The sequence below is a fragment of the Actinomycetes bacterium genome, from assembly GCA_035506535.1.
Taxonomy (GTDB): domain Bacteria; phylum Actinomycetota; class Actinomycetes; order DATJPE01; family DATJPE01; genus DATJPE01.
The window spans coordinates 1-57,081 of record DATJPE010000095.1 but is presented as its reverse complement, the minus strand read 5'-3'; the positions used below and the strand labels follow the sequence as shown (position 1 = coordinate 57,081).

Sequence of the window (57,081 nt, the reverse complement as noted above, 5' to 3'; positions counted from 1 at the left end):
GGTGGTGACCGATCCCGCGGAGCCGTTCCTCGCGGTCGCTGGGCGGGCGATGGTGGCGCAGTCCCCGTCCGCCAGGAGGAACCACATGCACCGCCTCATCGCACCCCTCGTCCGCGTCGCCGTACCGGTGCTCGCCGCAGCGTCCGCGGTGGCGCTCGGGCCGGTAGCCGCCCACGCGTCACCGACCGACCAGGGGACGTACGGCGTCCCCGGTGGCACCGCGCTCTTCGTGCAGACCGACGACGTGACCGCCAACTCGGTCATCGCCTTCCGGCGGGGGCCGGACGGCAGCCTCACTCGCGAGGCGACGTACCTGACCGGCGGCAGGGGCGGCGTGGCCGACCAGGCGCCGCTCGACAGCCTCGCCTCGCAGGGCTCGCTCACCTACGACGCCGGGCACGGCCTGCTGTACGCCGTGAACGCGGGCAGCGACAGCATCAGTGTGTTCGGCGTCTCCGGCGACCGCCTTCAGCTGCGTCAGGTCGTCCCCAGCCGGGGGCAGTTCCCGGTCAGCGTCACCGTCCACGGTGATCTCGTCTACGTCCTCGACGCCGGCGGAACCGGTGCGATCGCCGGCTACCGAGTGGCGGGTGGACGCCTCTTCGCCGTCCCGGGGTCGGTCGCCTCCCTCGGCCTCGCCAACGCGGATCCTCCGCTGTTCATCACGGCGCCGGCGCAGATCGGCTTCGACCCGCAGGGCCGGCACGTCGTCGTGACGACGAAGGCCAACAACACGATCGAGGTCTGGACCATCGACCACGACGGCCGTCCGGTGCATCACGTCTCGAACCCCTCGGCGGGCGCCGTCCCGTTCGCGTTCAGCTTCGACGACTTCGGGAACCTCGTGGTGACCGAGGCGGCCACCTCGACGGTGAGCACGTACACGCTCCGCCCCGACGGCCACGTCAGCGCGCTGACGACCTCTGTCGGGGACGGCGGTACCGCGCTGTGCTGGACCGCCACGGCTCGCGGGTACGTCTTCGGCGCCAACGCGGGGTCGGGCACGCTGAGCTCGTACCGCACCGGAGCCGATGGGAGCCTGACCCTCGTCTCGGCCGTCGCCGCGTCCACCGGGGCGGGTCCGATCGACATGACGACCGCCGAGGGCGGGCGCCTGCTCTATGTGCAGGACGCGGTCGCCGGCGAGGTCCAGGGCTTCCGGGTCCACCACGACGGCTCCCTCACCCTGGTGACGACCGTGACCGGTCTGCCGGCCTTCGACGGTGCGGGGATGGAGGGACTGGTCGCCACGTGAGTCGCTCGCGTGCTTCCATGACCGGCATGACGAGGTACGTCCCGGGCGGGGCCGACGGCCCCGCCCGGCCGTACCGCGTCCTCGTCGTGGAGGACGACCCCACCGTGGTGGAGGTCCTCCTCGTCTACCTGCGGCGAGCGGGCCTGGCTGCCGCGCATCTCGCGGACGGCCGTGCCGCCCTCGCGGCGATCGACGCCGACCCCCCGGATCTCGTGCTCCTCGACCTCATGCTGCCGGGCCTGGACGGTCTGGAGGTCTGCCGCCGGATCCGTGAGAGCGCACCCGACCTCCCTGTCGTGATGCTCACCGCCAGGGGCGAGGTGGCCGACCGGATCGTCGGCCTCGAGGTCGGCGCCGACGACTACGTGCTCAAGCCCTTCAGCCCGCGAGAGGTCGTGCTGCGGGTCGACTCCGTCCTGCGCCGCTCCCGCGGCGAGCGCTCGGCGCCGGCGAGGATGCGAGACGGCGACCTCGTCGTGGACACGACCGCGCGTAGCGCGAGCCTTCGCGGCGACATCCTGGCGCTGACCAACCGGGAGTTCGACCTCCTCGCGTTCCTGGTCGAGCACGCGGGGCAGGCCTTCTCGCGGGACGAGCTGCTGCGCCAGGTCTGGGGGTGGGAGATCGGTGACCGATCGACGGTCACCGTGCACGTCCGCCGCCTGCGGGCCAAGGTGGAGCCGGACCCGGCCAGGCCACGCCGGCTGCGGACGGTGTGGGGCGTGGGCTATCGCTGGGACGCGGCGTGAGCAGTCGCCTCGAGGTCGTGGGGCTGGCCCTGTTCAGCTCGGGGCTGGTCTGCCTGCTGGGCGTCCTCGTGTTCCGCCGTCTGGTCGCCAGGTCCCTGCCCCTCGCCGCAGTTCTCGTCGCCGTGGTCCCGACGCTCGCCTTCGCGGTCGGCCTGGTCGTGACCGCGAAGGCGATGTTCCTGTCCGGCCATGACCTGAGGGTCGCGCTCCTCGTCTGCGTGACGGCTGGGGTGGTCTCGGTGGTCGTTGCCCTCGCTCTGTCCTCGCGGGTCGGGACCTTGCAACGCGACCTCGCTCACCAGCAGGAGCAGCTGGAGCGGGAGCGGCAGGTGGAGGCCAGCCGCCGCGAGCTGGTCGCGGGAGTCTCGCACGACCTGCGTACCCCCCTGGCGGGTCTACGGGCCATGGCCGAGGCGCTGGAGGACGGTGTCGTCGACGATCCCGAGCACTATCACCGCCAGATGCGGGCCCAGATCGAGCGCCTCTCGCGGATGGTCGACGACCTCTTCGAGCTGTCCCGGCTGCAGTCCGGAACGCTGTCCTTGTGCCTCGACGTCGTCTCCGCGGGTGATGTGGTCTCGGACGCGCTCGCGGCAGCCGACCCATACGCCCGCGAGCATGGAGTACGTCTGCGCGGGCACGCGGACACAGGTGCCGACGTCCTCGCCGACGAGGCGGAGCTGCACCGTGCGCTGGGGAACCTGGTCGTCAATGCGATCCGTCACACCCCTGCCGACGGTGTCGTCGATGTGTCCGTTGGACGACGAGACGGCCAGGTCGTCTTCTCGGTCGCCGATGAGTGCGGCGGCATCGCCGAGGAGGAGCTGACCCGCGTCTTCGACGTCTCGTGGCGAGGAGACCAAGCCCGCACACCCGGCCGGGACGGCGGTGCGGGTCTGGGCCTGGCCATCGTTCGCGGCATCGCCGAGGCGCACCGGGGGGCGGTCGCCGTGTCGAACCGCGGGAGTGGGTGCCGCTTCGAGCTGGCACTGCCTGCCGGCTCACCCGAGGCCGGCTAGTCCCGGGATCAGCCGGCAGCGGGCGGGAGCAGCCGGTCCACCGCGACGTCGGCGAGCCGGAGCCACCGCTGCCCTCCCGGGTCGTTGCTGACCTGTTGGGAGGCCAAGCCGGTCAGGGTCGCGGTCCACAGATCCAGGTCGGTGGCCTCGGACACTCCCGCCGACTCGAGCACCGCCGCGAAGGCGGCGAGGACCTGTTCGGCGAGACCCATCGACTCCGTCGAGGGCGTGAAGCCCGGCACGGCGTACTGGAACAGCAGCTGGAAGCGGGCGGGCTGCTCGGCCGCGAACGTCACGAACAGACGCGTGGCCAGGCGCAGCAGCTCCCGTGGGTCGACCGGGCGTTCCGCCGCCTCGATCCGACCGAGCAGCTGCCGGTAGCCATCGGCGAACATGAGGTCGAACAGGGCGTTCTTGGACGGCGCGTACTCATACAGCGACGGGGCCTGCATCCCCACTTCGGCGCCGAGGTCGCGCAGCGTCCACCCGGTCAGACCGCGCTGCCGCGACAGGACCCAGGCCGCGTCGAGGATGCGGCGCAGGGTCTGCTGGTGGCGCTGGGCGCGCCGGGACGGCGTAGCCGCCGGCGCACCCGCCTCGCTAACGGCGCTCCTCGATCCCCCACCGGGTCGCTCCTGGTGGGACGTCGTGTGGTCTTGACGACGAGCTAGGCTACCCCCAAACTCCTAACAGCGTTAGGCATTCGCTGAGGGGAGGCGGTCATGGGGGAAGCGACGGCCACGACACCCGCGCTGCCACGCTCGCTCGGCTACACCCGGTGGATGGTGGCCGCGGCCGAGGAGTACCGCCGGCTGGACGACCTCCTTCGCGGGCTGGCCCCGGACCAGTGGCTCGCGCCGACCGACTGTGCCGGCTGGGACGTCCACGACGTCGTCGCGCACCTGGCCGGCGCGGCGGTGAGCACGGCATCGCTCGCGGAACTCCTGCGACAGGCGTGGCGCGCCCACCGGGTGGGAGGGGCCGGTGACCTCGTCGACCGGATGAACCAGCTCCAGGTCCGGGACCGCGCGGGCTGCTCAGCGCAGGAGCTCGTGGGTGACCTCGAGCGCTCCGGTCGGCGCGGCGTCACCGCAAGACGTCGGATACCCCACGTGCTGCGGTCGATACCGCTCCCGTTCGGTCCCCCGCTGGGGACCCGGCCAGTGGGCTACCTCACGGGGCGGGTCTACACCCGCGACGCCTGGATGCACCGCGTGGACCTCGCGCGGGCGACCGGGGCCGACCTCGTGGTGACGCCGGATCACGACGGCGCCATCGTCGAGGACCTGGTCGCGGAGTGGGCCGCCCTGCACGGCGAGCCGTACGACCTGCGGCTGTGCGGGCCGGCGGGCGGACACTGGACCTCCCCGCCGGGTGCCGAGGAGATCCGTCTCGACGCGATCGAGTTCGCGAGGATGCTGTCGGGCCGACGTCCAGGTGAGGGCCTGCTCGCTCGCCACGTGCCGTTCTGACCCGCTACTTGATACCGGTCGTTGCGATCGAGCGGACGAAGTACCGTTGCCCGATCACGAAGAGCAGCAGCACTGGCAGCTGGCTCAGCAGTGTCCCAGCCATAAGGACAGGCCAGTTCGTGTAGTGCGCGCTCTGGAACGTCGACAGGCCAAGCTGCACGGTCATGATGTTCGGCGAGGACGTGACGACGAGTGGCCAAAGGAAGTCGTTCCACACCGACAGGAAGGTGAGAACGGCGAGCGTGCTGATCGGCGGGCCCATGAGGGGAAGCAGGATGCTGCGCAGGATTCGCATGCGATTCGCCCCATCGATGAGCGCAGCCTCTTCGAGCTCGATGGGCAAGGAGAGGAAGAACTGTCGAAGCAGGTAGATCCCGAAGGGCGTGACCAGGTTCGGGACGATGAGCGCCGGCAGCGTGTCGACGAGACCGAGATGCTTGACGATCAGCAGGGTGGGGATCATGACCACCTGGAACGGCACCATGAGCGTCGCCAGCATCGCGAAGAAGACGATGCGGCTTCCCGGGAAGCGAAGGCGTGCGAAGGCGTACCCGGCCATGCTGCAGAACACGATGTTGCTCACGACACACGTCACCGAGACGATCGTGCTGTTGATCAGCCAGCGCCCGAAGGGCGAGTCCGTCCAGGCCACGACGTAGTTGTGCCAGTCCAGGCTCGACGGCAGCTGCGGCGGGTACTGGCGTGTCTCCTCCAGAGTCGAGACGCTGGTGACGAACATCCACACCAGCGGCATCGCCATCAGCACAGCGGTGGGTATGAGCACCAGGTGCCACGCCGACGGGAGCCGCAGTCGCCTCCTGCGGCGCCCGCTCGCTGGTGCCGAGCGCACCGCCTCGACCGCTGTCACCGGGCCTCACCACCCCCGGCTGCCGGATCGCGCGCCACTCGCAGCTGGATGACCGTGATGAGCGCGATCGCGGCGAACAGGACGACCGCGATCGCGGCCGCGTAGCCGGCGTGGAAGAACTCGAAGGCCTGCTCGTAGAGGTAATAGACGACCACGGTGCTCGAGTGCTCGGGCCCGCCCTTCGTCGTCACGTAGACCTCGTCGAACAGCTGGAGGGAATTGATCGTGAGCCACACCAACAGGAATCCGCTGACCGGCCGCAGCAGGGGGACCTGGATCCGCCAGAACGCTCCGCTGCGGGTGCAGCCGTCGATGAGGGCGGCCTCCACCAGGTCTTGCGGGATCCCCTGGAGGCCGGCGAGGAAGATGAGCGCACCGAAACCGACCCAGCCCCAGACCGTCATGATGACGATCGAGTACAGCGACTGGTCGGGCGAGGCGAAGAACATCTGGGTCGGCAGCCCGAGCTTCTGGAGCACGGCGTTGATCAGTCCGTAGCTCGGGTCCATCAGCCAGGTGAAGATGACCCCGGTCGCGACGGTGGAGGTCACCACCGGGATGAAGACCGCGAGCCGGTAGAACGTCATCCCCCGCACCCGCCGGTTCAGGGCCGCGGCGGTGAGGAGCGAGAGCACCAAGGTGATCGGCACGAACAGCGCCGTGTACACGATGCTGTGGTTGACCGAGGCGCGGAAGACGGGGTCGTGGACGAGCAGGCGGTAGTTGTGCAGGCCGACCCAGGTCGGCGGTGTCTGGAGGTCGTTGCGCTGGAACGACAGTGCCACGGCCCAGATGACGGGCACGATGCCGAAGAGCGCGATCAGGAGCACGGAGGGCGAGACCATGGCCCATCCGTTGAGGGCCTCGGATCGACGTCCGCCGAAGCTGCGCCTGGATCGCGTCGATGGGCGTTCGGGGCGTGGCAGGATCGTTCGCGGTCGGCTTGCACGAGCGATGACGGGCGTCTCGCCCGGGCGAAGTGACTCGCTCACGAACCGGCGAGAACTGCCGAGACCTGGCTGCTCGCGGACTTCAGGGCGGCGGCCGGTTGGGACTGTCCCAGCAGGACGCTCTGGATCATCTGCCCGACTGCGGCTGAGACCTCGGCATAGTTCGCGATGTTCGGCCGAACATGCTTGACGTTGGCGAGATTGCTGACGAAGACCTTCTCCGCGGGGTACTTGGTGAGGAAGGTCTGGTAGGCCGGCAGCTGCGTCTCGGACTGACGAAGCGGCAGGTCCCCGGTCGCGATGGCGAAGTCGATGTGCACCTTGGCCGAGGTGAGCCACGAGATGAAGTCCAGCGCCGCCTGGACACGTGGCGCGGAGTGGTCGAAGAGCATGTAGAGGTCAGGTCCCGAGATGGTCTCGTGGTTGCCGTTGTAGCCGGGCAGATAGGTCACGCCGTAGTTCACGTCGCTGTTGATGCTCGACAGGTCCCACGGGCCCGTCCAGAGCATGGCGATCTTGCCGCTGTTGAACAGGTTGATGTAGTTCTGGTTCCCCGTGTCGAGGTAGACGGACTTGTCCGTGACGGCCATGTCGTGCAGCAGCTGCAGGGCGGCGAGACCGGCAGGGGAGTTGAAGACGGGCTTGGTGTTGTCCGCGTTGAGCAGGTCGCCGCCGGCTTGCCACAGCATCGCCAGGTAGCGCCAGACGGTGTCCTCGCTCCCGTCGTTGACGTACGCCCAGCCGTACGTCTTCGAGCTCGGGTTGGACAGCTGCTTGGCGGCTGCGCGGAAGTCCTGCCACGTCCAGTCGTTCGTGGGCGGAGCGACACCCGCCTTGGCGAACAGGTCCTTGTTGTAGACGAGGCTGAGGTTGTCGACGAGCGAGGGGATGCCCACGACCTTGCCGTTGACGGTCGCGGCCTGTCGCTCCGAGGGGAAGAAGTCCTGCCAGTCCAGAGCGGGTGACGTCACCTTGTCGGTGAGGTCGACGAGCTTGGGCTGACGCGCCAGCTGCGCGGCCGACGAGCCGTACTCGTAGGCGACGTCCGGGAAGTTGCCTGCGGTGAATCCGGCCACCGTCTTCTGGAGCGCACTGTCGTTGCCGCCGTTGAAGAGGAGCTTGACCGTCTCCTTGGGGTGCGCGGAGTTCCACTGCGCCACCTGCTTCTTGAGCTCCGCCGCCTCGGCGTCGGTGTAGCCGTGAGCGACGGTGATCGACGTCGAGCCCCCACCGGCACTCGCGCTACCCCCCGCGGAGCCGCTGCTGCTCCCGCCACTGCATCCGGCGGCGCCGAGGGCGGCAGCCACGCCGAGCGCGACGAGCAGGGTCGTGCGGCGGGTCCGCGGGCGGTGCGGACGTCCGGCCGGCTGGACGAGGACCATCAGGGTGCTCCTTCAGACGAGATCGGCCAATCGCGCACATTCGATCGAATCTCGTGCGCAGCCTTGCACGGTGATATCGAGCGGTCAAGGACCCGAACACGGTCTCCGGGCGCTCTCCTGCCGTTCGAATCGGTCGCCTTCGCGGCCGGAAGGTCGATCGCCCGGATGCTCGAAATGAACATCGACGTGCGCGTAAGGTGCGCGACATGCGCCAGGAGGACCGGCTCGGGCAGATCCTGCAGCAGCTCAACCAGCACGGAACGGTGGCCGTGCTGGACCTCGCCGCCCAGCTGGAGGTCTCCGAGGCCACGGTGCGTCGCGACCTCCACCTGCTCCAGGAGCAGAAGCTGCTCACCCGGACCCATGGCGGGGCGGTCGCGTCGGGCGTCCTCTACGAGCTGCCGATGCGCTACCGCGGAGGTCAGCACTACGACGCCAAACGGGCGATCGCCGAGGCCGCCGCGCAGCTCATCCCGCCCGAGGCCACCTCGATCGGGCTCAACGGTGGCACGACGACCACCGAGGTGTCGCGTGCCCTGGCCGTGCGATCTGGCCTGCGGGTGGTCACGAATGCGCTCAACATCGCCTCCGAGCTCGCTGTGCGGTCGAACATCGAACTCGTGGTGTGCGGCGGAAGTGCCCGAGCCGAGTCCTACGAGCTCGTCGGGCCGCTCGCGGAGCTCACGCTGGCCAACATCAACCTGGACATTGCCGTCATCGGCGTCGACGGCGTGAGCGCCGCGGCGGGCTTCACCACCCATCACGAGGTCGAGGCCCACACGAACCGCGCGCTGGTCCGGGCGGCTGAGCGCGTCATCGTTGTCGCCGACTCCAGCAAGGTGGGTCGGCGCGGCTTCGCCAAGATCGTCGACATCTCGGTCGCGTCCGACATCGTGACCGACTCCGGTGTCGACCCGAGCGACGCCGCCGAGCTGGAGCGCCTCGGCCCCACGGTGCACGTCGTCCCGGTCCCCTGAGGTCGACGACGCCGTGCGGACGCGGGTCGGCGCTGCGGCTGGGGCGCACGCGCTGACCATCACGCCCGACGTTCCACGGAGTCGGTGACGAACGGGAGGCGCTCGTTCCTGAGCGCGAGGGGGAGCCGGTCCCGGTGTGCCTGGGTCATCGCGTCGCAGAGCTGCCAGATCTCGTCGACCGTCAGCGCGGCCGCCGTCGCGGGGTCGACCATCGCGGCGAGCCGGACCAACCGCGGATCACCGTCGACGGCCGCGCGCACGGTGAGCTCTGCCACGTTGAGGAAGGAGCGGTTCAGCGCCGCGCACTGTGCAGGGAGGTCACCCATGGCCACCGGGTGGACGCCGAGCTCGTCGACGTAGCACGGCACCTCCACCGCAGCCCCGCTCGGCAGGTTCGAGATGAGCCCCCGGTTGGGGACGTTGGCGTGGATGCGTCGCGTGGTGCCGGTGACGATGCTGTGGATCACCTGCGGCGCGTACTCCGTCGCACCGTCGTGAACCTCGATGTCGCGACCCGCGACGATCGCGTCGCGGGTCGCCTGGAAGGTCGCGGCGTTCTCCTCGCTGATGTCGAGATAGACCCCGATCGGGATGCGCAGGCGCTCGATCTCCGCCTCGTTGTGCAGGTACCAGGGCACGTACTCGCTGGAGTGCTCGCTCGTCTCCGTCGGGTAGTAGCCGATCCGCTTGTACATGTCGACCCGTACCCGCCGCCGCAGCTCGGGGTCGTCGCGGATGCGCTCGTCCAGCAGCGGGTACAGGTCCCGTCCGTCCTTCTCCAGGCGCAGCAACCACGCCTGGTGGTTGACACCCGCCGAGTCGTAGGAGACTGCCTCGTGGTCGACCCCCATGACCTCGCACAGGCCCCGCACGGTCCAGTAAACCGAGTGGCAAAGGCCCACCGTCCGGATCGAGGGCGCCCTCAGCGAGGCGTACCAGATGTTCATCGCCATCGGGTTGGTGTAGTTCAGCAACCAGGCGTCGGGGCACACCTCCTGCATGTCCTCGAGGATCTGGTCGAGGACGGGGAAGGTGCGAAGGGCACGGAAGATGCCGCCGATGCCGAGCGTGTCGCCGATGGTCTGGCGCAGCCCGAAGCGGGCCGGGACCTCGAAGTCGGCCCGTGTGGCGTCAAGACCTCCTACGGCCACCGTGTTGATGACGAACCGAGCACCCTCGAGCGCCGCACGACGGTCGGCGAAGGTCGACACCGTGGGCGAGGTTCCGGTTGATCGCGCGACCGACCGCGCAACCCCCTCGGCGGTGCTCAGCCGGTCCGGGTCGATGTCGTGCAGACGCAGGTCCACGGGACCGAGGTCGGGGAAGCGGAGGATGTCGGCGACGAGGTCGCGTGTGAACTCCACGCTCCCGGCCCCCACGAACGTGACGGCGGTGGTCATGGTCAAGGTGACTGCCTTGGATTTCGCTAGGCGGAATGACGTTTCGCCAGACAGACCGTAACTACCTCTGGACCCCGTCGTCAACGGTTGGCGGGGGGCTTCGCAAGGATCGTTCCCAACCAGTGACAATTGCGGTCCCCTCCGCCCCGGCGCCGGTGGTCGGCCGTTGGACGACGAGCTCCTTCTAGCTCGGGGACCGGGTCGGGGCCACGGGTCGGCCTCCGGTCACAGCAGGGTGCGGCACAGTCCGACCTGCTGACCGTCGTCGTCCAGGACGAGGAGTGTCGACCACTTGTCGAAGGTGGTGCAGGGATGCGAGATCCCGAGCGCGACCAGGTCGCCCACCCTCACCGGGACCGTGTCGGGGAATCTCAGGGAGGCGTGGTGGTCGCTCAGCGCGGACACCGACGTGGCCGACGCGTCCACCGCGCGCCCGTCGTCGCCGACCAGGTGCAGGGGCACCGGCAGTCCGTTGTCGTGGGACACGTGTCGCCGTCCCGCGTTGAGGATGGCAAGGCCCGGCTCAGGCTGCGAGACCACTCGAGCCCACACCTGAAGGGCCGCTCGCAGCGGCGGAAGCGATGGCGTGAGGAGAGCGGCCGCGTCGTAGAGCCCATGGTCGTGAGTGATGTAGCAGCCGCTTCGCACAAGGACCATTGCCCCGGATGCTGCGACCGGCGACAGCACCGTGCCCACCCGATCCAGGTACATGCTGCCGCCGACCGACACCATGTCGTGGTCGCCGACCAAGCCGCGGTCCCGCAGCTCGCTCGCCAGCACGACGACGTCGTGCAGGAACGCGTCGACGCGGTCGAGGGAGTCCGGTGTCCGCGCGCTCGCGATCGTGCCCTCGTACGCGCCCACGCCTCGCAGTGTCAGTGTCGAGGAAGCATGGACTCGCTCGGCCAGCTCGATCCCCGTCGTCCGGTCGCGCACGCCGCTGCGAGCTCCCGGCTGCCCGAGCTCGACGAGGACACCGACCCGTCCGGGGTCGGCGCCGACCTCGCGCACAGCTGTCTCGAGCGCCCCGATGCCTCGTGCCGAATCGACGAAGACGACGAGCTCGCGCCGCGGTTCTGCCATCACGTCGGTGACCAGGTCACGCAGCGGCGCCTCGTCGATCACCTCGGTGGCGATGAGCACATGGTCGATGCCCATCCCGAGCACCGCCTGCGCCTGCGCCACGGACGCCGTGGTCATTCCCCAGGCGCCCTCTGCCATCTGTAGTCGGCACAGCTCGGGCGACAGGCTGGTCTTGGCGTGCGGGGCGGCAACGAACCCGTGCGCGTCGCAATAGGTGCGCATCCACCGTGCGTTGTGGAGCAACGCCGACTCGGCGAGGACCGCCACCGGCGTCTCCAGGTCGCGCCGTGCCCCCGGGTCCGCACCGGGCAGCCGGAGCCGGGGAGGGGACGCCGACCCGGCCACGCGCCACGGCAGGGGCGCGTCGAGGGGAGCGCCTGGATCGTACGACTGCCCGGTCAGCTTCCGCTCCCGGTCTCGGAGGGATCCGTGCGGGGCAGCACGGCGAGCGCGTCGACCTCGACCTCCAACCCGGCCGGCAGCCCCACGAAGACCGTGGTCCGCGCGGGATAGGGCTCGGTGAAGACCTCGGCATAGGCCTCGTTCATCTCGGCGAACTGCTCCGGGTGGCGCAGGAAGACCCGCACGCTCACCACGTCCTGGCCGGTCGCGCCCGCCTCGGCCATCGCGGCCAGCAGGTTGGCGAAGGCCTGCCGGGTCTGCTCACGGACCCCGTCGACGATCGATCCGTCGGGCCGGATCCCGGCCTGGCCGGCGCCGACGACGATGTTGTCGATCCGGACGCTCTGGGAGTAGGGACCCGCAGGGCGTGGTGCGAGCTCGGTGCGGAATGCCTGGCGTGGCATGGGGTCCTCCAGGTGGTCGTGGTCAGCCCGCGTAGCGGGCGAGGGTCGGGGCGGTGACGTCGACAGGGCAGACGAAGATCGAGCCGTGCAGCGGCTCGGCCTCGAGCACCGACGGGTCGAGTCGACGACGCGCCGTCGTGATGTAGAGCTCGCTGCCCGAGACCCCGCCGAGGGTGCAGCTGCTCACCCGACGCGCCGGGACCAGGACCTCAGCGAGCACCTCGCCGGTCGGGTCCACGCGGACGACGCGCCCGCCGTCCCACAGGGCGACCCACAGACAGCCTTCGCTGTCGACGACGAGGCCGTCGGGATAGCCGTCGCCCTCGTCGAAGGTCACGAACGGTCTCGACGCGGCGACGGTTCCGGTCTCGACGTCGTAGTCGCGTACCCACACCACGCGGTCGGCCGAGTCGACGTGGAAGAGCGTACGGCCGTCGGCGCTCCAGCCGAGGCCGTTGGAGATGGACGTCGGTGCGACGACCGGCTCCGGCGGAGGACGCTGGCCAGACTCCGTCTGCGGGTCCAGCCGCCAGAGCGCACCACCGTGGGCCGCCTCGTCGTGGCGCATCGTTCCCGCGAGGAAGCGTCCCACCGGATCGCACGCGCCGTCGTTCATGCGGATCGGGCTGTCGGGAAGGCGATGGGCGCCCACGGGCTCCCATCCCGACGGATCGGCGCCGCTGAGGGCGAAGCCCGCCGCCAGCGCCAGGACGAAGCCCTGCCCCTCGCGGAACGCGAAGCTGCCGAGCGGCTGTCCCACGTCGTAGGTGCTCCGCTCGCCGGTGCTCGGGGACCAGACGCACAGGCGGCCGGCGTAGATGTCGACCCAGTGCAGGCGCTGGGAGACGTCGTCCCACCGTGGACACTCCGGCAGGTCACCGGCATCGAGGACGATCGGCTCGGCAGTCCTTCGCTCCACCCCAGCTCGTCCCTCCTGCACAATGCCGTGACCCACCTTCCCGGGACCTGTCACATGACCGCGGTCTGACCGCCGTCGAGCACGAGCGCGGCCCCGTGCACGAACGCGGCTTCGTCACTGGCGAGGAAGGCGTACGCGGCGGCGACGTCCTCCTCGCTGCCGGTACGACCCAGCGGGATGTTGTCTCGCACATAGGTGGCCACGAAGTCCGGGTCACCGCTGTTCGCGGCGATCTCACGGTTGAGCGGCGTCTCGATGTAGCCCGGACACAGGGCGTTGACTCGGATCCCATGGACGCCGAGCTCGACCGCCATGGTGCGAGTCAGTTGCAGGACCGCGCCCTTCGAGGCGTTGTAGTGGGCGTAGTACGCCTCACCGCCGAGCGCGTTCGTCGAGGCCATGTTGACGATGACGCCCGGACGCCGCTCCGCGACGAGATGTCGCGCCACCGCCTGCCCGACGAGGAACATGCCACGAAGGTTGACCGCGATGACCCGGTCCCAGTGGCTCGCGGTCATGTCCAGGAACGGCTCCTGCCAGGCGATCCCGGCGTTGTTGGCGAGAACGTCGATGCCGTCGAGGAACGCCACCGCGCTCTGCAGGGCCTCGTTCACAGAGGACTCGGAGGACACGTCGCAGCGCGTGCCGGCCACGGTGCCCCACGAGGCGAGGCCGGAGACGGCGGCCTCCACCTCGTCCGCGTCGAGCCCGGTGAGGAACACCGAGCACCCCTCCTCGAGGAAGCGACGCGCAGATGTCTGACCGATCCCGCGTGAGCCACCGCTGACGAGGACCCGCTTCCCGGCCAGCCCCCTCATCGGTCGCCCTGCTCGCACAGGTCGAGCACGGCCTTGATGATGTCGCTTCGACCTCGGGCGAGCTCCAGGAACGTCCGTTCCGACTCAGCCATCGGGATCGGGGTGACCCAGGTGAGGTCCAGCGTGGACACGAGCGTCACAGCGTGAGCGAACTCGTCGTCGGTGTAGGCGAAAGAGCCGACGACGCGCTTCTCGCTCCGCACGATGTCGTTGGCCCCGATGGTCGAATCCGCCTCGGCCAGCCCGATCCACACGCTCGTGCCTCGAGAAGAGAGCCGCTCCAGAGCGGAACGGCGAGACTCGGTGCTGCCCACCGCGTCGATCGTCACGTCGAACTCGCGGTCGACGGACCCGAGGTGGGGCACGACGGTCGCACCAAGTCGCTGCGCGGTGTCGCGCCGAACATCCGACGGCTCGGCGAGGACGACGTCGTACCCCCGGGATCGCGCCACGAGGAAGGTGAGCAAACCGATCGACCCAGCGCCGACGATGCCGAGGCTGCCTTGCGGATCGCCCAGGAGGTCGAGCGCGTGCACCGAGTTGGCGAGCGGCTCGATGAGGGCAGCCGACACCCAAGGGAGACCGTCCGGAAGGCGATGCAGCGCGGAGGTCGGCACGGCGACCTGCTCGGCGAAGCCGCCCGCGCGGTTGACGCCGATCAGCTGCCGGTTCGCGCACACCGAGGAATGGCCGCGCAGGCAGGCGGCGCATGTCCCGCAGGTGAGGAGCGGGTTGATGACGACGCGGGAGCCGTCGGCGTCGGCACCGGCGAACTCGTGGCCCATGATCAGCGGCGGCTTGCGCATCCCCACGTGCCAGAATCCGTGCAGGTCGCTGCCACAGATCCCCGAGGAGCGGACGTGGATGAGCGCTTCTCCAGGACCGGCGACCGGAGCGGGCTCCTCGCGCAGCTCCACGTCACCCGGGCGAGTGAACACGAGTGCGCGCATCCCGGTTGCCCGAGTCGGTACCACGGAGGGAACGTAGCAGGATTCCGCTACATGGCATAGCGTTCCGCTCTGTGGACTGGACGGACCATTGACCACGACGGCGCCCACCCTCACCGGGGTCGACCGCACGCTGCGGCTGATCCGGCTGCTCGCTCAACGGCCGGGCGGGAGCACCCTCGACGAGCTGAGCCGCGCTCTCTCGGTGCCCAAGAGCTCGGTGCACCGGCTGCTGGTCGTCCTGCGCGCGCACGGTTTCGCTGCACAGCCCGTGCCGGCCGGTCCCTACTTCCTCGGCCCGGCGATCGTGGAGGCCGCCTTCGGCTTCTACGACGGACTCGACCTGCGCGCGATGGTCCGCCCGCTGCTCATCGCCATCCGCGACGAGTTCAACGAGACGACGCATCTGGCGGTCCTCGACGGCGGCGACGTCATCTACGTCGACAAGGTCGAAGCCGACCACACCGTCCGACTGACCTCCACGATCGGTGGTCGCAACCCGGCGTACGTCACGGCGGTCGGCAAGGCCATCCTCGCGTCCACGTTGCCCGACGACGCCGCTGTCACCGGCTGGCTCGCCCGTCATCCGTTGGAGACGGTCCCGCGAACGCCCAAGACCGCCCGCAGCGCCGATGAGCTCGCCGACAAGCTGGGCCGGGTCCGAGACGTCGGCTGGTCCTTCGACGACGAGGAGAGCGAGGTCGGCGTGCGCTGCGTCGCCGTGCCGCTGTTCTTCGGGGCTCCGACGCCGGTCGCCGCGGTCAGCGTCACCGCGCCGAAGGAGAGGTTGAAGGTGACCGACGCGGAACGCATCGGCCGAAAGCTGCGCGCGATCACCCACGAGTTCGCCCCGGTGCCTCCGCAGCGATGACCGCAATCGAGCAGAACTGAGCATCTTCCCTGATCAGTTGTAGACACGTTGTGCGATCCTCGTCAGGATGTGCCCCGTGAGCGGTGATCTCTCTCGCGTGCTCGTGGTGGGCGATCTCAACCCGGACCTGCTGCTCGTGGGCGACGTGATCCCCCGCTTCGGCCAGGCGGAGCAGCTCCTCGAGGCGGCTGACCTGGTCATCGGCGGGTCCGCGGGCATCGCCGCCCATGGTCTTGCGCTCCTCGGCCGCAAGGTCTCGCTGGTCGCCGCGGTGGGCGAGGACCTGTTCGCGGCTCACGTCTGCGACCAGCTGTCCGCCGCCGGCGTCTCGGTGGATCACGTGCGGCGCCGATCCGACGTACCGACCGGACTGTCGGTGGTGCTCTCCCATGGCGACGACCGCGCGACGCTGACCCTGCCGGGCGCGATCCCGACGCTGTCCGTTGACGAGGTGGTGCGCACGATCGCCGAGCTGGCCGGCGCCGGCCTCCGACACGTCCACCTCTGTTCGCTGTATCTCCAGCGAGCGCTGCTGTCGCATGCCGCCCAGGTCCTGGTCGCGGCCCGGGACGTGGGTGCGTCGACGTCGTTGGACACCAACGGCGACCCCGCCGGCGTCTGGGACGGGATCGAGGAGCTGCTACCACTGCTCGACCTCGTCCTCCCCAACCGAGCCGAGGCGATCGCGCTCGGCCGCGATGAGGACCCCTATGTCGCGGCCGCACGGATCGCCGGCTCGGGGCCCATGGTGGTGGTGAAGAACGGCGCCCTCGGCGCCTTCGCCGTCGCCTCGGACCGGGGCCTGCTGGAGGTCGCCGGTGTCCCCGTCGTCACCGTGGACACGACCGGTGCCGGGGACAGCTTCGACGCGGCCTTCATCGATGCGTGGCTCGACGACCTCGACGTGCCCGAGTGCCTCGAGCGCGCTGTCCTCGCCGGTGCACTCAGCGTCCGAGCGCTCGGAGGAACGGCCGCGCAGGCGAGACGCGAGGAGCTCATGACCGTCAGGAAGGGCACATGACGACCGACGCACTCCCACACGTCAGCCGCGAGATCCTCGGCCAACCTGGGGCGTGGACCACGGCGCGGGACCTGGCCGCTGATGTCGCGGAGAGCCTTCCCCAGACCGGCGAACGCGTCGCCGTCATCGGCTGCGGGACGTCGTGGTTCATGGCCGCGGCCTATGCGGCGCTGCGCGAGGACGCGGGAGCGGGGGAGACGGATGCGTTCGCAGCCAGCCAGTTCCCGGCGGGGCGTTCGTACGACCGGGTAGTGGCGATCTCGCGCTCGGGCACGACCACCGAGGTGATCCGGGCGGTACGAACCACGTCCGCACCGGTCGTGGCCATCACCGCGGTGCCGGGCTCGCCCGTCACGCAGGTCACGCCCAGATCCATCGTGCTGGACTTCGCCGACGAGGAGTCGGTGGTGCAGACGGTGTTCGCCACGACGGCGTTGATGCTGCTCAGGGTGTCCCTCGGGGAGGACGTCGATCCCGTGATCGCTCAGGCAGTCTCGGTTCTCGAGGGCAAGGACCCCGTTTCCCCGGACGCCCAGGTCGCCACGCAGATCTCCTTCCTTGGGCAAGGTTGGGCCTACGGGATCGCCCAGGAGGCGGCCCTCAAGATGCGCGAGGCCGCCCAGGCGTGGACGGAGGCATACCTTCAGATGGAGTACCGGCACGGGCCGATCGCGATCGCTGAGCCCGGGCGGGCGGTGTGGGTGTTCGGCGAGCCCCGCGAGGGCATCGCGGACGACGTCAGGGCCACCGGCGCCGTGCTCGTGGCGGACGGCTTGGACCCGCTGGCCGACCTGATCCGCGTCCAGCAGCTCGCCGTCCGTCGCGCCGAACAGCTGCGGCTCGACCCGGACCGGCCGCGCAGCCTCACCCGCTCCGTCGTGCTGGCCGAGGGCCCGCCCGCGTGATCCTCTGCGTCTGCCTGAGCCCGGCCGTCGACCTCACCTACCGCGTCGACCAGCTCGTGGTGGGGAGCACCAACCGGGTCGGAACCGTGTCGTCCAGGCCGGGGGGCAAGGCCGTCAACGTCGCGCGGATCCTGCGCCAGCTCGGTGAACCGGTCGAGGTCCTCCTCCCCCTCGGCGGTCCCGGCGGGGGCGATCTCGCGCGCGGGCTCGCCGATCTGGGCGTCCCCACCTCCGCCGTCCACAGCGGCGCTCCCACCCGGCGGACCGTGACCGTCGTCGACGAGACGAGCGGCTGCGTCACTGTGCTCGTCGAGCCGGCCGAGATCGACTGCTGGCCTGAGCTGCTCGGGGCCTTCTCGGCTGCGCTGGTCAGCGCTCGGGTGGTCGTCATCAGCGGCGTCGTCCCGTCCGGCGTCCCGAAGGACGCGATGAGCACTCTCGTCGAGCTGGCCAAGGCTGCCGAGGTCCCGGTCGTCGTCGACACCAGTGGGCCTGCCCTCCTCGACGCGTTGTCCGCCGGCCCGACCGTGGTCAAGCCGAACGCCGAGGAGCTCGCCCTGGCGTCGCCGATCGGCGAACCCGTCGCCGCGGCACGCGAGCTCTCGGAGATGCACGGGACCGTCGTGGTGGCGTCGCTGGGTCCCGACGGTGTCATCGCCGCTGCATCCGGTCGGGTGTGGGCGGCGACGCCAGCGACGGTTCTCGAGGGCAATGCGACGGGCGCCGGAGACGCCGTCGTGGCAGGTCTCGCGCGCGCTCTGCGCGTGGACCCGGTAGCGACCGACCTCAGGGAGACGTTGCGCGACTGCGTGGGCCTGGCCTCTGCCGCCGTGCTGAGCCCGGTGGCCGGTGAGGTGGACCTCGAGGTGTACGCCGCACAGCGCGAGGGAGTGCTCGTCCGCGATCTCGGTGGTGTCGCCGGATGACGCTGGCGCCGACGAGCGAGCTCGTCGAGGGCGCACGGTCACGACGAAGCGCCGTCGTGGCGTTCAATGTGATCAGCCTCGAGCATGCCGAGGCCGCGGCGGCCGCGGCGAACGCGAGTCGCCGGCCGGTGATCCTCCAGATCAGTGAGAACGCCGTGCGCTTTCACGTCGGCCAGCTCGAGCCCATCGCGGTGGCGACGGAGGCGGTCGCCCGTCATGCACACGTCCCCATCGCGCTCCACCTCGACCACGTCACCGAAGGCGCCCTCTTCGCCGAGTCACTCGATTCCGTCTTCAGCTCGGTCATGTATGACGCAGGGCTGCTGCCCTACGAGGAGAACCTCAGGCGCACCGCCGGAGCCGTACACCAGGCCCATGCGGCCGGTCTGTGGGTCGAGGCCGAGCTGGGCTACGTCGGGGGCAAGCCAGACTCGCCGCTCAGTGCGCACGCCGAGGGTGTGCGGACGGATCCGGACGAAGCCGCCGACTTCGTCCGGCGGACGGGTGTCGACGCGCTCGCCGTCGCGGTGGGCAGCTCGCACGCGATGCGGGACCCCACGGCCCGGCTCGACCACGAGCTCATCGCGCGCCTTCGCGAACGGGTGAGCGTTCCCCTGGTGCTGCACGGTTCCTCGGGCGTTTCCGGCGAAGAGCTGCGCACAGCGGTGGCGGCAGGCATCGCCAAGGTCAACGTGGGGACGGCACTCAACGTCGCGCTGACCCGCTCGATCAGGGCCGAGCTCGAGGCCGACCCGACGAACGTCGATCCCAGGCGCTATCTGACCCCGGCTCGCGAGTCGATGACCGCGCGGATGCTCGAGATCCTCGACAGCATCCCCTGAAAGGCATTCCTCGCGCAGCTGCGGGGTCGGCGAGGATGGGGAGCGGTCTGATCCACCTGGGGAGGAGCTGTCGTGCCCAATCGTCTCGCCGGATCGACGAGCCCGTACTTGTTGCAGCACCAAGACAATCCGGTGGACTGGCACGAGTGGGGCGAGGAGGCCTTCGACGAGGCACGGCGCCGCGACGTCCCGATCCTGCTCTCGGTCGGGTACGCGGCCTGCCACTGGTGCCACGTCATGGCTCACGAGTCCTTCGAGGACCCTGCGACCGCCGCGTTGATGAACGCGGGCTTCGTCAACGTCAAGGTCGACCGCGAGGAACGCCCCGACGTGGACGCGGTCTACATGGACTACGTCACCGCGCTGACCGGCCGAGGTGGCTGGCCGATGACGGTGTTCGCGACCCCCGATGGCCGGCCCTTCTATGCGGGCACCTACTTCCCGCCCCGTCCGGTTTCCGGGATGCCGTCCTTCCCGCAGGTGCTGACGGCGATCGCAGAGACCTGGCGTCAGGAGCGCGGGGCGGTCGAGGACGCGGCAGCCCGCATCGGGGCCGAGCTCGACCGCCGTACGTCCGCCGGGGCCGGCGGGGCGCCCCCCGACGTAGCCAGTCTCGCCAGGGCCGTCGAGGTCGTCCGCGAGGGCTTCGACGGCGTCGGCTTCGGGCGGGCGCCGAAGTTCCCGCCGTCGGTGGTCATGGAGTGGCTGCTGCGCCACCACGCGCGCACCGGCGACGCATCGGCCCTCGAGATGGTGACCGCCACCGCAGAGGCGATGGCCCGGGGCGGGATCTACGACCAGCTGGCCGGCGGGTTCGCGCGCTACAGCGTCGATGCGGACTGGGTCGTGCCGCACTTCGAGAAGATGCTGTACGACAACGCCTTGCTGCTGCGCCTCTACGCGCACCTGTGGCGGGCGACGGGGTCGGCCCTGGCGGAGCGCGTTGTGCGCGAGACGACGTCGTTCCTTCTGGACGACCTGCGGACGGTCGAGGGTGGCTTCGCCTCGGCCCTCGACGCCGACACCGGCGGCGTCGAGGGCGCGACGTACGTGTGGACTCCCGCCCAGCTCGGCCAGACGCTGGGCGAGCGGGACGGGGCCTGGGCCGCGGACCTGTTCGCCGTCTCTGCTGACGGGACCTTCGAGCACGGCACGTCGACGCTGCAGCTGCGCGCGGACCCAGACGACGCGGTGCGCTGGGCCGACGTCCGCGACCGGCTGCGCAAGGCCCGCGCGTCGCGGCCACAACCGATGCGCGACGACAAGGTCGTGACCTCCTGGAACGGCCTCGCGATCGCGGCCCTCGCCGACGCCGGCGCGCTGTTCGACGAGCCGGCCTGGGTCGAGGCGGCGCGGGAGTGCGCCGAGACGCTGATGGACGTGCACCGGCAGGGCGACCGGCTGGTCCGGGCGTCTCGGGCCGGCCGGGCGGGACGCCATGTCGGGGTGCTCGAGGACTACGCGGACCTCGCCGAGGGCCTCCTCGCGCTGTACGCCGCCACCGGCGAGGGTCGGTGGCTCGCCTGGTCGGGGGACCTGCTCGACACCGTCCTCGTGCACTTCGCCGACGGCGCCGGCGGCTTCTACGACACCGCCGACGACGCGGAGGAGCTGCTGCGCCGGCCCCAGGACCCGACCGACAACGCCACCCCGTCCGGGTGGGCGGCCGCGGCCGGTGCGCTGCTGTCCTACGCCGCCCTCACGGGGTCGGCCCGCCACCGGGAGGCGGCGGAGGCCGCGCTCGGGGTCTACCGGCTCCTGGCGAGCGAGCATCCCCGCTTCGCCGGCTGGGGGCTGGCGGTCGCCGAGGCCATGGTCGACGGGCCGCGAGAGGTCGCGCTCGTGGGCCCCCCCGACGACCCCGGCACGAAGGCCCTGCGCAGAGCCGCGCTGCTGGCGGACGTACCCGGCCTGGTGCTGGCCGTCGGCGACCCGGCGGAAGCGCCGAGCGCGCCGCTGCTCGCCGGGCGGGGGCTCGTGGCCGGCCGCGCCGCGGCGTACGTCTGCCGCGGCTTCGTCTGCGAGCGGCCGGTGACGACCCCGGAGGAGCTCCGCGCCCAGCTGTCGTCCTGACGATGCAGTTGCGTAATGATGTAATTGTGTAATCATGCTGACATGACCATTGACCACGACACGCTCCGCGGCTGGCTGACCGGCCGCCTGCCCGACGACTGGTTCACCGGACCGGTCACCCTCGAGCTCGACCGCGACGAGATCACCGTGATCGGCCCGCTCGCCCCACCCCCGCTCGCGCCCGAGGCCGCCGACGCCGAACGCGCTGCCGCTGTCCGCGGGCGGGTCAAGGAGTTCCGCGAACGCACCCGTGAGCAGCGCATGGAGGTGGCGCGCGAGCTGCAGCACCGCACCGGGCGCACGGTCTCCTGGGGCGTCCAGGTCGGGGACCATCGCGAGCTGTTCACGACCCTGTCGGCGCCGGTCATGACCCGGCTGCGCCAGCCCGAGCGGCAGGTGCTCGACACCCTGGTCGAGGCCGGCGTGGCGCGGTCGCGCTCCGACGCGCTGGCCTGGTGCGTCCGGTTGGTGGCCAAGAACAGCGACACCTGGCTGGCCGACCTGCGGGGGGCGATGGAACACGTGGCGAAGGTCCGCGCCGAAGGCCCGCACGCCTGAGCCATCCCGTGAGGTGACGCCAGTAGGCTCACGTCACGGGAGGTGTCCATGGGGCTGCGCGACCTCGTCTACGGGGTGTACGAGCGCCGCCTCGCCGACCGCATCCAGCACCTCGACCCCGAGCGCATCCCTCGCCACGTCGGAGTCATCCTCGACGGGAACCGCAGATGGGCCCGCGACGCGGGCCTGTCCACCGCTGGCGGTCACCGGGCCGGCGCCGACAAGATCGTGGAGTTCATCGGGTGGTGCGAGGACCTCGGCGTCGAGGTGGTGACGCTGTGGCTGCTCTCGACCGACAACCTGCAGCGCGAGGAGTCCGAGCTCGCGCCGCTGCTCTCGATCATCGAGGACACCGTCGGGGATCTCGCCGAGCGTCGACGGTGGCGCATCCACCCGGTCGGTGCCCTCGACCTGCTCCCCGAGCGCACGGCAACGGTGCTGAAGACGGCCGAGGAGCGGACCACCGACATCCCCGGGATGCTGGTCAACGTGGCAGTCGGCTACGGCGGTCGCCGCGAGATCGCCGACGCCGTACGTGCCCTGCTCCAGGAACAGGCCGTCCAGGGCACCTCGCTGGACGACCTGGCCGCCGTCCTCGACGTCGACCACATCGCGGCGCACCTGTACACCAAGGGACAGCCCGACCCGGATCTGGTGATCCGTACCTCGGGCGAGCAGCGTCTGTCGGGGTTCCTGCTCTGGCAGAGCGCACACTCGGAGTTCTACTTCTGCGAGGCGTACTGGCCCGACTTCCGCCGCATCGACTTCCTGCGCGCGGTGCGGTCCTACGCCGAACGCCATCGCCGCTTCGGCGGCTGACGCGAGGAGCCGCGGGGTCGGTCCGCGAGGGCCGGCGCGTACGGCGTGGCGCGCGCCGCACTCCGCGGATGCGGCCTAGCGTCGACAGAGACGGAGCGGCACCCCGCCGCCCCGACGGGAAGGCCCCACTGACCGGTGCTCGAGCAGCGGACGAAGGGGCCGGCGCGCGGCCCCGGACAGGGGCGCTCTCCGGACCTTCGAACCAGCCGCGGACGAGGCGCGCTCGTCCGCGGGGAGACCGACCTGTGGCCGACATCGCTGCCGTTCCCGCCCTCGACGCCGCTCGCGGCCGGCGGGCGTACGTGCTCGACACCAGCGTCCTGCTCTCGGACCCCTTGGCGTTGTTGCGCTTCGACGAGCACGAGGTGGTCCTGCCGGTGGTGGTCATCACCGAGCTCGAGGGCAAGCGGAGCCATCCCGAGCTCGGCTACTTCGCGCGCCAGGCGCTGCGTCTCCTCGACGACCTGAGGATCCGCCACGGGCGGCTCGACGAGCCGCTCCCGCTCAACGACGTGGGCGGCACCGTACGGGTCGAGCTCAACCACACCGACCCGAGCATCCTTCCCGCCGGGTTCCGGCTGGGTGACAACGACAGCCGCATCCTCGCGGTCGCACTCAACGTCCGGGCCGAGGGACGCGACGTCACACTGGTCTCGAAGGACCTGCCCATGCGCGTCAAGGCCTCCGCGGTCGGGCTGCCCGCGGAGGAGTACCGCGCCGAGCTGGCCGTCGAGTCCGGCTGGACCGGGCTCGCCGAGCTCGACCTGACCGGTGAGGAGCTCGACCGGCTCTACGAGGACGGGTCGCTCGACCACCCTGCCGCTGCCGAGCTGCCCTGCCACACCGGCCTCGTCCTGCTCTCGGAGCGGGGCAGCGGGCTGGGCCGGGTCACGCCCGACAAGCGGGTCCGTCTCGTGCGGGGAGACCGCGAAGCCTTCGGCCTGCATGGGCGAAGCGCCGAGCAGCGCATCGCGCTCGACCTTCTCCTCGATCCCGACGTAGGCATCGTCTCGCTGGGCGGACGGGCCGGCACCGGCAAGTCCGCGCTCGCGCTGTGCGCGGGCCTCGAGGCTGTCCTCGAGCGGCGCCAGCACCGACGCGTCGTGGTGTTCCGCCCTCTCTTCGCGGTCGGCGGCCAGGAGCTCGGCTACCTCCCCGGCACCGAGGCGGAGAAGATGACGCCGTGGGGGCAGGCGGTCTTCGACACGCTGTCCGCACTCACCACCACCGAGGTCGTCGAGGAGGTCGTCGACCGCGGCATGCTCGAGGTGCTGCCGCTCACCCACATCCGCGGCCGTTCCCTGCACGATGCCTTCGTCATCGTGGACGAGGCCCAGTCGTTGGAACGCAACGTCTTGCTCACCGTCCTCTCGCGCATCGGGCAGGGCTCGCGCGTCGTGCTCACCCACGACGTCGCGCAGCGGGACAACCTCCGGGTGGGCCGCCACGACGGCGTGGTCGCCGTCGTCGAGAAGCTCAAGGGCCATCCACTGTTCGCTCACGTCACCTTGACGCGGTCGGAGCGTTCACCGATCGCGGCTCTCGTGACCGAGATGCTCGAGGACCTGCCGTACTGATCCGGTCGACGCTGCGTCACCTCCCAGCTGCGTGGAGTACCGAATTCCGCGTCAGCGCGTGAGGTAGGCCACGCTGTGATCAAGGCCACGGGCGCAGGATTTGCCTGGGTCGCGAGGTTCCCCCAGGGTTGATGTCATCACCTCGTGAGGGATGAACCGGTGGATGCGTCGCTCCCCTCCCTCGCGGTATTCCCGCAGCGGCACTGACGCCGCCCGTTCGAGCCCTAGCGCTCAGGGACCACGCCCGGCCGACACCAACCCACGGCCGGTGATCCGGTCGCGACCTCCGTGGCCGGCACAGCTGGGAAGGAATCCTGTTCATGTCCCGGACCTCGATCCGGAACGTCGGCATCGCCGCCCTCGCCGCGTCCAGCGGTGTCGGTCTCCTCGGGATGAGCGGTGCGGCGGCCGCGCTCGCGCCTGCGCACAAGACCTCTCCGGTCTCCCCGAGTGTCGTCCTCGTCGGCGAGACCAAGGCTGAGCTGCTCAGCACTGCCAAGAGCACCGCCACGTCGACGGCCACGAGCAGCACGCACCACAAGCGACGGACGCCGCGCCAGCTCGGGCGCGACATGGCCAAGGCGCGTGGCTGGGGCGCGGGGCAGTTCCGGTGCCTGGACTCCTTGTGGACCAACGAGTCCGGATGGCGGGTGCATGCCCACAACGGCAGCGGGGCGTACGGCATCCCGCAGGCTCTCCCTGGCCCCAAGATGGCCACCGCGGGCGCGAACTGGCGCAACAGCGCGAAGACGCAGATCCGATGGGGTCTTCGCTACATCAAGAACCGGCACCGGACACCGTGCCTCGCCTGGCACTACTGGCGGTCGCACGGCTGGTACTGACAGGCTCACCCGGTCATGGGTGAGTTGCCGCGGGTGACGTACGTCGGTCATTCGACCTTGCGTGTGGATCTCGGCGGCCGCAGCGTCCTCACCGATCCCGTGCTCGGCCGCAGCGTCGAGGGGGTGCTGTGGCGATACGCGGCGATGCCCGGTCCGTCGACATGGCAGGGCGTCGACCTCGTAGTCCTCTCGCACCTGCACCACGACCATTGCGATCTCCCTTCGCTCCGGAGGATCGGTCACGACGTGCCCGTCCTCGTCCCTGCCGGCGGCGGTGAATGGTTGGCACGTCAGGGTTTTCGCGCCGTCCACGAAATGGATCTGGGTGACGTCTACGTCGACGGCCAACTGCGCGTCCGTGCTGTCCCTGCTGTGCATTCGGGGCGACGCCGTGCCGGACCGATCGCGAGGGCGCTCGGGTACGTCCTGTCGGCCGGCACGGGATCGACGTACTTCGCCGGCGACACCGACCTCTTCGACGCGATGAGCGATCTCGGCGACGTCGACGTGGCGCTGCTTCCCGTGTGGGGATGGGGACCCGACATCGGACCGGGCCATCTCGACCCGGTGCGCGCCGTGGAGGCGACGGCTCGGCTCCGTGCCCGTCACGTGGTGCCGATCCACTACGGAACCCTGTTCCCGGTGGGATTGAAATCGTTGCTGGGCAAGGACTTCGGTACGCAGGGAGCGGTGTTCGCCGAGCTCGTACGACGAAGCGGTCTGGACGTGCACGTGGCGCTCACGCCTCCGGGTCAGCTCGCCGCAGTCGAATCCTGACGCTGTTTCGCGCGTTCGCCGAACTGCGCCGAGATGATCGCGGTCAGCACGGCGCCGAAGCAGATGACGATGAACCAGGTGAGCAGGGCGAAGGTGACGCCTATCACGCCGTAGCGAGCAGCGTTGATCCGGACGAGGTGCGGCATCCACGCGGCGGAGTAGACAGAGATGACGATCTGGCCGAGTCCCGAGGTCACGGCGCCCGGGACCAGCAGCCGGCGCGGGACGCGGCGCGTCAGCAGCAGGTACTGCAGCTGCCACCACAGGAAGCTTGCGATCGCGACGCGGACGAGGAACGTGAGGACCGTCCCGGCCGGTGCGCGGTGCAGGAGACTCGCGATGAGGGTGAGGAGGACCACCTGACCCACGAGCAGCACGATGCCGGACAGGCCGAAGAGGGTCCCGCGCACCCCCGCCGGGGGCAGCCGCCATGCTGCCTCGTACGTGCGTTGGAGCGACTTGGTGAAAGACAGGACGGAGAAGAACAGCAGCAGGGCACCGACGACGGTGATGGCTCCCGTGGTGCCGGGCGGTCGGGCGAACAGGTTCTTGACCGCCTCGGCTGCTCCGTCGGTGAGGTTGAACCGCCTGATGATGTTGTCCGCGACGTAGTCGGGGTTGCTGCTCACCGCGGCCATCAGGATGAACAGCGGGATGATCGTGGTGAACGCCTGGCCGGCGAGCACGAGCACCCGGTCCCGCCCGCCCAGGCGCACGAAGTCGACCACGATGGCGATGACGACGGAGTCCGCCAGTCGTTTGGCGACCCGCCCGAGCGTGTCGTCTCGTCGGGTGAGCGCTGCCAGCGGCCGAATCGGGCCGATCTCGAGCGGCGCCGGGTTGACGTCCGTCGGTTCCGGCAGCGGTGCGGGTGGACGCTCCTCAGGAGCCACGAGGAGCGGCGGCATCCGTCGTGTCCGACGCCGCACCAGCCGGCCTGGCGAGGAACTCGAGGACCAGCAGGAGCACCACCATGAGCACCAGCAGCTTCAGCGTCCACGATCCCGTCGGGTGCGCTGCCTGGACATAGACGAGCACGGTCGCGCCGACGATGACCGCGCGGAGGCCGTTGTGATGCCGGGCGGCGAACTCGCCGACCCGGCCGGTGTGCAGCCCGGCGTGCTCGGCGCCCCCGCGAAGGGAGCCTATGAAGCGGTTGATCCAGCCGCGGGTCGCCACCGCGGATCCTGACGGCCCCGAGAGCCAGGCGCCGATCGCGACAGCGAGCCCGACGACGAGGACGGCGCGCAGGTTGAGCCGGATGAAGTGCACGAGCTGGTCGTAGACGCTGGTCGCCGCTGGCAGGTTCACCGTGCTCGGCAGCTGGTTCAGGTAGATGGTCCTGAAGATGTTGAGCATGGCCCCGAGCACCACCATGCTGATCGCGACGGCGATGCCGGCCCACATCAGGAAGCGCCGTCGGTCACGGGCGATGAAGACCGCGACGCCGAGCAGGACCAGGGCCAGGATCGGCAGCCACGTGGAGACCCGGTCGAGGAGCCGGTAGTAGCGCTGGGCCTTGGTCAGGTCCTTGGACTGGAAGATCGTGAACTGCGCGTTGACCTCGGGGATGTTCTTGGCCAGAGTGAAGCCCCGGGCCACCAGCTGGGTCTTGATGGTGTCGATGACGGCGGAGAGGTTGACCGAGACCGTCTGCCCGTTGACCTGCACGAGACCCGACTTCTTCCCGCTCAGCACCGCGACCATCTGGGCGTGGGCCTCCCGGTTGGCCGCGACCCACGCCTCCTGGAACGCCTTCGAGCTGACGAAGTTGTCGACCTGCTCGGTGACGAAGCTCTGCACCCCGTTCGAGATGGGCACGGCCAGAGCGGAGAGGCTGCTGCTCACCCGTGGCGGAAGGCCAAGGTTCTGCAATGCGTCGACCGCCTGCGACGTGAGCTGGTTGACGTCGAGGTAGTCGAAGATCTCGGTGCTGATCCGGTTCGCGACGGCCTTCTGGACCGCCGGGTCGGCGGCCAGCGGGCCGACCGTCTTGACGTACCGGTCGGTGTTGCTCACCTGGTCGTGCGCCCAGACCGCGAGGACGGACAGCGGAACGAGCAGGGCTGCGACCACGATGAGGATCGAGGCGACGACGGGTCTCCAGCCGCCGGTCCGGTTGCCCCAGGACGCGGGGTGGGGACGCGGGTGCTGATCAGCATCGACCTGCTCCCGCAGCTGCTCCACCTCGGCCCGAAGCTGCGCGACCTCCTCGGCGCTGGGCGTGCCCTGATCCTCGCTCATGCTCGGCTCCCTCGGCGTCGTCGACGACCTGTTCGGTCACCCTCACCGAGTCGATCAACGGGCGCAAGCGCCGAAGGTCCCTCGTCTCGGATCTCGACGGAGCCTAGCGTCGCACCTGGCGGTGGTCGCGCCTCCGCCCCGTCCCGGCCGCGCCCGATCGGCGGTGGTGCCGGGGTCAGTCGCGCTTGTCGGCCCAGGACGTGGGGATGTCCGCGCCACCCTCCGGCGAGCGCCGCCGTCCTCCGCGGAACAGCTGCGGGGTCGGGGAGATCCGGCCGGCGGCCAGCCCCTCGCCGAGGGAGAACCCGGTCGCCTGGGCGATGAGACCGCGAGGCACCTGCGAGAACACGTCGGCGATGTGGTTGATGTCGGCGACCGAGTTCGTCTTCATCAGGATCAGGTTCTCGCACTGCGAGAGCACGTTCGCATGCAGCTTGCGCGGGCTCTGGGTGGCGAGCAGCAGGTAGAGCCCGTACTTTCGGCCCTCCGCGGCGATCCGGGTCGCGTGCTCGATCGCGAGGGCCTGGTGGGCGTTGGCCGGCTCCTGGGGGCAGATGTTGTGGGCCTCGTCGATGACGATGAGCACCGGCTGCTTGTACCCGCGGACCGCCCACAGCCCGGTGAGGATCGAGGCGACGATCGCCGACCGCTCCTCCGGGATCTCCATCTCGCCGAGGTCGGCCACCGCCGCTCGCCAGTCCGCGGGCAGCTGGTCGAGCAGGGGCGGGTCCTCTCGCTCCGCCCAGATGCTCCAGGTGGCGACCCCGAGGTTGTCGATGCGCAGCGCCAGTGCCCGCTCCGCCGGGTCGGCGCTGTCCCGCATGCGCTGCCTGATGTCGTTCAGCGAGTACTCGGGGGTGCCGAGCTCCTCCGTCGCGCGCCGCAGCGCGTCGTACGCCTCCGCGTCGGCCACCGGGTCGAGCGCGAGCACCATGGCCTGCTGGTGCAGCGGCAGGCGCCCGTACCTGACTTGGAGGCGGTGCTCGCCCTTGGAGCGGAACACGACCACCGGGCCCACGTCGGCCAGGCCCTGGCCGTCCTCGGCGGCGATGCGGTCCAGCCCGACGTAGTCGGAGTTCGGGTCGAGGACGACCATGCGCAGCGTGGTCCGCAGCAGGAGCTGTTCGAGGATGACGCCGAGGGTGTAGGTCTTGCCGGAGCCGGACTGCCCGCAGAGGAACGTGTGCCGGTTGAAGCCCGAGGCGAGCAGCTGGGCGGGCTGGCCCTCCGGGTGCCGCAGGTCACCGAGGGCGAGGGTGGACTTGCCCGCGGCCAGGCCCGCCTGCCAGGCCGCGAGCACGCCTGGGGAGGCCTGGCGCATCGCGGCGTCCTCGAAGGTGACGTCGCTGCCCACCGCGGTCAGGGTGTCGCCGTCCACGCGCGCGAGAAGCGTGCCCTGCCCGGCGATCCGGCGCCCTAGCCGGCCCTGCGCACCCTCGGCCGCACCGACCTCGACGACCTGGCCGAGGAACTCACCCTGCGGACTGGACAGCACAACGGGCGAGCCGATCGGCAACCGCGCGATCACCGGCGCCTCGAAGAAGAAGGCCCGCCCGCCCAGCGACCAGGCCGCCGTCTCGGTGGCGGTCACCTCGACGCCGGCGCCCGGCGTCGTGAGGTCTTCGGTCTCGCTCGCGGTCATGGCACTCCCTGGCTCGATCGGGTCGGTCAGAGCCAACCGTGCCGGTCCCCGCGGTGGCAACCACCTGCACCGGTCAGGAGGAGCGGCGCCGCCAGGGTGCGGGCTAGACGAGGGCCCGGATCCCCCGCTTGGCGAGCTGGTCGGCGATGACCACCCGCTGCAGCTCGCTGGCTCCCTCCCAGATCCGCTCCACCCGAAGCTCGCGGAAGAAGCGCTCGGCGACGTTCTCCCGCATGTAGCCTCGCCCGCCGAAGATCTGCACGCAGCGGTCCGCGACGCGACCGGCCATCTCCGAGGCGAACAGCTTGGCCATCGAGCACTGGGCGTGCTGGACCTTGCGGTCGACCCCCGCGTCCACGCCTCGCGCCGTCTCGTAGACCAGGGCTCGTGCCGCGTACAGCTCGGTGAGGGAGTCGGCGAGCATCGCCTGGACGAGCTGGCGGGAGGCCAGCGGCTCGCCCCCGACGACCCGGGCACTCGCGAAGGCGGCGGTCTCCTCCACCAGGCGGTCGGCGGCGCCCAGGCAGCGCGCAGCGACCATCAGCCGCTCGAAACGGAACCACTCGTGCGCGAAGGTCATGCCCTCGCCCTCGGCCCCGACGAGGTTGGCGACGGGCACGCGCACCCCCTCGAAGGCGACGATCGGGTGGGCGTGGCCGATGGTGTGCGTGTACGCCGGCGTCCGCACGACACGCACCCCGGGCGAGGGCAGGTCGACGAAGAACATCGCGTGCTCGCCCTCGTGCGCCCCACCGACGAGCTTGGCCTGGACGAAGGCGTAGTCGGCCTCGTTGTAGGACGTGACGTGCCACTTCACGCCGTCGAGGACGTACTCGTCGCCCTCGCGCCGTGCCGTCGACGTGATGTCCTCGACGTCCGAGCCGGCGCCCTCCTCGGTGATGGCGTAGCACTCCACGCGCTCGCCGCGGGCGGACGGGCGGACGTAGCGCTCCATCTGGTCCTCGGTCGCCACCGCCGGAAGCCAGGACGGCGGGGTGGCCATCACCCAGCCGAGGGCGTTCGTGGCCCGGCCCGCCTGCTCCTGGACGAGGACCACCTGCAGCGTGCTGCAGCCCTGGCCGCCCACCTCCCGCGGCAGGTTGGTGGCGTGGACACCGAGCTCGATCGCGCGGGCGTGGTGGGCCTTCAGCAGGTCCGGGGGCACCTCGCCGCCGGCGAGCTCCACCTCGACCTCGAGGGGGATCAACTCGTCGACGAGGGTGCGGGCTCGCCGCTGGATGTCGAGGTCCTGCTCCGAGAGGCCGTACACATCGGCTCCGCTTCGTCCGTGGCTACCTTGACTGACTGTTCAGTCTATGCCAGCGTCGGCATCCATGGACACGCTCAGCGGCACGGGTACTGCGGACGTGGTCGTCGTCGGCGGGGGAACGGTCGGCGCGTGGTGCGCCTGGTTCCTTCGCCGGGCCGGCGCCGGCCGGGTGGTGCTGCTGGAGGCGGGACGCCTCGGGCAGGGGGCGAGCAGCCGGGCGGCCGGCATGGTCCGAGCGCAGGGCGGCACGGAGGCGGCGGTCCGCCTGGGCATCTTCACCCGTGACTTCTACCGATCCCAGCACGCCGAGCTGGGTATCGACTCCGGCCTGGTGGAGCAGGGCTACTTCATGCCGGCCTACACCGCCGAGGAGGTCCGCGTCGGGCGTTCCAGGGTGGCGATGCAGCAGCGCCTCGGCCTCGAGGTCGAGTGGATGGAGCCGGAGGAGGTGGAGCGGCGCAACCCCACGCTCGCCCACGGCGTGCAGCTCGGGGCGTCCTTCTGCGCGAGCGACGGCTACCTCGATCCGCCCACGAACGTCCGGTGCTACACGGCGGCGCTGTTCATCGCCGGGGTCGACGTGCGGGAGCGAACCGCCTTCACCGGCCTTCGGGTCGCCTCCGGCCGCGTTGTCGGGGTCGACACCTCGGCCGGCCCGATCGACACCCCTCGCGTGGTGCTGACCGGTGGGCCCTCGCTCGGCGCCGTGGGCGCGCTCGCGGGGATGCGGGTCCCCGCGGCGGGCGTACGGCACCAGGTGGTGGTCACCGAGCCGCACCCCGAGCTCGCCCCAGAGCGGGTGCCCATGATGTTCGACGTCACCTACGGCATCTACTGGCGCCCCGAGGAGGGCGGGCTGCTGTGGGGGATGAGCAACCCCGACGAGGCACCAGGGGAGGCGCGCAGCTTCGACTGGGACTACTACGCGCGGATGAGGGAGCGGCTCATCGTCGCCGTCCCCCTGACCGCGAGTCTCGGCATCCGCAAGGTGTGGGCCGCCACGATCGAGTACACGCCCGACCACCTGCCGATCATCGGGCCGGGGCTTCGCGCCGACGGCCCGGTCGAGGGCAGCGTGGTCGCCTGCGCCGGCGGGCACGGGATGATGTGGGGTCCCGGCGTGTCGCGCGCCGCCGCCGACCTCGTGCTCACCGGCTCGACCGACGTCGTGGACGCCGGTGAGCTCGGCCTCGACCGATTCGACGAGACCGGCAAGAGCCGCCTCGCTCCCGACCCGATCGCCCTGCCCTATCCCGACCGCCTGCCCGATCCCGACCGCCTGCCCGATCCCGAGAGGACGCCAGCATGACGACGCCGACCACTCCCTACCTCGCCGACGCCGCAGGGCGTACCGACCTGGAGGACTGGGGGCCCCTGGAGGAGGCGACCGCCGAGCCCATGCAGACCGCTGGCCTGCAGCTGTGGGCCGACGAGGCCACCGGTCAGTCGGCCGGCATCTGGGAGTGCACCGCCGGGCCGTCCCGGTGGCTGCTGGAGACCCACGAGTTCATCCAGCTCGTCGCGGGCTCGATGACGGTCACCCCCGACGGTGGCGAGCCGCTGAAGGTCGGGACCGGCGACTGCGCGTTCTTCCCCAAGGGCTGGAGCGGCATCTGGGACATCCACGAGACCCTGCGCAAGGTCTACGTCATCTTCTGACCCGGCCGTCTTCTGACCCGGCCGTCTTCTGACCCGCCCCCCGTTTCTTTGGAATGAACGCGGCGTTGTTGCGCACCTATTGGAACAACGTCGCGTTCATTCCAAACAGGGGAGGGGCTAGCTAGCGCTCACTGAGGGACGACGAGGACGTCGACGGCGACGGCGCCGGTCGGGCCGGCGATGAGGGGGTTGACGTCGAGGGCGACGATCAGGTCGCCGAGCTCGACGGCGAGCTGGGAGAGGCCCCGCACGCACGCCACGACGCTGCTCAGGTCGGCCGGGGCCGCCCCGCGCAGGCCGTCCAGCAGCGGGCGTGCGGTCAGCCGGTCCAGCAGGCGCAGCGCCCCGTCCTCGTCGAGTGGCGGCAGGCCCACGGCCCGGTCGGCGAGCAGCTCCACGAGGACCCCACCGGCCGCCACCACCACGAGGGGGCCGAGCAGCGGGTCCCGCACGAGTCCCAGCGCCAGCTCGACCCCCGCCGGCGCCGTCGCCGCCACCAGGACGCGGGGCCCGAGGCGCTCGGCCAGGTCGTCGTACGCCCGCCCGAGCGCGGCCTCCTCCGCGAGCCCCAGCACCACCCCGCCGACGTCGGACTTGTGCGCCACGCCTGGCTCGTCGGTCTTCAGCACGACCGGCCAGCCCAGCCCTGCGGCAGCGCGTACCGCCTCCTCTCGCGACGCGGCGGTCGCGACACCCACCGTGGGGATCCCGTAGTCGCGCAGCAGCGCGAAGCAGTCGAGCGAGCCCATCGGCCCGCCCAGCCGGGCGCGCCACCGCTCCTGTCGGGCTGCGTCGACGGAGACCAGGGGCGTCGTGCGAGCGGTCTGGAGGCTGTGTTGGAGCAAGTGGCGTACGGCCCGCAGGCCGCTGCGCGTCCCCTCGAGCACGGGGACGCCCGCCGAGCGGAGGCGGGCCGCCGCCGCCTGGTCGAGGGCGCTGGTCACGTTCGACAGGACCGCCACGGGCTTGTCGGTCGCGGCGGCGGCCTCCAGCACCGCGAGCGGATAGGACTCGTCGCCGTCGTACTCCTCGACGAGGTCCACCGCGAGCGCGACGACGCCGACAGCCGGGTCGTCGGCGACGGCGCGCAGACAGCCCGCGAACAGCGGCAACGTGTCGGCACCGGTACCCCAGACGTCCAGGGGGTTGGTGGCGACCAGACCGGGCTCGAGGAGCGCATCGAGCCGCGAGACGGTCTGCTCGCCGAGGGCGGCGAAGGCGACGCCTTCCTCGTCGGCGATGTCGGCCACGAGGGTGCGCTCGGCGCCCGAGTCGTGCACCGTGGCCAGCCCGGGCGAGGTGGCGCGCCGGCCGACCGCGAGCAGCTCGAGGGTGTCGGTCATCTCGTCGAGGTCGCGCACGCGCAGCAGACCATGGGCGTCGACCAGCGCCTCCCAGGCGGCGTCGGCCCCGGCCACCGCTCCTGAGTGGGCGGCGACCATCCCGCGACCCACCTCGGAGCCGCCGACGGTGAGCAGGACGACGGCGACACCCTGCCGGGCGGCGCGGTCCAGCGCAGCACGGAGCCGATCGGCAGAGCGCAGGGTCTCCATGAGCAGAGCGACGACACGCGTGGCCGGGTCGTCCAGTGCGGCTTCCACGTAGTCGGCCGTCGTGGTCACCAGCTCCTGGCCGGAGGAGACGGCGAGGGTGTAGCCGAGGCGCCGGTGGGTTCTCAGCAGGGCGGAGAAGGCCGAGCCCGAGTGCGTCACCAGCGCGATGGGCCCCGCAGGCAGCGGCTCGCGCTCGAGGTAGCCCATCGCGCGCAGTCCCTCGGACACGTTCGCGAAGCCCATGCACCCGCCGCCGCACAGCGCCATGTCCGCGGCTCGCGCGATCTCCGCGAGCCGGGCGCCGAGCCGCGGTCGCTCCGGTGACGGCGGTTCGTACGCCGTCCCGAAGACGACCGCACCGCGCGCGCCCCGAGCCGCCGCCCGCGCCAGCTCCGTCTCCAGCGCCGAGTCGGGGACCCCGAGCAGCACCAGGTCGACCGGGTCCTCGATCGCGTCGAGGGAGGGCACGCACGGCGCGCCGAGGACCTCGGTGTGGCGCGGGTTGACCAGGAAGAGCTCCGGCGTCGACGGCGAGCGCCGCACCTCGGTCACCAGGCGGTGGCCGAAGCTCCCCTCGCGCGGGCTCGCACCGACGACGGCGACGGAGCGGGCCGAGAGCATGGCCCGTACGGACGAGCTCACCCGCGGCGGCGCGCCAGCCACGCCGAGGGGGTCCGTGCGGCGCGCTTGCGGTCGGAGATCGCCGCTCGCGCGGCCTGCATGCCGGGGATGCCGCAGACACCGCCACCGGCGTGCGTGGCCGAACTCGCGTAGTACAGGCCCGCGATCGGCGTCCGGTAGTCGGCGAAGCCCGGGGCGGGGCGCATGTGGAACAGCTGCTCCAGCGAGAGCTCGCCGTGGAAGATGTTGCCGCCGACGAGGCCGTACTCGTGCTCCATCTCATGCGGTCCGACGACGTCGCGATGCAGGATCGAGGACTTGAAGTTCGGCGCTACCTCGTCGTAGAGGTCGATGACGCGGTCGGCGTACTGCTCGAGCTCCTCGGTGTGCGGCTCCTCGTTCCAGTCGCTCGGTACCCACTGGGTGAACAGCGACATGATGTGGGTGCCGTCAGGGTTCAGCGTCTTGTCGAGCGTCGTCGGGATGACCCCGTCGCTGAACGGGCGCACGGCCGGGCGACCCTCCCGCGCGTCCTGGAACGCGCGCTCGATGAACTCCATGGTCGGGGCCATGTCGACCGAACCGGTGTGGTGCTCGGCCAGCTCGGTGCCGGGGTCCGCGGTGAAGTCCGGCAGCTCCGCCAGCGCGAGGTTGATCTTCACCACACCGCTGCGCGACCGCCAGTGCTCGATGTCGCGGACGAAGTCACCGGGCAGGTCGGCCGGCGACAGATGCTGCAGGAACGCCGTCTTGGGGTGCAGGCTCGTGACCACGATCGGGGCCGACAGCTCCGTGCCGTCGGAGAGCACCACGCCCGTGGCCCGCCCGTCGCGGACGAGGACTTGCTCCACGCCGGCGTGCGTGCGGACCTCCGCGCCGAACTCCTCGGCGGAGCGCCGGATGGCTGCCGACACCCCGCCCATCCCGCCCTCGGGGTAGCCCCAGCTGCCCAGCTGCCCGTCCCCGACGTCGCCGATCGAGTGGTGGGCCATGACGTAGGCCGTCCCGGGCTCGTAGGGGCCGGCCCACGTCCCGATGACGCCGTTGACCGCGAGGGCGCCTTTGACCTGGGGGGACTCGAAGAAGTCGTCGAGCAGGTCCGCGATGCTCATGGCCATCAGCCGAGTGACGTCGGCGACGGTTCGTACGTCGAGTCCGCGGTTGCGCCAGGCCAGGCGAAGCGTGTCCTTGAGGTCCCCCGGTCTCTTGGACCCGATGGCGGGCGGGACGGTCATGAGCAGCGGGCCCAGGACGTCGGCGAGTCCGGCCAGCCACGCGTTCCAGTCGGCCATCGCGTCCGCGTCCGCCTTCGACCAGCGAGCGATCGACTCGTAGGTCCGCTTCGGGTCGTCCTCGTAGATCGTCAGGGAGCCGCCCTCGGGGAAGGCCTGGTAGTACGGGCCCATGGGGTGCACGCGGTAGCCGTGCCGTTCGAGGTTCAGGTCCTGCAGGATCGTGGGCGGCATCAGGCTCATGACGTAGGAGAGCCGGGTGACACGAAGGTGTGGGGCCTCGGGCCAGGGGGACTCCGTGGTGGCCGCACCGCCGGTGCTCGGGCGGCGCTCCAGCACCACCGTGCGCGCGCCGGCTCGTGCGAGATAGGCCGCGGCGACCAGACCGTTGTGGCCGCCCCCGACGACGATGGCGTCGTAGCTGGATCCCATGGGCTCTCCTTGATTGACTGACTGTTCAGTCTAGAACCTGCTATCGTTGTGGGACAAGGTTTCTGGAGCCGTCAGGGGTGTGGATGACCACGGAGCAAGCGACCACGACGGTGCCAGACCTGCGGCGTGACCAGATGCTCAGAGCGGCAGCCGAGCTGATCGCGGAGCGCGGGTTCAGCGAGACGCGCATCGCCGATGTCGCGCGTCGCTCCGGCGCCAGCCCCGCGCTTGTCATCTACTACTTCGGCACCAAGGACCAGCTCCTGACCGAGGCGCTGCGCTATTCGGAGGACATCTTCTACCAGTCGGTTGCCGGCCAGCTCGAGCGACTCGATACCGCCCGCGAACGGCTGGAGCTCCTCGTCCGGCTGACCTGCGTGCCCGAGGGCGACGGCGAGATCCCTGGCGCGTGGGGGCTCTGGTTCGACCTGTGGGCCCAGGCCTTGCGGCACCCCGAGATCGCCAAGGACCGCATCGCACTCGACCAGCGCTGGCGGGACACGGTCGACGACGTGGTGCGTTCGGGTCAGGCTGTCGGGGAGATTCCCAAGGACGCTGACGTCGAGACGTTCACGCTGACCTTCGCCGCCCTGCTCGACGGGCTGTCCATCCAGGTGGCGCTGCTCGACCCGGACGTCGACCCGGAGCGCGCCTTCGCGCTGGCGATGGGCTACGTCGCGGCCGCCCTGGGTGTGGACTGGGCGCTCCCCGTCCGGCGCCGCCGTCCCTCACGCACCCGGCGCTGAACCCTCCTCCACCTGCTCCTCCGCCTGTTCCTCGTCTGCCGGGGCGTCATGGAGCAGGCGGGCGGCGTCCGGCGCGAAGGAGAGGCTGACCTCGGAGCCCTCCGGGTACCAGGTGGAGGCAGGGCCGACGAGGTTGGGCACTGACACGGTCAGCACCTGGCCGTCGTTGAGGGCGACGACGACATGGGTGGCAGGCCCCAGGTAGACCACCCGGTCGATGCGGCCGCGGAAGAGGTTGTAGCCCTCAGGGGCGTTGTCCTCCGCGGCGAGCAGGGTGATGCGCTCCGGACGTACGACGACCTTCGCCGGGCCGTGCCGGACTTCTCCGACACAGCGGAGTCGGTGGGGACCGAGGGAGCAGGCGACCACGTCGCCGTCGGAGTCGAGGACGTGGACGTCCAGCACGTTGGCGGAGCCCAGGAAGCCCGCGACGTACGCCGTCTCGGGCGCCGAGTACACCTGCTCGGGGGGCCCGACCTGCTCCACCCGGCCGTCGTTCATGACGGCGAGCCGGTCCGACATCGTGAGCGCCTCTTCCTGGTCGTGGGTCACATAGATGAACGTGATCCCCACGGACTGCTGGAGGTCCTTGAGCTCGACCTGCAGGTCCTTGCGCAGCTTGGCGTCGAGCGCTCCGAGCGGCTCGTCGAGGAGCAGCACGGACGGGTTGAGCACGAGTGCCCTGGCGAGCGCCACGCGCTGCTGCTGGCCGCCCGACAGCTGCGCCGGGCGGCGGCGCGCGTACGCGTTCATGCGGACCCGCTCGAGCGCCTCGCCGATGCGGCGCTTCGCCTGCTCCTTGGAGACCGACTGGTAGCGCAGACCGAAGGCGATGTTGTCCCAGACGTCGAGGAAGGGGAACAGCGCGTAGGACTGGAAGACCGTGTTGACCGGGCGTCGGTGCGGAGGAACGTCGACCAGGTCGTTGCCGTCGAGGAGGATCTGGCCGCTCGTGGGCTGCTCGAACCCAGCCACCATGCGCAGTGTCGTCGTCTTGCCGCACCCGGAGGGGCCGAGCAGGGAGAAGAACTCACCCGCGTCGATGTCGAGGTCGATGCCGCGGACGGCCGGGACCTCGCCGTAGTTCTTCGTCAGCGCGCGTAGCTGGATCGCGCCGCCCCCCACCTGCTCAGCCCCTCACGAGGGAGGCGAGGCGAGAGACGTTGCCGAGGAAGCGGTCGACGTCGGCCTCGGTGTGCTGGACGCTGACGAGCCACTGCTCGACCTTCCCCCAGGGGGGCATGAAGACTCCTCCGTTGTGCTGGACGAGCCAGTGAAGGTAACCCAGCCGGTCGTCGATCTCCAAGAAGTCCCGGTAGTTGCGTACGGCGGCGCCCCGGAAGGTGATGCAGCCCTTCGCACCGACGGCCACGACAGGCCACGAGAAGCCGCTGTCCTCCAGCGTCTGCGTGATGCCCCCGACCAGCCGCGTGCGCAGCACGTCCAGGTGCGCGTACGCCCGCGGGGTCAGCGCCTCCAGCAACGTGGCGCGGGCCGCTGCCATGGACAGCGGGTTGCCATTGAAGGTCCCCACCTGCTCGTACGTGCCGTCGGCGATCGCCTCCATCACCTCGGCGACCCCGCCGATCGCCGCCACGGGCAGCCCGCCGCCCAACGCCTTCGCGAGGCAGACCAGGTCGGGCGTGACGCCGTACAGCGCGGTGGCCCCGCCGGGGCCGACGGTCAGGCCGGTCTTGACCTCGTCGAAGGCGAGCAACGCGCCGTGGGCGTGCAGGAGGTCGCGAGCCCCCTCGAGGTAGCCGGGATCCGGGGGGATGATGCCGGCGTTCATCATGACCGGCTCCATGATCATGCCGGCGACCTGTCCGGGGTGCTCGTCCAGCGCGCGGGCCACCGCGCCGAGGTCGTTGAAGCCGACCACGACGACCAGGTCGCGGATGGCTTTCGGGATGCCGCTGCTGCCGGCGACCCCGACCGGGTGGTCGGCGGGACCCACGTCCTCGGCGTCGGGCAGGACCGAAACCTCCACCGAGTCGTGGTGGCCGTGGTAGGCACCCTCCACCTTGATGATGTAGTCGCGCCCGGTCACCGCCCGCATGAGGTGGACCGCGTCCATCGTCGTCTCGGTGCCGGAGTTCGAGAAGCGCCAGAGGGGGAGGCCGAAGCGCCGGGCCAGCTCCTCGGCGACCACGATCGCGTCCTCGGTCGGCTGGGCGAAGTGCGTCCCCCGCGTGACCCGCTCCTGAACGGCGCGCACGATCGCCGGGTGGGCGTGACCGACCAGCGAGACGCCGTACCCGCCGTGCATGTCGACGTACTCGGTCCCATCGACGTCGAAGACGTGGCCGGCGAGCCCGTGGCTGAGCCAAACGGCCTGTGGCGAGGCGATCTGCCAGTTCGACGTCGCCCCGCCGGCGAGGGAGCAGCGGGCTCGTGCGACGAGCGCCGCGGACACCGGCTGGCGCCGCAGGAACACCTCCTCCTCGGCGGCGATCAGCTCGTCGAGTCGCGCCGTCATCGGGTCGGTCACCACGGTTGCCAGGCTCATGCCTGCCCCATTCCCTCTGCGGTCTCAACAACCCTTCAGGTAGCCGCGCGTAGGGTGTCCGACTTGTGACGTCCCCAGGGGCTTCCAAGGGTTGACTGAGCGTTCAGTCTATGTAAGCGTCGTGGTGCCAGGCAAGGCACTCCTCACTACTGGGAGGCTGAGTGGTCGGACCTCGAGAGGACGGCGACCGGGTCGTGCGCAGGGCGCCGATCCGCCGGCGATCCTTCCTTCGTGGCCTCGCGCTGGGGGCCGTCGTGGGCCCGGGTCTGGTCGAGACGCTCGCCGCCTGCGGCTCGCAGACGCCGGGCGGCGTTCCGCTGTCGAGCAGCACGCCGGTCGGCTCGGGCAGTGCGGCGCGGTCCTCGGGGCCCGCCGGCGGGCTGCAGATCGCCACTCCGGACAACCCGGTCACCTGGCCGATCTACGACGACAACCCGATCATCGGCAACAGCCTCACGCCCGAGAAGAACGCCACGCTGCGGCTGTACAACTACGAGGACTACATCGACCCGAACGCCATCAAGTCCTTCCAGAAGAAGTACGCGAAGTACAACGTCAAGGTGCAGGTGTCGACGTTCAACGACACCGACGAGGCGCTGCTGAAGATCCGTGACGGCAAGGTGCCGTACGACATCTACTTCCCGAGCTACGACCAGATCTCGAAGATGGTCACCGCTCGGCTCATCCGCCCGTTGAACCACTCCTACATCCCGAACATCTCCAACGTCTGGCCCGAGTTCACCAACCCCTGGTACGACCAGAACTGGCAGTACACGGTCCCGTACACCGTCTACACGACGGGGATCGGCTGGCGGACCGACAAGGCGACCGTCGACCCGAGCAAGCAGCAGAACCCCTATGACGTGTTCTGGAACCCGAAGTCCTCCAACGTCGCCGTCATCGACGACTGGCACACGTGCATGGCCCTACCCCTGCTGCGTGAGGGACGCGGCGCGGACATCAACTCCACGGACCCCGCCGTCATCAAGGACGTGCAGGACGGGCTGCTGTCGATGCAGGCCGCGACGCATCCCAAGGTCACCATCACCATGTACAACGACCTGCCGGCGGGCGAGCTCAGCCTCTGCCAGATGTGGTCGGGTGACGTGGTCAACGCGGTGTCGTACCTGCCGAAGGGCACCCCGCCGACGGTCCTCGGCTACTGGTTCCCGCCGGACGGCAAGGGCTCGGTGGACAACGACCTCATGGTCATCCTCAAGGGCGGGAAGAACCCGGTGCTCGCCCACCTGTTCCTCAACCACATGCTCGACACCAAGACCGCCCTCGGGAACTTCGCCTTCATCGGCTACCAGCCGCCGCAGAACGCGTTGGACGTGAACAGGCTGGTGAGCGGTGGCTACGTCCCCGCGAACCTGTCGGCGGCCGTGGTCAAGCGCCCGTACTTCACCGAGGGGTACCGCCTCCTCGAGCTCCCCCCCGCGGCCGACGCCGCATGGCACCAGGTCTGGACCCGGTTCAAGGCCGGAGCGTGAGCACGGTCGCCACGACCGAGCCGCCACCAACGGCACCGGTCTCCCCACCGCCCGCGGGCCGCGCGGTCCGACTGGCGCACTGGGCGCGCCGCAACTGGCTGTGGATCCTGCTGGCTTCGCCGGGGATACTCTGGCTGGCCAGCCTGTTCCTGGTGCCGATGTACGTCGTGTTCACGATCGTCTTCGGCCAGATCGACCCGATCTTCCGAACACCGCTCCCGGTCTGGAACCCGATCGAGTGGAACACGGTCGAGTTCAACTACGTCTTCACGCACATCTTCGGGTCCGACGGCTACTTCGGGCCGGCCCTGCTGCGGACCGCGGTATACGTGCTGACCGCCAGTGTGATGTGCCTGTTCGTCGCCTACCCGGTCGCCTACTACACCGCGCGCTACGCCGGTCGCCGGCGCGGGTGGCTGCTCGCGGCGCTCATCGCACCCTTCTGGATCAGCTACATGATGCGGATGCTGGCGTGGGTCAACCTGTTGCAGAACGACGGCCTCGTCAACAAGGTCCTGCACACCAACGTCGACTGGCTGGACGGCAAGCCCTACGTCGTCGTGCTCGGGCTGGTCTACGGCTACGTGCCGTACATGATCCTTCCGCTGTACGCCGGACTCGACCGCTTCTCCCCGAACGTGCTCGAGGCGGCGCGCGACCTCGGCGCGGGGCGGCTCGAGACCTTCCGTCGGGTGACGCTGCGGCTGAGCATGCCGGCCATCATCGCCTCGGTGCTGCTGACCTGCCTGCCGATGCTCGGTGACTACTACACGGCGGACCTGCTCTCGGCGTCACCCAGCACCTCGATGGTCGGCAACCTGATCAACAACTCGGTGCTCACCCCGGGACAGACGGGGCAGGGCGGTGCGTTCGTGCTCATCGTCCTCGCGGTCTCGCTGATCCCGATGCTGCTGTACGTGCGCAGCGCGCGCGACGAGGGCGTGGCGTCATGACCGTCGCCCTGGAACGGCCGAGCGTCGAGGTCACCTCGCGGGCGCAGCGTCGGCGCGGGCTGTGGGGCTGGTGGGAGAGCCCCTGGCGCCAGCCCGTCTTCCTGCAGCTGCTGACCTTCGGCTACCTCGCCTGGTCGTTGCTGCCGGTGCTGGTGGCCATCTTGTTCTCGTTCAACGCGGGCAAGTCGCGCACCGTGTGGCAGGGCTTCTCGTTCCGCTGGTACTGGGGCGATCCGGTCCGCTCGGTGTGGCACGACGGGAGCCTGCACACCGCGCTCGTGCACACCCTCGTTCTCGGGGTCGTGACGACCGCGATCACGGTGCCGCTGGGAGTCGCCTTCGCGCTCGGCGTCGACCGGTGGCACGGGCGGCTGCCCTCCGGGGCGAACTTCGCGATGCTGCTGTCGTTCGTGATCCCGGAGACGCTGCTCGCGGTCGCCCTGCTCTTCCTGGTGACCCAGGTCACGACACCGCTGCACCTCGGCACGACGGCTCAGGTGGTCGGCCTCACGACGTTCCAGCTCTCCTATCCGGTGGTCATCGTCCGAGCGAGGCTCATCACGATCGGCAAGCAGTACGAGGAGGCCGCGATCGACCTCGGCGCCTCGCCGACCGGCTCGATCCGCCGGGTCCTGCTGCCGATGCTCATGCCGGCCATCTTCGTCAGCGCTGTCCTCGTCTTCGCCGACGTGGTGGACGACTTCGTCATCGTCCGCTACCTGTCCTCCGACGCGTCGACCGAGCCAGTGTCGGTCAAGATCTACAACACCGCACGGGCGGCTCCCACGCCCGCGCTGAACGCGCTCGCCACCCTGGTGCTCCTCGCGTCACTCCTGGCGGTCACGCTAGGGTTCGTGTTCTTCAAGTGGCTCTCGCGGGGCGAGAAGAGCGACTCCGGCGTGCAGGACTTCGCCTCCGGTCTCTGAGCGAATCTCCTCGCGTCGACCTGGTGACGAACAGGGTCGGGACGGCGTACCCTGACTGTGTGTTCAGTCAGCAACTGCGCGGGACACCCGCCCCCCTTGACCTCTCCGCCGTCGCGGAATCCGCGCTGCCGCACGGGCAGAGCCGGATGCTGCCGCGGGCGGCGTACGTCGACCCCGACGTCCTCGCCTGGGAGCAGGCGAACTTCTTCTCGGGCTGGACCTGCCTGGGCCGGGCGGACGACCTCGCCGATCCCGGCGCCCAGCGGGCGTACGCCGCGGGGAGCGAGGGAGTCCTGGTCACCCGCGCCGAGGACGGGCGGTTGCGCGGCTTCGCCAACGTCTGCCGCCATCGGGCCCACGAGCTGCTGCCGTGCGGTGCCTCGGTGACCAAGCGCGCAGTCGTCTGTCCCTACCACGCGTGGACGTACCGGCTGGACGGCTCCCTGCGGGGTGCGCCCGGTTTCCGCGACGTCGAGGGCTTCGACACCGAGGGCCTCGGCCTGGTCGAGCTCCCGGTCGTCGACTGGCACGGGTGGGTGTTCGTGGACTCCTCCGCGGTGGCGGGGTCGTTCGAGGACCACGTGGGCTCCCTCGAGGAGATCGTGGCGCCCTACCACCCGGAGCACCTGCGGGTCGCGTCGTCCCACTCCTACGAGGTCGCGGCGAACTGGAAGGTCATCGTCGAGAACTACCAGGAGTGCTACCACTGCTCGAACATCCACCCGGAGCTGTGCCGGGTCAGCCCGCCGGAGAGCGGCGAGAACATCACCGGCCCGGGGGACTGGGTCGGTGGCTGGATGGACCTGCGCGAGGGCGCGGCCACGATGTCCTTCGACGGCGAGAGCCGCGGTACGACGATCACCGGGCTGAGCCCCCAGGAGCAGCGCACGGTGATGTACGTGGTGGTCTTCCCGAACATCCTGGTCAGCCTGCACCCCGACTACGTGATGACCCACGTGCTGCGCCCGATCACCGTGGACCGCACGTTCGTCGAGTGCTCGTGGCTGTTCCCGCAGGAGTCGCTCGCGAAGCCCGACTTCGACGCCTCCTATGCCGTCGACTTCTGGGACCTGACCAACCGGCAGGACTGGGCCGCCTGCGAGTCCGTCCAGCGCGGGCTGTCCTCCGAGCACTCGATCCCCGGCCCGCTGGCCCCCGACGAGGACGGGGTCTACCACTTCGTCAGCCGGGTCGCCGAGGGCTACCTCGCCCGCTCCTGACGCGCCCCCGTCCGCTCGCCCTGGGGGGGGGGGTGGGGGGCCTCGCTCGCTCCCCTTCCGAATGAACGCGGCGTTCTCTCGGACCTATTGGAGGAACGCCGCGTTCATTCGGAAGAGGGGTGGGTCATCGAGAGGACGTCGAGGGCGGCGGCGAGCTCGGCCTCGGTGAGACGGCCGGAGAGGATGTGGCCGCGCTCGACCACGACGTCAGCCACGGGTCGGCCCTCGCGCTGCGCCTGCTTGGCCACGGCGGCCGCCTCCTCGTAGCCGAGGTAGCGGGTCAACGCGGTCGCCACCGCCGGCGAGGCCTCCGCGTACGCGCGCATGCGCTCGGCGTCCACCTCCAGGCCGGTCAGCGCCTTGCCCGCCAGGAGGCGGCAGGCGGCGGCGAGCAGCCGGATGGACTCCAGGAGGTTACGGGCCATCACCGGCATCATCACGTTGAGCTCGAAGAGCCCCGAGGCACCCGCCCAGGCCAGCGTCGCGTCGTTCCCGACGACCTGCGCGCAGACCTGCAGCACCGCCTCGGGCACCACCGGGTTCACCTTGCCCGGCATGATCGACGACCCGGGCTGCAGGTCGGGCAGCCGGATCTCCGCGAGGCCGGTCATGGGGCCCGAGTTCATCAGCCGGAGGTCGTTGCAGATCTTGGTCAACGACACCGCGACGACCCGCAGCTGGCCGGACGTCTCGACGAGGGAGTCCCGTGCGGACTGCGCCTCGACGTGGTCGCGCGCCTCGGTGAACGGCACCCCGGTCGCTTCGACGAGCTCGGCCACGACGGCGGCGGCGAAGCCGGCCGTGGCGTTGACGCCCGTCCCGACCGCGGTGCCCCCGAGCGGGAGGGCGGCCAGGCGGGGCAGCGCCGTGCGTACGCGCTCGGCCCCCAGCTCCACCTGCGTCGCCCATCCGCCCACCTCCTGCCCGAAGGTGATCGGCGTGGCGTCCATGAGGTGCGTTCGTCCCGCCTTCACGGTCTCGGCGTGCCGCCCCGCCAGGACGCGGAGGGTGGCCGCGAGCTCCTCCATCGAGGGCAGGAGGTCGGCCACGAGGCCGGTGGCCGCCGCGACGTGCACCGCGGTGGGGAAGGTGTCGTTGCTGCTCTGCCCGGCGTTGACGACGTCGTTGGGGTGGACGTCATGGCCGAGCGCCTCGCTCGCCAGGGTGGCCACGACCTCGTTGACGTTCATGTTCGTCGAGGTGCCCGAGCCGGTCTGGAAGACGTCGACCGGGAACTGCTCGTCGTAGGCCCCGGATGCGACGTCCAGCGCGGCGGCGCGTACCGCCTGCGCCGTCGGCGCGTCGATGACACCCAGCTGCGCGTTCACCCGGGCCGCGGCCGCCTTGATCCGGGCCAGCGCGTGCACGACCTCAGGTGCGACCGGCTCCCCGCTGACCGGGAAGTTGGCTACCGCCCGCTGGGTCTGCGCGCGCCACTTCGCCGTCGCCGGGACGAGGACCTCTCCGAGGGTGTCGTGCTCGATGCGGAATCCCTGCTCGGCCACGCGATGACGGTACGTCCGATGCCGCCCGACGCGCCGGAACGGCTCAGCTCTCGGGGGGGCCGACGGGGATCCGCGTGACCAGCGGGGTCGACGTCCCGAGCGGGTCGGAGAAGAAGTCGTTGCCCTTGTCGTCGACGACGACGAACGCCGGGAAGTCCTCGACCTCGATCTTCCAGACCGCCTCCATGCCGAGCTCGGGGTACTCCAGGACCTCGACCGACTTGATGCAGTCCTGCGCCAGCCGGGCGGCAGGCCCGCCGATCGAGCCGAGGTAGAAGCCCCCGTTCTCCTGGCACGCCTTGGTCACCGCGGGCGACCGGTTCCCCTTGGCCAGCATGACGAAGGAGCCACCGGCCTTCTGGAAGGCATCCACATAGGAGTCCATCCGTCCGGCGGTCGTCGGCCCGAAGGATCCGGAGGCATAGCCCGCCGGGGTCTTCGCCGGCCCGGCGTAGTACACGCACATGTCGCGCAGGTAGGCCGGCATTCCCTCGCCCGCATCGAGGCGTTCCTTGATCTTGGCGTGCGCGATGTCGCGGGCGACGACCATCGGTCCGGAGAGCGACAGGCGGGTGCGCACGGGCAGCTGCGACAGCTGTGCCCGGATCGCGTCCATCGGCTGGTGCAGGTCGATGTGCACGACGTCGTCGGACAGGTGCTCGTCGGTGGTCTCTGGCAGGAAGTGGGCCGGCTCGTGCTCGAGCTGCTCGAGGAAGACGCCCTCCTCGGTGATGCGGGCGAGCGCCTGGCGGTCCGCGGAGCAAGACACCGCGATCGCGATCGGGACCGAAGCGCCGTGCCGGGGCAGACGCACTACCCGTACGTCATGACAGAAGTACTTGCCCCCGAACTGCGCGCCGATGCCGAGCCGCTGGGTGATCCCCAGGACCTCCGCCTCCATCTCCTGGTCGCGGAAGCCGTGCCCCGTCTCCGACCCGGCCTTGGGCAGCGTGTCCAGCCAGCGGGCGCTGGCGTACTTCGCGGTCTTGAGCGCGAACTCGGCCGACGTGCCGCCGACGACGATCGCGAGGTGGTACGGCGGGCACGCGGCGGTGCCCAGGGCGCGGATCCGCTCCTCCAGGAAGGCCGCCATCGCCTTCGGGTTCAGCACTGCCCGCGTCTCCTGGAAGAGGAAGCTCTTGTTCGCCGAGCCGCCGCCCTTGGCCATGAAGAGGAACTCATACGTCGTCTCGTGGCCCGGCTTGGTGTCCGCATAGATCTCGATCTGGGCCGGCAGGTTCGTGCCCGTGTTGCGCTCCTCCCACATCGACAGCGGTGCCATCTGCGAGTAGCGAAGGTTCAGCTTCTGGAACGCGTCGTAGACGCCACGGCTGATCGCCTCCTCGTCCGGTCCCTCGGTCAGGACGCGCTGGCCGCGCTTGCCGACGACGATCGCGGTCCCGGTGTCCTGGCACATCGGCAGGACACCGCCGGCCGCGATGTTCGCGGTCTTCAGCAGGTCGAGCGCGACGAACCGGTCGTTCGGGCTCGCCTCGGGGTCGTCGAGGATGCGCCGCAGCTGTGCGAGATGGCCCGGGCGAAGGAGGTGTGAGATGTCGTGGATCGCCTCGTAGGTCAGCAGCCGCAGCGCCTCGGGGCTCACCTCGAGGAAGGACCGGCCGCCGGCCTCGACGCGACGCACGCCGTCCGTCGTGAGGAGCCGGTACGGCGTCTCGTCGCCTGAGGTGGGCAGCAGGTCGGTGTAGGCGAACTCGTGCATGTCGCCCAGCCTAGGTGGCTCAGCGGAACGCCGACCCGGGCCGATCCGCCCGCGCTGCTGCCCACGCCTCGAGCTCGTGGACCGTGGGTGGGTCGGAGCCGCGCCGCGAGCAGGTGTACGCCGACACGAGCGCCGCGCGTCGCAGCGGCGCCTCGAAGGTCTCGATCGAGGCGCCATACAGGGCCTCGCGGTTCTCCGGGCCCAGCAGATCGGCCAGCCGCAGCCCGTCGAGCAGCCCGGCCATGAACGCATCCCCCGCACCGACAGTGTCGACGACGGTCACGGGGACCGGGGCCAGCTCGAAGCTGCCGGAACGCGCTGTGACGAAAGCGCCCTCACGGCCCCGGGTCACCACGACCAGCGCGGGGCCGAGGTCGAGCCAGGAGCTCGCGACCTCCTCCAGCGGGGTGTCCGGCGCCAGCCAGGCCAGGTCCTCGTCGCTGGCCTTGACCACGTCGGCGAGGGCGACCAGCCGCTCCACGCGGGGCCGGGCGCTCTCCACCGCACCCATGAGCGCCGGACGCACGTTGGGGTCGTAGGACACGCTCGCGCGGCCTCGCGCCGCCTCGACCCAGCCGGGCACCTTCTTGCCCCCCGGAGGCAGCAGGGCGCCGATGGACCCCGTGTGCGCGTGGGTGCTGCCCGCCGGCAGCGGGCGTTCCGTCCCGGGAGCGTTCCAGCGCAGGTCGAAGACATAGGTCGCGGCCCCGGTCGGCCCGATCCGAGCCTCCGCGATCGACGTCGGGCGCGCGGACTCCAGCGGGACCGGCAGGTTCACGCCGTTGGCGTCGAAGTGGTCGCGCAACAGGTGCCCGTACGCGTCGTCCCCGATCTCGGTGAGCAGCCACACCGCGGAGCCGAGCCGGGCCAGGCCCACCGCGACGTTGGCGGGGCTGCCGCCGGGGTGGGCGCGGCGCTCACCGTCGGGCGTGACGACCACGTCGACCAGGGACTCCCCCAGCACGGTGAACACGGGGCGCAGCCTAGTGGCGCCGGGGGGTGGGCGGACCGCATGCGCCGAAGGTGAGCCACACTGGAACGCGTGCCCGACACGTGGTCAAGCGGTGGCTGAGCCGCACACCGAGCGCGCTCGCCGGCGCGGCTTCGAGACGGTCGGCGACATGCTGCGCTCGCTGGCTGTCGTCATGCTGGCGGTCCTCGTCATCGTCGTGCTGTCGCGCCATCCGCACACGCCGTCGGTCACCGTCGTCGACCCGACGCAGGCGAGGGTCGCCGCGCGGGCGGTCGGCGCCTTCACCCCGGAGGAACCGGTCGGGCTCGGGGCCGGCTGGCGGCTCACCAGCGCCCGCTTCGCCGAGGACGGTTCCATCGCTGCTCCGGTCTGGCATCTGGGCTGGGTCACGCCCGCCGGCGGCTACGCGGCGCTCGACCAGTCCGACGGACCGTCGGCCGCCTTCGTCGCCACCCTGCTCACCGAGCCGGTGCGCGCCGGCAACGGCTCGGGGCCCTTCGCGGGCTGGCAGCGCTGGACGGGTCAGGAGAAGGGCTGGCGGGCGTACGTGCGCGGCGCGGGGTCCACCACGCTGGTCGTCTATGGCTCGGCCTCCGATGTCGAGCTGGCCCACCTCGTAGGGAAGCTTCAGCCCGCGCTGGGTTGAGCCTCCCCGGTCGCCGCGCGCGCGGCGTCGAGGCGGGCGCGTGCGCCGTCCAGCCAGGTCTGGCACACCGCGGCGAGGTACTCCCCGCGCTCCCACAGCGCCAGCGACTCCTCGAGGCTCGCACCCCCGGCCTCGAGCCGGCGCACCACCTCGACGAGCTCGTCGCGGGCCTGCTCGTAGCTCGGCGTCTCGGGGGCGGCGAGGGAGTCGGTCGGCTCGGTCACAGCGCCGACCCTAGTCACGCCGTACGGTGAAGACGCCCGCCGCCACGTGTGCCCGCAGCAGCTCCCCGGTCTCGACCTCGGCGGGATCGCGGACCACCAGTCCGTCCGACCGCTGGAGGATCGCGTACCCCCGCGCCAGGGTGGACGCGGGCGACAGCGCGAGGAGCCGGGCGCGGGTGTGTCCCAGCTCGTCCCGGGCGCGGTCGAGGCGATGCCCGACGGCCCGGCGTACCCGTTCCCGCGTTTCCCCGATCTCGGCCGCTCGCGCGTCCAGCATCGTCTCCGGGCTGCGCAGGACCGGCCGGGCCCGCAGGCCGTCGAGCACGTGCTGCTCGCGCTGGAGCGATGACTCGAGCGCCCGCCGGGCGCGCTGGCGATGGCGGTCCAGGGCGGCCAGCTCCTCGCCGACGTCGGGGACCACGAGCCTTGCGGCATCGGTCGGTGTGGACGCTCGGGCGTCGGCGACCAGGTCCAGTAGGGGGGTGTCCTGCTCGTGGCCGATCGCGCTCACGACGGGCGTGCGGCAGGCCGCGACCGCCCGGAGCAGGTTCTCCTCGGAGAAGGGCAGCAGGTCCTCCACGCTGCCGCCACCCCGCGCGATGACGATGACGTCGACCTCGGGGTCCCGGTCGAGGCGGGCCAGGGCGGCGGTCACCTCCGGGACGGCGTACGGGCCCTGCACCGCCACGTTCTCGACGCGGATCGCCACGCCCGGCCAGCGACGCCGCGCGTTCTCGAGCACGTCCCGCTCGGCGGCGGACCCGCGGCCGCACACCACGCCGACCGTGCGCGGCAGGAAGGGCAGCGCGCGCTTGCGCTCGGCGGCGAACAGCCCCTCGGCGGCCAGTGTCGTCCGCAGCTGCTCGAGGCGGGCCAGCAGCGCGCCCAGGCCGACCGGCCTGATCTCGACGGCGGCGAGGGACAGCGTGCCGCGCCCGAGGTAGAAGTCCGGCTTGGCCCACACGACCACGCGCGCGCCGTCGGCCAGGGGCGGCACGACCTGGTCGAGGACCCTCGCCGGGCAGGTCACCGTGAGCGAGACGTCCGCGACGGGATCACGCAGGGTGAGGAAGCAGGTCGCGGCGCCGGGCCGGCGGCTGAGCTGGGCGACCTGGCCCTCGACCCAGACGCGCCCGAGTCGGCCGACCCAATCGCCGATGAGACGGGCGACGGTGCGGACCGGGATCGGCGCCTCCGCGGAGGTCTCGAGCGGCACGCGTCCTCCCGGCGTCCCTACCATGGTGAGGTGGACAGAGTCGGCGAAGCATCGTCAGGGTCAGCGTCGCAGCCTACGACCGCGCCGGCGCGCCGGGTGCTCCTCGCGTCGCCGCGTGGATACTGCGCCGGGGTGGACCGGGCTGTGCTCACCGTGGAGAAGGCGCTGGAGCTCTACGGGGCGCCGGTGTACGTGCGCAAGCAGATCGTCCACAACCGACACGTGGTCGCGACCCTGGAGCAGCAGGGCGCGATCTTCGTGGAGGAGACCGAGGAGGTCCCGGAGGGGGCCACCGTGGTCTTCTCTGCCCACGGCGTGGCGCCGACGGTGCACGAGGAGGCGGCCGCGCGGCACCTGCGGACCATCGACGCGACCTGCCCGCTCGTGACGAAGGTGCACCAGGAGGCCCGCCGCTTCGCTGACGACGGCTACCAGATCCTGCTCATCGGCCACGAGGGCCACGAGGAGGTCGTGGGGACCAGCGGGGAGGCGCCGGACCACATCACCCTGGTCGACGGCCCGGAGGCCGCGGAGACGGTCGAGGTGCACGACCCCAGCCGGGTGGCGTGGCTCTCGCAGACCACGCTGTCGGTCGACGAGACCAACCAGACCGTGGACGCGCTGCGCCGACGTCTTCCGTTGCTGATCGACCCACCCAGCGACGACATCTGCTACGCGACGCAGAACCGGCAGTCCGCGGTCAAGCGCATCGCCGCGCAGTGCGACGTCGTCCTGGTCGTCGGGTCGCGAAACTCCTCCAACTCGGTACGCCTGGTCGAGGTGGCCCTCGAGGCCGGGGCGGCTGCGGCGTACCTCGTCGACGATGCCTCCGAGGTCCGCGCGGAGTGGCTCGCCACGGCGTCGACGGTCGGGGTCACCAGCGGGGCCTCGGTCCCCGAGGTGCTCGTGGTGGAGCTGCTGGACCACCTGACGGCGTCGGGGTTCGACTCGGTCGAGGAAGTGCACGCGGTCGAGGAGAGCCTGCTGTTCGCGCTCCCGCCCGAGTTGCGGCGCGACCTGCGCGCTGCAGGCACCCGGTAGCGGGCTCAGCCCCGCCGCAACCCGCCCCGGCGGCGGACCCAGCGCACGGCGACGACGGCTGCCGCCGCCACGGTCCCGGCCCACAGCGTCGGTGCCCCCAGCGCCAGCGCGGAGATCACGTCGCCGGTGAGGTCGACGAGAGACCGGCTGTGCCCGGTGGGCGCGAGAAGCTGGTGGAAGCCGAGGATGAGCAGGAAGACCAGCGGCGGGACGACCACCGCCGCGAGGAAGTTGCGTGGGCGGACCCGCACCGCCGCATAGACCGAGGAGGCCACGAACAGCACCGAGAAGAAGGTGCCGAGTCCGTTGCCGATCGTCGTGTCCACCACGGCACCGAGCAGGGAGCCCGCGAAGACGACCACCGCGACGCCGGGCGCCGTCAGTCCGGAGTTACTGCCCCGCTGGACCCGGGGCTGGGACCGCGGGGGGCGGCTCGCCGGGTCCGGTCCCGTGACGTCGGCGGGAGCCGACTGAGCCGACGTGGGGTCCAGCGGGTCCGCCGGGAGGTCGACCGGAGCCACCGCGGGCGGGGGCGGGACATCCGCCACGGCCACCTCGAGCCTGGGCTGCTGATCGCTCGTGACGGGGAACTCGGCCCCGGCGCGGAAGGCGCTCATGCTCCGAGGGTACCGGCGCCGGGCATCGCAGCCGGGACGTCGACCCCGTAGCGGTCGTCGGTTTCGAGCTCGTCGATGCCGACCAGGCTCTGGCTGGCGGCCGCCACCAGCTCCGGCGCCTGAGGGGTCACCGCCCGAAGTTCGACCTGTCCGGGCTGCTCCAGGTCGGTCTCGACCACCTTGAGGTCGGAGAGCCGACGGGCGCTGACCAGGACGCGCGACTCGAGCGAGGAAACGGTCTTGTTGTAGGCGCTGACGGCGCCGTTGAGCTGGTTGCCGAGCTTCGCGACGTGCCCGCCGAGGACCGAGAGCCGGCCGTGCAGCTCCCGGCCGAGCTGGTAGACCTCGCGCGCGTTGCGAGCCACGCTCTCCTGGCGCCAGGCGTACCCCACGGTGCGAAGCAGCGCGACCAGCGTCTGCGGCGTCGCGATGACGACGCCTCTCTCGAAGGCGTGCTCCAGCAGGGTGGGGTCCTCCTCCAGAGCGGCGTTGAGGAAGACCTCCGCCGGCACGAACATGACCACGAACTCGGGGGAGGGGTCGAAGTGCTCCCAGTACGCCTTCGACCCCAGGGCGTCGATGTGCGCGCGCAGGTGCCGGGCGTGGGCCTTGAGCCGGTCGGCCCGCTGGCCCTCGTCGCGCGCCTCCATGGCCTCGAGGTAGCCGTTGAAGGCGACCTTGGAGTCGACGACGACGTGCTTGCCACCCGCCAGGTGGACGACGAGGTCGGGGCGGACGACGCCGTCGTCGGTGGCGACGCTCTCCTGCTCGACGAAGTCGCAGTGCTCGACCATCCCGGACGCCTCGACGACCCGTCGCAGCTGCAACTCCCCCCAGCGGCCCCGCACCTGCGGTGCCCGCAGGGCCGTCACCAGCTGAGCGGTCTCGGTGCGCAGCGCAGCCGAGGTCTCGTTCATCGTCGCGACCTGCCGACGCAGGTCGGCGTAGGCCTCGGTCCGTGCCTTCTCCACCTCTCCGAGCTGCTGCTCCACCTTGGAGAGGGACTCCTTGAGCGGGGCGACCAGGTGCTCGACAGCCTGCTTGCGCTGCTCGAGGTCGGCGCTCGCCTGCTCGCGGCCGGCCTTCAGCCGCTCCTCGGCGAACTCCGCCAGACGTTGCTGGCTGCGGTCGAGGGCCTCCTGCGACAGCGCGCGGAAGCGCTCGGCGAGGTCCGCCTGCGACTGCTGGAGATCCGCCAGCCGCTGGGCGCCCGCGACCCGCTCCGCGTCCAGCGTGGCCGTCACGGCGGCCAGCTCTCGCTCGGCCGTGCGCGCGCGCTCCTCGAGCCGGTCCCGGTCGGCGGCGAGGCGTTCCGATTCGCCTCGCAGGGCGTCGCGTTCGGCGAGCGCCCGTGCGGACTGGGCGGCGGCCGGCTCGCGGGTGGCACGGCCGAGCACGACCCCGACCCCCAGGCCGGCGCCGAGTCCCAGGAGCAGGAGAACCAGGGCCGTGACGTCCATGCCGACCACGATGTCATCAGGATCCGACAAGACCTCGCAGCCGCGCCCGAGGAGGGGCCTCGCCGCGGCGAAACCTAGACTCCCCGGTCGTGAGCCTGCAGATCGGGATCGTCGGCCTGCCCAACGTCGGCAAGTCCACGCTGTTCAACGCGCTGACGCGAAACGACGTACTGGCGGCCAACTACCCCTTCGCGACGATCGAGCCCAACGTCGGCGTGGTGCCCGTCCCCGATCCGAGGCTCGACCGGCTGGCGGAGCTGTTCTCCTCGGCGCGCGTGGTGCCGGCCACTGTCGAGTTCGTCGACATCGCCGGCATCGTCCGGGGGGCGAGCGAGGGGCAGGGTCTCGGGAACAAGTTCCTGGCCCACATCCGGGAGGCGGACGCCGTCTGCCAGGTGATCCGGGTCTTCGACGACCCGGACGTGGTCCACGTCGAGGGCAAGATCGACCCTGCTGACGACATCGAGACCATCAACACCGAGCTGATCCTGGCCGACCTGCAGACCCTCGACCGGGCACTGGTGCGCCTGGACAAGGAGGCGCGCAACAACAAGGAGCGCTCGGCCGTGCTCGCCGGGGCGCTCGAGGCCCGCGCGGTCCTGGACGACGGCCGGACCGTGTTCGCGGCGGGGCTCGACCCGCTGCCGGTGCGGGAGCTGAACCTGCTCACGGCCAAGCCGTTCCTGTACGTGTTCAACCTCGACGACGCCGAGCTCGGCGACGCCGAGCTGCGTGCCCAGCTGTCGGCCCTCGTCGAGCCGGCCGAGGCGATCTTCCTCGACGCACAGCTGGAGTCCGAGCTCGTCGAGCTCGACCACGACGACGCCGCCGAGCTACTGGCCGCGAGCGGCCAGGCCGAGCCGGGGCTCGCCCAGCTGGCTCGCGTGGGCTTCGAGACGCTGGGGCTGCAGACCTACCTCACCGCGGGCCCCAAGGAGGCGCGCGCCTGGACCATCCACAAGGGGGCCACGGCTCCCGAGGCGGCGGGGGTCATCCACACCGACTTCCAGCGCGGCTTCATCAAGGCCGAGGTGGTCTCCTACGACGACCTCGTCGACGCCGGCTCGATGGCCGAGGCCAGGGCCCGCGGCAGGGTTCGCATCGAGGGCAAGGACTACGTCATGGCCGACGGTGACGTCGTGGAGTTCAGATTCAACGTCTGAGCCACGGCGAAACCCGGGAACATTGGCGCTCGGAGGGCCCACCTACGATGCCTGCGTGGACGCTCGTATCACCTTCGTGACACTCGTCGTCCGCGACCTCATGGCAAGCCGCGGCTTCTACCTCGACGGCCTGGGCTGGACCGCTGAGCTGGACGTCCCGGGCGAGGTCGTCATGATCCGGACCGGTGACAAGCTCGTTCTCTCGCTGTGGCAGGAGGACGCCGCGGCGCTCGAGCTGGGACCTATCGCTCGCACCAAGGGTGCGCTGCCCTTCACCCTCGCGCACAACGTCGGATCGGCGGACGAGGTGGACGCCGTTCTCGCGTCGGCCAGCGCAGCCGGCGCGACCGTCATCGCGGACGCGGTGCTTCGGGACTGGGGCGGCTACAGCGGCTACTTCGCGGATCCCGACGGCTTCCGATGGGAGATCGCCTACAACCCGGGCCCGATCGGGCAGTCCGTCCTCTGACGCTCGTACGGAGCGTGATCCAGTCGAGGTCGGCTCCGGGGCGCCGCCCGTGGCGCGCGGTGCGGACACCAGACTGAGCACTATCGAGGGTCTCCGGGGCGGATCGGGTCCGGATTCCGGTCATCCTTTGGGCAGGGAGGTGAATCAGTGCGGGTGACGGGCCAGGCGCAGCGGGCGGCGTGGCTGGGTCGCGTGCTGCCGCCTGTCGAAGCGGTCCGCGCGGGGGTCTGGTCGCTCCCGGTCCCGATCCCGGACAGCCCGTTGCGGTACACGCTGTGCTACGTCCTCGACCTGCCCGGCGGTCTCGTCGTCGTGGACCCTGGCTGGGACACCGATCTCGGCTGGGGCACCCTCGTCGACGGGCTCGCGCTCGCCGGCGCCGGGATCGGCGACGTGTCGGGCGTCGTCCTCACCCACGTCCACCCTGACCACCACGGGCTCACGGCCAGGCTCCGCGATGCCTCGGATGCGTGGGTGGCGATGCATCCCGCTGAGCGCGATTCGCTTCCCTCGCGCGCCAGGGTCAGCGCGCGCGGCGTCGCGGCGGACGAGACGTGGCTGCGACGGTGCGGCGTACCCGCAGATGTCGCAGCCGAGCTGGTCCTGCGCCGGGAGCTGCTCGCCCGGTTCGCGGCCATGGCCCGGCCGGACCGGCTTCTCCACGACGGTGACTCCATCCCCGGCGACAAGGGTCGCTTCCGTGCGGTGTGGACCCCGGGGCACACCCCGGGCCATCTGTGCTTCCACGACACGGTGGAGGACCTGCTGCTGACCGGTGACCACGTGCTGCCGCGGATCAGCCCCAACATCGGGTTGCAGCCGCACGCCGAGGACCTGCCGCTGGCGGCGTACCTGGAGTCTCTGGCTCGGGTGACGGCGTACGACTCCGCCGAGGTCCTGCCCGCGCACGAGTACCGCTTCGTGGGGCTCGCCCAACGGGTCCACGCCCTGCATCGTCACCACGAGGAGCGGTGCGCGGAGGTCATCGCCGTCCTCTCCGAGGCTGGGACCGGCACGGTCTGGGACGTGACGCAGCATCTGTCGTGGTCGCGCGGCTGGGGCTCGGTGACCGGGTTCATGCGCCGGGCTGCCGTGGCGGAGACGGCGGCGCACCTGCACTACCTCGCCGAGCGCTCCGAGGTCGTCCTCGCCTCCGGGGAACCGGTCTGGTTGTGGTCGCTGCCGTCCGACGTGAACGAAGGTCAGTCGGTATAGGTCGCGCCCAGCGTCTGTCCGACCTCGGTCCTCGCCAACGGCACGCCGCTCGGCGCGGCGTTGGCGAACTCGTCGTCCACGTGGACCACGTCGACACCGATGCGTTCGAGGAGCGAGGCGGCGACCGCGGCACGAAAGCCGCTGCCGCAGTAGACCCACACCGGTCCGCGGCCCGTGCCGGCCCAGGTAGCGACCTCTCCCTGCCGGGCGACGAGCTCGTGCAGGGGGACGTGCTTGGCGCCGAGGACGTACCCGTCGGCGTGCTCCAGGTTCCGGCGCACGTCGAGGACGAGCGGTCGGGGCTCTCCGGCCATCGCCCGCGCCAGGTCCGGGTGGGTGCGTCGGGGGTACGACGTGATCGGGACCCCGTCGGACGCCCAGTCCGTGGGCGAGCCGACGGCGTAGGCAGCCGGACGGTCGATGCCGATCCGGACCAGCTCGCGCTGCATCTCGGCAACCTCGTCGACGTCGGCGCC

General features: G+C 71.0%; 54 protein-coding genes. 28 read left to right on the top strand and 26 right to left on the bottom strand.

The window, feature by feature from the left end:
- Position 1: 1 nt before the first annotated feature.
- The 3 genes from VMI11_15265 to VMI11_15255 are packed head-to-tail and all read left to right on the top strand — an operon-like array spanning position 2 to position 3,023.
- The gene (locus VMI11_15265; GenBank protein HTY73757.1) at positions 2-1,255 is read left to right on the top strand and encodes a beta-propeller fold lactonase family protein; all 1,254 of its coding nucleotides are present in this window, start codon (positions 2-4) and stop codon (positions 1,253-1,255) included.
- A gap of 26 nt (positions 1,256-1,281) precedes the next feature.
- Positions 1,282-2,004 carry a response regulator transcription factor gene (locus tag VMI11_15260; GenBank protein HTY73756.1) on the top strand — a complete coding sequence of 241 codons (723 nt, stop codon included), beginning with the start codon at positions 1,282-1,284 and terminating at the stop codon, positions 2,002-2,004.
- On the top strand, positions 2,001-3,023 hold the full coding sequence (locus VMI11_15255) for an ATP-binding protein (GenBank protein ID HTY73755.1): 1,023 nt from the start codon (positions 2,001-2,003) through the stop codon (positions 3,021-3,023). The genes VMI11_15260 and VMI11_15255 overlap by 4 nt, the downstream gene beginning before the upstream one ends.
- Positions 3,024-3,031: 8 nt before the next feature.
- Here the strand turns inward: VMI11_15255 and VMI11_15250 are convergent, their stop codons facing one another.
- Complete coding sequence (locus VMI11_15250; protein ID HTY73754.1) at positions 3,032-3,556, bottom strand: TetR/AcrR family transcriptional regulator; 525 nt, start codon at positions 3,554-3,556, stop codon at positions 3,032-3,034.
- A gap of 189 nt (positions 3,557-3,745) precedes the next feature.
- Here VMI11_15250 and VMI11_15245 point away from each other — a divergent pair, with 189 nt between their 5' ends.
- A complete protein-coding gene (locus VMI11_15245; protein ID HTY73753.1) occupies positions 3,746-4,495 on the top strand; it encodes a maleylpyruvate isomerase family mycothiol-dependent enzyme in 750 nt (249 codons plus the stop codon).
- A gap of 4 nt (positions 4,496-4,499) precedes the next feature.
- Here VMI11_15245 and VMI11_15240 read toward each other — a convergent pair whose 3' ends face one another.
- The 3 genes from VMI11_15240 to VMI11_15230 form a co-directional block, all read right to left on the bottom strand.
- Positions 4,500-5,363 (bottom strand): carbohydrate ABC transporter permease, encoded by an 864-nt coding sequence (locus VMI11_15240; protein HTY73752.1) that lies wholly within the window; start codon positions 5,361-5,363, stop codon positions 4,500-4,502.
- Positions 5,360-6,208 carry a sugar ABC transporter permease gene (locus VMI11_15235; protein HTY73751.1) on the bottom strand — a complete coding sequence of 283 codons (849 nt, stop codon included), beginning with the start codon at positions 6,206-6,208 and terminating at the stop codon, positions 5,360-5,362. The genes VMI11_15240 and VMI11_15235 overlap by 4 nt, the downstream gene beginning before the upstream one ends.
- A gap of 143 nt (positions 6,209-6,351) precedes the next feature.
- The gene (locus VMI11_15230) at positions 6,352-7,695 is read right to left on the bottom strand and encodes an ABC transporter substrate-binding protein (GenBank protein ID HTY73750.1); all 1,344 of its coding nucleotides are present in this window, start codon (positions 7,693-7,695) and stop codon (positions 6,352-6,354) included.
- 206 nt (positions 7,696-7,901) lie between these two features.
- On the opposite strand from VMI11_15230, the gene VMI11_15225 reads away from it, so the two are divergent.
- Positions 7,902-8,672: a DeoR/GlpR family DNA-binding transcription regulator gene (locus VMI11_15225; GenBank protein ID HTY73749.1), complete on the top strand. Its 771-nt coding sequence runs from the start codon at positions 7,902-7,904 to the stop codon at positions 8,670-8,672.
- Positions 8,673-8,731: 59 nt separating this feature from the next.
- On the opposite strand, the gene VMI11_15220 is transcribed toward VMI11_15225, so the two are convergent.
- The 6 genes from VMI11_15220 to VMI11_15195 form a co-directional block, all read right to left on the bottom strand.
- Positions 8,732-10,072: an alpha-glucosidase/alpha-galactosidase gene (locus tag VMI11_15220; GenBank protein ID HTY73748.1), complete on the bottom strand. Its 1,341-nt coding sequence runs from the start codon at positions 10,070-10,072 to the stop codon at positions 8,732-8,734.
- 225 nt (positions 10,073-10,297) lie between these two features.
- The gene (locus tag VMI11_15215) at positions 10,298-11,422 is read right to left on the bottom strand and encodes an amino acid deaminase (GenBank protein ID HTY73747.1); all 1,125 of its coding nucleotides are present in this window, start codon (positions 11,420-11,422) and stop codon (positions 10,298-10,300) included.
- Between the two features lie 131 nt (positions 11,423-11,553).
- Entirely contained in the window at positions 11,554-11,961 is a 408-nt protein-coding gene (locus VMI11_15210) for a RidA family protein (protein HTY73746.1), read from the bottom strand.
- 22 nt (positions 11,962-11,983) lie between these two features.
- A complete protein-coding gene (locus VMI11_15205) occupies positions 11,984-12,880 on the bottom strand; it encodes an SMP-30/gluconolactonase/LRE family protein (GenBank protein ID HTY73745.1) in 897 nt (298 codons plus the stop codon).
- Between the two features lie 50 nt (positions 12,881-12,930).
- Entirely contained in the window at positions 12,931-13,698 is a 768-nt protein-coding gene (locus tag VMI11_15200) for an SDR family NAD(P)-dependent oxidoreductase (protein ID HTY73744.1), read from the bottom strand.
- A complete protein-coding gene (locus VMI11_15195; protein ID HTY73743.1) occupies positions 13,695-14,636 on the bottom strand; it encodes an alcohol dehydrogenase catalytic domain-containing protein in 942 nt (313 codons plus the stop codon). The genes VMI11_15200 and VMI11_15195 overlap by 4 nt, the downstream gene beginning before the upstream one ends.
- 100 nt (positions 14,637-14,736) lie before the next feature.
- Here VMI11_15195 and VMI11_15190 point away from each other — a divergent pair, with 100 nt between their 5' ends.
- The 11 genes from VMI11_15190 (at position 14,737) to VMI11_15140 (ending at position 25,856) form a co-directional block, all read left to right on the top strand.
- On the top strand, positions 14,737-15,516 hold the full coding sequence (locus VMI11_15190; protein HTY73742.1) for an IclR family transcriptional regulator: 780 nt from the start codon (positions 14,737-14,739) through the stop codon (positions 15,514-15,516).
- A 76-nt stretch (positions 15,517-15,592) separates the two neighbouring features.
- Positions 15,593-16,537, top strand: coding sequence for a PfkB family carbohydrate kinase (locus VMI11_15185; protein ID HTY73741.1), 945 nt, complete (start codon positions 15,593-15,595; stop codon positions 16,535-16,537).
- Entirely contained in the window at positions 16,534-17,442 is a 909-nt protein-coding gene (locus VMI11_15180; protein ID HTY73740.1) for a sugar isomerase, read from the top strand. Before VMI11_15185 ends, VMI11_15180 begins: the two co-directional genes overlap by 4 nt.
- Positions 17,439-18,368, top strand: coding sequence for a PfkB family carbohydrate kinase (locus VMI11_15175; GenBank protein HTY73739.1), 930 nt, complete (start codon positions 17,439-17,441; stop codon positions 18,366-18,368). The genes VMI11_15180 and VMI11_15175 overlap by 4 nt, the downstream gene beginning before the upstream one ends.
- On the top strand, positions 18,365-19,210 hold the full coding sequence (locus tag VMI11_15170) for a class II fructose-bisphosphate aldolase (GenBank protein HTY73738.1): 846 nt from the start codon (positions 18,365-18,367) through the stop codon (positions 19,208-19,210). Before VMI11_15175 ends, VMI11_15170 begins: the two co-directional genes overlap by 4 nt.
- A 72-nt stretch (positions 19,211-19,282) precedes the next feature.
- On the top strand, positions 19,283-21,283 hold the full coding sequence (locus VMI11_15165) for a thioredoxin domain-containing protein (protein ID HTY73737.1): 2,001 nt from the start codon (positions 19,283-19,285) through the stop codon (positions 21,281-21,283).
- 42 nt (positions 21,284-21,325) lie between these two features.
- Entirely contained in the window at positions 21,326-21,841 is a 516-nt protein-coding gene (locus tag VMI11_15160) for a hypothetical protein (GenBank protein HTY73736.1), read from the top strand.
- A gap of 48 nt (positions 21,842-21,889) precedes the next feature.
- Complete coding sequence (locus tag VMI11_15155; protein HTY73735.1) at positions 21,890-22,660, top strand: isoprenyl transferase; 771 nt, start codon at positions 21,890-21,892, stop codon at positions 22,658-22,660.
- Positions 22,661-22,905: 245 nt separating this feature from the next.
- Positions 22,906-24,237 (top strand): PhoH family protein, encoded by a 1,332-nt coding sequence (locus VMI11_15150; GenBank protein HTY73734.1) that lies wholly within the window; start codon positions 22,906-22,908, stop codon positions 24,235-24,237.
- Positions 24,238-24,557: 320 nt separating this feature from the next.
- Entirely contained in the window at positions 24,558-25,079 is a 522-nt protein-coding gene (locus tag VMI11_15145) for a lytic transglycosylase domain-containing protein (protein HTY73733.1), read from the top strand.
- A gap of 15 nt (positions 25,080-25,094) precedes the next feature.
- Entirely contained in the window at positions 25,095-25,856 is a 762-nt protein-coding gene (locus VMI11_15140; GenBank protein ID HTY73732.1) for an MBL fold metallo-hydrolase, read from the top strand.
- Here VMI11_15140 and VMI11_15135 read toward each other — a convergent pair.
- The 4 genes from VMI11_15135 to VMI11_15120 form a co-directional block, all read right to left on the bottom strand.
- On the bottom strand, positions 25,832-26,764 hold the full coding sequence (locus VMI11_15135) for a YhjD/YihY/BrkB family envelope integrity protein (GenBank protein HTY73731.1): 933 nt from the start codon (positions 26,762-26,764) through the stop codon (positions 25,832-25,834). The genes VMI11_15140 and VMI11_15135 overlap by 25 nt on opposite strands.
- On the bottom strand, positions 26,739-28,100 hold the full coding sequence (locus tag VMI11_15130) for a hypothetical protein (GenBank protein ID HTY73730.1): 1,362 nt from the start codon (positions 28,098-28,100) through the stop codon (positions 26,739-26,741). Before VMI11_15130 ends, VMI11_15135 begins: the two co-directional genes overlap by 26 nt.
- Before the next feature lie 175 nt (positions 28,101-28,275).
- A complete protein-coding gene (locus VMI11_15125; GenBank protein HTY73729.1) occupies positions 28,276-29,742 on the bottom strand; it encodes an ATP-binding protein in 1,467 nt (488 codons plus the stop codon).
- Between the two features lie 103 nt (positions 29,743-29,845).
- Complete coding sequence (locus tag VMI11_15120) at positions 29,846-31,012, bottom strand: acyl-CoA dehydrogenase family protein (GenBank protein HTY73728.1); 1,167 nt, start codon at positions 31,010-31,012, stop codon at positions 29,846-29,848.
- 64 nt (positions 31,013-31,076) lie between these two features.
- Between VMI11_15120 and VMI11_15115 the strand changes: the two genes are divergently transcribed.
- Both VMI11_15115 and VMI11_15110 read left to right on the top strand, forming a co-directional pair.
- Positions 31,077-32,321, top strand: a complete 1,245-nt coding sequence (locus VMI11_15115; protein ID HTY73727.1) for an FAD-dependent oxidoreductase — start codon at positions 31,077-31,079, stop codon at positions 32,319-32,321.
- Positions 32,318-32,671 (top strand): cupin domain-containing protein, encoded by a 354-nt coding sequence (locus VMI11_15110; GenBank protein HTY73726.1) that lies wholly within the window; start codon positions 32,318-32,320, stop codon positions 32,669-32,671. Before VMI11_15115 ends, VMI11_15110 begins: the two co-directional genes overlap by 4 nt.
- Positions 32,672-32,799: 128 nt before the next feature.
- On the opposite strand, the gene VMI11_15105 is transcribed toward VMI11_15110, so the two are convergent.
- Positions 32,800-34,887: an acetate--CoA ligase family protein gene (locus tag VMI11_15105; protein ID HTY73725.1), complete on the bottom strand. Its 2,088-nt coding sequence runs from the start codon at positions 34,885-34,887 to the stop codon at positions 32,800-32,802.
- Positions 34,863-36,509, bottom strand: coding sequence for an NAD(P)/FAD-dependent oxidoreductase (locus VMI11_15100; protein HTY73724.1), 1,647 nt, complete (start codon positions 36,507-36,509; stop codon positions 34,863-34,865). The genes VMI11_15105 and VMI11_15100 overlap by 25 nt, the downstream gene beginning before the upstream one ends.
- A gap of 83 nt (positions 36,510-36,592) precedes the next feature.
- Between VMI11_15100 and VMI11_15095 the strand changes: the two genes are divergently transcribed.
- Complete coding sequence (locus VMI11_15095) at positions 36,593-37,255, top strand: TetR/AcrR family transcriptional regulator (protein ID HTY73723.1); 663 nt, start codon at positions 36,593-36,595, stop codon at positions 37,253-37,255.
- On the opposite strand, the gene VMI11_15090 is transcribed toward VMI11_15095, so the two are convergent.
- Entirely contained in the window at positions 37,238-38,380 is a 1,143-nt protein-coding gene (locus VMI11_15090) for an ABC transporter ATP-binding protein (protein HTY73722.1), read from the bottom strand. The genes VMI11_15095 and VMI11_15090 overlap by 18 nt on opposite strands.
- Before the next feature lie 4 nt (positions 38,381-38,384).
- Entirely contained in the window at positions 38,385-39,764 is a 1,380-nt protein-coding gene (locus VMI11_15085; GenBank protein HTY73721.1) for an aspartate aminotransferase family protein, read from the bottom strand.
- Between the two features lie 161 nt (positions 39,765-39,925).
- Between VMI11_15085 and VMI11_15080 the strand changes: the two genes are divergently transcribed.
- From VMI11_15080 to VMI11_15065, 4 genes are read left to right on the top strand one after another with little or no spacing between them, the layout of a single operon-like run.
- Positions 39,926-41,257, top strand: a complete 1,332-nt coding sequence (locus VMI11_15080; protein HTY73720.1) for a spermidine/putrescine ABC transporter substrate-binding protein — start codon at positions 39,926-39,928, stop codon at positions 41,255-41,257.
- On the top strand, positions 41,254-42,210 hold the full coding sequence (locus tag VMI11_15075; GenBank protein HTY73719.1) for an ABC transporter permease: 957 nt from the start codon (positions 41,254-41,256) through the stop codon (positions 42,208-42,210). Before VMI11_15080 ends, VMI11_15075 begins: the two co-directional genes overlap by 4 nt.
- Complete coding sequence (locus tag VMI11_15070; protein ID HTY73718.1) at positions 42,207-43,136, top strand: ABC transporter permease subunit; 930 nt, start codon at positions 42,207-42,209, stop codon at positions 43,134-43,136. Before VMI11_15075 ends, VMI11_15070 begins: the two co-directional genes overlap by 4 nt.
- A 59-nt stretch (positions 43,137-43,195) precedes the next feature.
- Positions 43,196-44,356: an aromatic ring-hydroxylating dioxygenase subunit alpha gene (locus VMI11_15065; protein HTY73717.1), complete on the top strand. Its 1,161-nt coding sequence runs from the start codon at positions 43,196-43,198 to the stop codon at positions 44,354-44,356.
- Positions 44,357-44,460: 104 nt separating this feature from the next.
- Here the strand turns inward: VMI11_15065 and VMI11_15060 are convergent, their stop codons facing one another.
- The 3 genes from VMI11_15060 to VMI11_15050 are packed head-to-tail and all read right to left on the bottom strand — an operon-like array spanning position 44,461 to position 48,554.
- Positions 44,461-45,861 (bottom strand): class II fumarate hydratase, encoded by a 1,401-nt coding sequence (locus tag VMI11_15060; GenBank protein HTY73716.1) that lies wholly within the window; start codon positions 45,859-45,861, stop codon positions 44,461-44,463.
- A gap of 43 nt (positions 45,862-45,904) precedes the next feature.
- Positions 45,905-47,581, bottom strand: a complete 1,677-nt coding sequence (locus tag VMI11_15055; protein ID HTY73715.1) for a fumarate hydratase — start codon at positions 47,579-47,581, stop codon at positions 45,905-45,907.
- Positions 47,582-47,600: 19 nt separating this feature from the next.
- Entirely contained in the window at positions 47,601-48,554 is a 954-nt protein-coding gene (locus VMI11_15050) for a carbohydrate kinase (GenBank protein HTY73714.1), read from the bottom strand.
- Between the two features lie 91 nt (positions 48,555-48,645).
- On the opposite strand from VMI11_15050, the gene VMI11_15045 reads away from it, so the two are divergent.
- Entirely contained in the window at positions 48,646-49,200 is a 555-nt protein-coding gene (locus VMI11_15045; protein ID HTY73713.1) for a DUF4245 domain-containing protein, read from the top strand.
- On the opposite strand, the gene VMI11_15040 is transcribed toward VMI11_15045, so the two are convergent.
- Both VMI11_15040 and xseA read right to left on the bottom strand, forming a co-directional pair.
- A complete protein-coding gene (locus VMI11_15040) occupies positions 49,182-49,424 on the bottom strand; it encodes an exodeoxyribonuclease VII small subunit (GenBank protein ID HTY73712.1) in 243 nt (80 codons plus the stop codon). The genes VMI11_15045 and VMI11_15040 overlap by 19 nt on opposite strands.
- A 10-nt stretch (positions 49,425-49,434) precedes the next feature.
- Complete coding sequence (gene xseA, locus VMI11_15035; protein ID HTY73711.1) at positions 49,435-50,640, bottom strand: exodeoxyribonuclease VII large subunit; 1,206 nt, start codon at positions 50,638-50,640, stop codon at positions 49,435-49,437.
- A 30-nt stretch (positions 50,641-50,670) separates the two neighbouring features.
- Here xseA and VMI11_15030 point away from each other — a divergent pair, with 30 nt between their 5' ends.
- Positions 50,671-51,681, top strand: coding sequence for a 4-hydroxy-3-methylbut-2-enyl diphosphate reductase (locus tag VMI11_15030; GenBank protein HTY73710.1), 1,011 nt, complete (start codon positions 50,671-50,673; stop codon positions 51,679-51,681).
- Between the two features lie 5 nt (positions 51,682-51,686).
- Here VMI11_15030 and VMI11_15025 read toward each other — a convergent pair whose 3' ends face one another.
- Complete coding sequence (locus VMI11_15025) at positions 51,687-52,298, bottom strand: DUF6542 domain-containing protein (GenBank protein ID HTY73709.1); 612 nt, start codon at positions 52,296-52,298, stop codon at positions 51,687-51,689.
- Complete coding sequence (rmuC, locus tag VMI11_15020) at positions 52,295-53,758, bottom strand: DNA recombination protein RmuC (GenBank protein HTY73708.1); 1,464 nt, start codon at positions 53,756-53,758, stop codon at positions 52,295-52,297. The genes VMI11_15025 and rmuC overlap by 4 nt, the downstream gene beginning before the upstream one ends.
- An 89-nt stretch (positions 53,759-53,847) precedes the next feature.
- Here rmuC and ychF point away from each other — a divergent pair, with 89 nt between their 5' ends.
- From ychF to VMI11_15005, 3 genes are all read left to right on the top strand, one after another.
- Positions 53,848-54,921 (top strand): redox-regulated ATPase YchF, encoded by a 1,074-nt coding sequence (gene ychF / locus VMI11_15015; protein ID HTY73707.1) that lies wholly within the window; start codon positions 53,848-53,850, stop codon positions 54,919-54,921.
- A gap of 55 nt (positions 54,922-54,976) precedes the next feature.
- Entirely contained in the window at positions 54,977-55,390 is a 414-nt protein-coding gene (locus tag VMI11_15010; GenBank protein HTY73706.1) for a VOC family protein, read from the top strand.
- Positions 55,391-55,537: 147 nt separating this feature from the next.
- Positions 55,538-56,605, top strand: a complete 1,068-nt coding sequence (locus tag VMI11_15005) for an MBL fold metallo-hydrolase (protein ID HTY73705.1) — start codon at positions 55,538-55,540, stop codon at positions 56,603-56,605.
- Here the strand turns inward: VMI11_15005 and VMI11_15000 are convergent.
- Positions 56,593-57,081: rhodanese-like domain-containing protein (locus tag VMI11_15000; protein HTY73704.1), on the bottom strand; the 489-nt coding region annotated here is incomplete at its 5' end. The two genes, VMI11_15005 and VMI11_15000, sit on opposite strands and share 13 nt — an antisense overlap.

What these genes read in the sequence shown, in the direction of transcription:
- VMI11_15115 (HTY73727.1), top strand. Translation starts at nt 31,077, where the DNA reads ATGGACACGCTCAGCGGCACGGGTACTGCGGACGTGGTCGTCGTCGGC.
- VMI11_15145 (HTY73733.1), top strand. Translation starts at nt 24,558, where the DNA reads ATGTCCCGGACCTCGATCCGGAACGTCGGCATCGCCGCCCTCGCCGCG.
- rmuC (HTY73708.1), bottom strand. Translation starts at nt 53,758, where the DNA reads ATGGACGTCACGGCCCTGGTTCTCCTGCTCCTGGGACTCGGCGCCGGC.
- VMI11_15170 (HTY73738.1), top strand. Translation starts at nt 18,365, where the DNA reads ATGACGCTGGCGCCGACGAGCGAGCTCGTCGAGGGCGCACGGTCACGA.
- VMI11_15235 (HTY73751.1), bottom strand. Translation starts at nt 6,208, where the DNA reads ATGGTCTCGCCCTCCGTGCTCCTGATCGCGCTCTTCGGCATCGTGCCC.
- VMI11_15025 (HTY73709.1), bottom strand. Translation starts at nt 52,298, where the DNA reads ATGAGCGCCTTCCGCGCCGGGGCCGAGTTCCCCGTCACGAGCGATCAG.
- VMI11_15070 (HTY73718.1), top strand. Translation starts at nt 42,207, where the DNA reads ATGACCGTCGCCCTGGAACGGCCGAGCGTCGAGGTCACCTCGCGGGCG.
- VMI11_15210 (HTY73746.1), bottom strand. Translation starts at nt 11,961, where the DNA reads ATGCCACGCCAGGCATTCCGCACCGAGCTCGCACCACGCCCTGCGGGT.
- VMI11_15095 (HTY73723.1), top strand. Translation starts at nt 36,593, where the DNA reads ATGACCACGGAGCAAGCGACCACGACGGTGCCAGACCTGCGGCGTGAC.
- VMI11_15155 (HTY73735.1), top strand. Translation starts at nt 21,890, where the DNA reads ATGGGGCTGCGCGACCTCGTCTACGGGGTGTACGAGCGCCGCCTCGCC.
- VMI11_15125 (HTY73729.1), bottom strand. Translation starts at nt 29,742, where the DNA reads ATGACCGCGAGCGAGACCGAAGACCTCACGACGCCGGGCGCCGGCGTC.
- VMI11_15055 (HTY73715.1), bottom strand. Translation starts at nt 47,581, where the DNA reads ATGCACGAGTTCGCCTACACCGACCTGCTGCCCACCTCAGGCGACGAG.
- VMI11_15230 (HTY73750.1), bottom strand. Translation starts at nt 7,695, where the DNA reads ATGGTCCTCGTCCAGCCGGCCGGACGTCCGCACCGCCCGCGGACCCGC.
- VMI11_15200 (HTY73744.1), bottom strand. Translation starts at nt 13,698, where the DNA reads ATGAGGGGGCTGGCCGGGAAGCGGGTCCTCGTCAGCGGTGGCTCACGC.
- VMI11_15130 (HTY73730.1), bottom strand. Translation starts at nt 28,100, where the DNA reads ATGAGCGAGGATCAGGGCACGCCCAGCGCCGAGGAGGTCGCGCAGCTT.
- VMI11_15160 (HTY73736.1), top strand. Translation starts at nt 21,326, where the DNA reads ATGACCATTGACCACGACACGCTCCGCGGCTGGCTGACCGGCCGCCTG.
- VMI11_15260 (HTY73756.1), top strand. Translation starts at nt 1,282, where the DNA reads ATGACGAGGTACGTCCCGGGCGGGGCCGACGGCCCCGCCCGGCCGTAC.
- VMI11_15135 (HTY73731.1), bottom strand. Translation starts at nt 26,764, where the DNA reads ATGCCGCCGCTCCTCGTGGCTCCTGAGGAGCGTCCACCCGCACCGCTG.
- VMI11_15140 (HTY73732.1), top strand. Translation starts at nt 25,095, where the DNA reads ATGGGTGAGTTGCCGCGGGTGACGTACGTCGGTCATTCGACCTTGCGT.
- VMI11_15100 (HTY73724.1), bottom strand. Translation starts at nt 36,509, where the DNA reads ATGGGATCCAGCTACGACGCCATCGTCGTCGGGGGCGGCCACAACGGT.
- VMI11_15220 (HTY73748.1), bottom strand. Translation starts at nt 10,072, where the DNA reads ATGACCACCGCCGTCACGTTCGTGGGGGCCGGGAGCGTGGAGTTCACA.
- VMI11_15110 (HTY73726.1), top strand. Translation starts at nt 32,318, where the DNA reads ATGACGACGCCGACCACTCCCTACCTCGCCGACGCCGCAGGGCGTACC.
- VMI11_15085 (HTY73721.1), bottom strand. Translation starts at nt 39,764, where the DNA reads ATGAGCCTGGCAACCGTGGTGACCGACCCGATGACGGCGCGACTCGAC.
- VMI11_15245 (HTY73753.1), top strand. Translation starts at nt 3,746, where the DNA reads ATGGGGGAAGCGACGGCCACGACACCCGCGCTGCCACGCTCGCTCGGC.
- VMI11_15225 (HTY73749.1), top strand. Translation starts at nt 7,902, where the DNA reads ATGCGCCAGGAGGACCGGCTCGGGCAGATCCTGCAGCAGCTCAACCAG.
- VMI11_15180 (HTY73740.1), top strand. Translation starts at nt 16,534, where the DNA reads ATGACGACCGACGCACTCCCACACGTCAGCCGCGAGATCCTCGGCCAA.